This window comes from Nocardia inohanensis NBRC 100128 (genome assembly GCF_001612945.1).
Classification (GTDB): domain Bacteria; phylum Actinomycetota; class Actinomycetes; order Mycobacteriales; family Mycobacteriaceae; genus Nocardia; species Nocardia inohanensis.
Map to the genome: position 1 here is coordinate 170,009 of NZ_BDBK01000019.1, position 52,408 is coordinate 222,416.

Genomic DNA, 52,408 nt, shown 5'->3' on the forward strand with positions numbered 1-52,408 from the left:
CGTCCCGGTCTCGGCGGCGAACTTGCGCGCGAAGGTGCGCGTGGACATGGCGGTGCGCGCCGCCAATGAATCGATGGTGTGCGGCATTTCGAGATGCTCGCCCATCCAGTGCAGCGTCTCGCTGAGCGAATCGGAGCTGCAATCCACCACCGGCCGCTCGATGAACTGCCGCTGCCCGCCGTCCCGCTGCGGCGGCACCACCATGCGCCGCGCGACGGCATTGGCCACGCTGCTGCCCAATTCCCGCCGCACCAGATGCAGGCAGGCGTCGATCCCGGCCGCCGTCCCCGCGCTGGTGATCAGGTTCCCCTCGTCCACGAACAGCACATCCGGATCGACGGTGGCCTGCGGAAACCGTTGCGCCAGTTGCTCGACATACCGCCAATGCGTGGTGCATTTGCGCCCGTCCAGCAGTCCGGCCTCGCCCGCCAGGAACGCCCCGGAGCACACGGTCAGCACGGTCGCCCCATTGTCGGACGCCTGCCGCACGGCTTCGACCAGACGCGGATCCATGGGGATGCCCGCCGTAAACGGGAACGCCGGTATAGCCACCAGATCAGCGTCGTGCAATTCCGCGAGGCTGTATTGCGGTGTCACGGTTATGCCGGGTGAACTGGTGGTCAGCGGTTTGCCCGGTTCGGCCCCGCACACCCGGAAGTCGAAGGCGGGTAGTCCGTCGGCGGTGCGATCCAGTCCGAAAACCTCACAGACCACGCCGAATTCGAACATGGCGAGGCGGTCGTTGAGTACGACGGCGACCTTCGACAGCATGGCTCCACCCTACCTGGCTGGATTTTTGCGAACAATGTCAGAACAGCCACTGTTGGCAGAAAGTTCCTTGGAGAAAACTTACTGCCATGGACGCACTCACCGCAATCGTCACCGCCGGAACTGCCATGAGCGCCCTGGGTTTCCTGACCTGCGCCGCCATGGCCGGCGGCGAAACCGACCGTACCGACGAACTCGAGGTGTAGCCATGACCACCATCTCCCGCAATGCCGAATTCCGCATCGCCACTACCGAATCGCACGTAGCCGCCATGTTCTCCCGCATCTTCGCCCTGTTCGCCGCCGCCGGCCGCGCGGTCCCCTTCCACCGCGAAACCGATTGGGAACTCGCCGGTTCCACCAACTTCGCCGATCGCGACCGCGAACGCGCCGCACACGACCTGCGGGCGATCGCCGGGATGCGCGAACACGGCTGAGCCGGTGACCGGGTGCACAACGAAAGCCCTTGACCTCAACCAATGTTGAGTTCCGAGGATTGGTGCCATGGGTACAGCGAATATTCAGGCACCGATCGTCGAGGATCGGACCGTCGACCACGACGCGGACATCGCCGCCATCCGGCAGCTCATCGCGAATGTCGAAACCGGTTACAACACCAATGATCCCGAGCTGATGACCGCCGACTTCACCGCCAACGCGGCCGTGGTCAATGCCGTCGGCACGCTCATGACCGGCTACGACACACTGCTCGCGGCGAATACCGCCGGACTCGCCGGCTTCCTGAAGGACGAGTACGTCCGCTACGAGATCACCGACATCACCTTCCTGCGGCCGGATGTGGCGATCGCGCACAAGGTGGCGCGGGCGACCACGGCGGCGGGCGAGCTCATCGACCGGGATCCGGCGATGATCGCGCTCTATGTACTCGTCAAGCAGGACGGCCGCTGGTGGACGGCGGCGCGACAGAACACGTTGATCCCGCGCGCTGATCGATAGACAAAGAAGGCCGGGTGAGCGCCACTGCTCACCCGGCCTTCCGACGTTTTCAGGTCAGACGCTGTCGCCCGCGCTCACCCGCGGCTTCGGGGCGCGCATACGGCGCACCTGCGAGGCGCGCACGAAGGCGTACCAGCCGAGCGAGAAGCCGGAGTCGGTGGCCTCCGGGAAGCGTTCGCGCACCCGCTTGTTGACGATGCGGCCGAGCACGACGCCCTCGGCGGCCATGAACAGCATCATGATCAGCATGGCGAGCGTGACGATGGCCTGCATACCCTGCGAGGGGAGCACCATGCTCACGATCAGCACCAGCGCAAGGGGCATGAACAACCCGAGCAGGTTACGACGCGCGTCGACGATATCGCGCACATAAGCCTTGACCGGACCCTTGTCGCGCGGCAGCAGATACTGCTCCTCACCGGCGAGCATGCGGGCCCGGCGATCCTGCATCCCGGCCTTGCGCTCGGCCGAGGCCGCCTTGCGATCCTCCTTGGACCCGCGCAGCGATTTGCGCCGCTCACGCGCCTCCTTCGAGGTCTTCGGGGCGGGCGCGACCGGTCCGCGACGGCGGGCTTCGGCCTCGCGACGCTTCGGGGTCGGCCGGCCCTTACCGAGGGTGACCGGCTTGTCCGCGACCGTCGCGGCACCACCGGCGTCGGCACTGACGGACTCGGATGCGGGATTGGACTCGCCACGGCGCAGGAACTTCACGCCGAAAGGCTAACAATTCCGCCTCCCCGGAACTTCAGCGCCCAGCTGAGAGCCGTTTACCGGCCATCCATGTGGGCCGCCGGTTGCGAGCCGACCCGATGCGGGGTGCCGCCGGCGAGTTACCCCCGCCACTCGAGATCAGTTGTCGATTCGGGACCACCCCGGCTATTCGCCCGCGACCGAACAGCCTCGCCGCTGTGCGGTACAGCCGCCGCGTAGGATTGGGAATAGTCGCCCGCGAAGCGGCGTTGACAGCCACCGAGCCGTGCGCATTTCACGGGTTGAAAACAGGTCCTTTTAGGAGAGTCCATGACTGTGCAGAACGAGCCCACCACTCACGGTGCAACTCTGACCGATGCTGCCGCGGCCAAGGCTAAGGCGCTGCTCGACCAGGAGGGCCGCGACGATCTGGCGCTGCGCATCGCCGTCCAGCCCGGTGGCTGCGCGGGCCTGCGCTACCAGCTCTTCTTCGACGATCGCTCGCTCGACGGCGACCTGGTCGTCGAGTTCGGCGGCGTCAAGCTGGCCGTCGACCGCATGAGCGCCCCCTACATCCAGGGCGCCTCGATCGACTTCGTCGACACCATCGAGAAGCAGGGTTTCACCATCGACAACCCCAACGCCACCGGCTCCTGCGCCTGCGGCGACAGCTTCAACTGAGATAGCGCATCCAGCGCGGAACATCCCCTGCGGAGGTTCCGCGCTGTTGTGTGTCCAGCGCCCACTCGTGTTCGGGGCGAAGCCCCTGAGAGCTTCGGGAGTTGAACACGAACCGTCCCGGACAGTTCTTTTCCGGGAACGGGCGTTGTATTTTCTAAGTGCAGTCAGTTTCGGCTGCCTCCCCTACCCGGCCCACCGCGTCTGCACGTCTAATGGTGTGCGCGCATGTCACCGAAGGATCCACAGCCGTGACCATCGCCGTGTCCGCCTCCATCGCGACCGACCATCCGATGCGATTCCCCGGGAAATTCTCCGATGTGCTACTGGCAGACCAGCTTCAGCACGTCTCGCTGAGCTTCCTCGTCGACGACCTGGTCATCCGCCGCGGCGGCGTGGCGGGCAATATCGCCTACGCCATGGGCCTGCTCGGCCAGTCCCCGCTGCTGGTCGGCGCGGTCGGCCCCGACTTCTCCGACTACCGGAACTGGTTGCAGGACAACGGCGTCGACTGCTCGGCCGTCAAGGTCTCCACCGAAGCCCACACCGCGCGCTTCGTCTGCACCACCGACGAGTCCATGGCCCAGATCGCCTCCTTCTACCCGGGCGCGATGAGCGAGGCCCGCGACATCTCCATCGTCGATCTGGCTGCGGGCCGCGACCTTTCGCTGGTGCTGGTCGGCGCGAACGATCCGGACGCCATGGTCCTGCACACCCAGCAGGCCCGCACCGCCGGCATCCCCTTCGCCGCCGACCCGTCGCAGCAGCTGGCCCGCCTCGACGGCGAGCAGGCGCTCGAGCTCATCGACGGCGCCGCCTACCTGTTCACCAACGAATACGAGTGGGGTCTGCTGCTGTCCAAGACCGGCCTCACCGAAGCGGAAGTCGCTGAGCGCGTAGGCATCCGGGTCACCACGCTCGGCTCCAAGGGCGCGAAGATCGTCGACCGCGACGGCACCGAACTGCACGTGGACGTGGTCCCCGACACCGCCAAGGTCGATCCCACCGGCGTCGGCGACGGCTTCCGCGCCGGCTTCCTCACCGGCCACAGCGCGGGCCTGTCCCTGGAGCGTTCGGCCCAGCTCGGTTCGCTCATCGCCGTGCTCATCCTGGAGACCGTCGGCACCCAGGAATGGACCCTCGATCGCGATGTCGCGTTGAAGCGCCTGCGTGAGGCGTACGGCGCGGAGGCCGCGGCCGAGATCGAAAATATTCTCGCCTGAAACCTGCTCGACAAGTTCGTCCCGCACGCTGATCCTCGTTGATCGGCGTGCGGTTTTCTGTGCGCCCGAAGTCTTATTCGAAGGACCTGATGATGGTGGTGCGGGTCGGCATTGTCGACTTGATCTCGCTGCGACCCGAGAGCATGACTCGCCGGGTATTCCTGGAGGCGGTGACGGGGGCGAGCCAGGAGCTCGTTCCCGGGGGAATCCATTTGGAGACAACGGTTTTCGGGATCGATCCGCGCGGGCCGGTCGAGGACGTGGACTGGGCCGGGCTCGCGGTGATGGACGCACTCATAGTCAGCGGCAGCGAACCGACCACCGGGGATATCGCCGGCGAGCCGTGCCTGCGGATCATCGACGCCATGCTGCGCGAATGCGCGGGGTCTGCCCTGCTGTTCTCCTGCCAATCCGCCCACGCCGCGCTACACCTGCTGTACGGGCTGGGACGGCAGCGGCTGGCGCGCCGGCAGCACGGGTGCTTCGAGCATCACGTGGTGGCCGATGCGCTGACCACCGACCTGCCCGAGACCGTGCTGGTTCCCCATTCCCGCTGGAACGCGATGCTCTCCGCGGACTTGCGCGCAGCCGGGGTGCCCATCCTGCTGGATTCCGCCGACGCCGAATGGCAGCTCGCCGCCGACGGGCCGGACCGGGTGTTCATCCAGGGCCATCCGGAGTACCTGTGCGACACCATGGCCCGCGAATACCGGCGGGATCTGCGGCGCTGGCTGGCCGATCCGGCCCTCTCCTTCCCCCATATCCCGCGCGGCTACTTCCCCGCCGACGTGTACGCCCGGCTGATCGAACACGCCGAACTGGTTCGCACCCAACGCGACCCGCGCCTGCTCGACCACCTGCCGCTGCCCGCCGATTACCGCGAAGTGGCCGCCGACTGGTCCGCGCACTCCCGGCTGTTCTTCGCCAATTGGCTGCGCGTGGTCGCTGAGCGGTGCGCGGCCGAGACGCCGCTCGCGGCCTAGCTACTCTTACCGCATGGCTTCCGACCGTTTGTATTTTCGACAGCTGCTGTCCGGGCGTGACTGGGCGGTCGGCGATCCGATCGCCACGCAGATGCGCAATTTCGCGTACCTGATCGGCGATCGGGACACCGGCGAGGCCGTCGTGGTGGATCCGGCGTACGAGGCCGGGCAGCTGGTCGAGATCGCCGAGGAAGACGGGATGCGGCTGACCGGGGTGCTGGCCACGCATCACCACCCCGATCATGTCGGCGGCACCATGCTCGGATTCACGCTGCGCGGGGTGAAGGAACTCCTCGAGAAGACCGATGTGGCCGTGCACGTCAACGCGGAAGAGCTGCCGTGGGTCGCGAACGTCACCGGCATCGCGCCCTCCGAACTGACCGGGCACGCGCACGGCGACAAGGTCGCGGTCGGCGGCTTCGAGATCGAGCTGCTGCATACGCCCGGGCATACGCCGGGCAGCCAGTGCTTCCTGTTCGAGAACCGGCTCATCGCGGGCGACACCCTGTTCGTGGATGGCTGCGGCCGCACCGATTTCCCGGGCGGCAACTCCGACGACATGTTCCGCAGCCTGCGGTATCTGGCTGGGCTGCAAGGGGATCCGGTGGTATACCCGGGGCATTGGTACTCCGAGGAGCCGTCCGCGACGCTCTCGCACGTTCGCGATCACAACTACGTGATGCGGCCGCAGACCCTCGAACAGTGGCAGATGTTCATGCCGAGCTGATCACACCCTTCGACAGCAATCCGCCCGCCCCGAATACCTTCGGAGCGGGCGGATTTCGTTGTTCAGCTCAGGCGAGCGTACGCATCCAGCCGTGCTTGTCGGCGAAGGTGCCGCGCTGAATACCGGTGAGGGTGTCGCGCAACGCCATGGTCACCTCGCCCGGTTCCCCGCTGCCGATGGTGAATTCACCCTCCGCGGAGCGCACCGAGCCCACCGGAATGACGACCGCGGCGGTACCGCAGCCGAAAACCTCGGTGATTTCACCGGATTCGACGCCCTTGCGCCACTCCTCCACCGACACCTTGCGCTCCTGCACCGCATAACCCGCATCGGCGGCCAGGGTGATGAGCGAATCGCGAGTGATGCCGGGTAGCAGCGAGCCCGACAGCTCCGGGGTCACCAGGCGCGCGTCCGAGCCGCTGCCGAACACGAAGAACAGGTTGTTGGTGCCCATCTCCTCGACGTAGCGGTGCTCGCAGGCGTCCAGCCACACCACCTGGTCGCAGCCCTTCTCGGCGGCCTGCCGCTGGGCGAGCAGCGACGCGGCGTAGTTGCCCGCCACCTTCGCCTCACCGGTACCGCCCGGCGCGGCGCGCACGTATTCGGTCGACAGCCACACCTTGACCGGCTTCAACCCGCCGGCGAAGTACGCGCCGGCCGGGGAACCCATCAGCAGGTACTTGTAGCCGGACGCCGGCTTCACACCCAGGCCGACCTCGGTGGAGAACATGAACGGCCGCAGGTACAGCGCGTCCTCGCCGCCCGCCGCGGGCACCCAGTCGGCATCCACTTCGAGCAGCTGGCGCACGGATTCGATGAACAGCTCATCGGGCAGCTCGGCCATCGCCATGCGCGCCGCCGAGCGACGGAATCGCGCGGCATTGGCATCGACGCGGAAGGTGGCGATGCTCCCGTCCGCCTGCCGGTACGCCTTCAGCCCCTCGAAAATGGCCTGGCCGTAGTGGAAGACCATGGTCGCCGGATCCATCGCGATCGGCGCGTACGGCTCGACGGTCGGGTTCACCCACTGCCCGTCCACATAGTCGATGGAGACCATGTGGTCGGTGAAGAACCGCCCGAACCCCGGCGCCGCGAGTACTTCCTGCCGCCGCTCCGCAGAACTCGGTGCGGGATGCGAGACACGGCTGAACTTCGCGGCAACAGTCATGGCTTGGAGTGTAAATCGCCGGGCACGCGAGGTGGGAGCCGGTATGCCAGGCGTTGACACGGCCACGATTCGAGCCGGTCGGTCGGCACGCCGATAGGGTGAACGGGTGTACCAGCCGCCTACGGAATACACCGTCGACCCCGAACCGCCACACGCCACGCGCCCGTGGCTGCTCGCGCTGATTCTGGTATCGGTACTCGCGTTGATCGCGGTGGTCACCGTGGCGATCCGGCAACCCGGTCACCTGGTCAACGGAAACGCCCTGCCCGCAGACAATTACGGTCCGCAGGACACCGCGACCCACGCGCCGACCACCACCACGACGACCACGACCACCACGGCGCCCAAAGCCGTGATCCCCGCCGTGACGCCCGGCTGGCAGACCGCGTACTCGATCTCCCGCAACGCCGTCTACGACGTGCCCGCGGACTGGACGGTCCCGACGCCCACCACCATCGTCGGCTTCGAGGACGGCGCCGATCGAGTGGTCATGAGCGGCGCGTCGACCTACAAGGAGAAGGCGTGCGGTGACTACGGCCCGCGTGCCATCGCGGGCGTGACCGGGTCCCGGCTGGGCGTCCCCGCCGACGCCGCTCGTGCCATCGCCGACAGCTGGTCCAAGCTGGCCGCCTCCGACGAAGGCAAACCGGCCGGTCAGATCAGTTTGAGCGGGGCCGAGGAACTCACCATTCAAGGCCGCCCCGCCGCCCACGTCACCGCCACCATCGCCAACGCGGCGCCCTTCACCTGCAAGAACACCGCCACGGCCGTCGTGCACGCGGTAGCCATCGCGGCGAACAACGGCCAATCCGTGGTCATGGTCATCTACGCCGACCAGGACGTCTCCGACGCGGCCACCGCCGACACCATGCGCCAGATGTTCACGACCCTGCGCCCCGCGAACCTCACCCAGGCCCAGTGCAAGCAGGAGAACTCGGTCGTCGGCACCTGGTGCTGAAACGAGAAACGCCCGCTCGCCGGTCCGGAAACCATTGGCGAGCGGGCGTTTTCGCTGTTCTTACGCGGTGCGCACCTCGACGAACGGCGGCCGGATGACCTCACACCGCAAACGCCGGCCACGCACATCCACCTCGACCTCGTCACCGGGCTCGATACCCGCGGCGGTGTCGAGCAGCGCGAGCGCGATCCCGATCTTCAAACTCGGCGAGAAGGTGCCGGAAGTGGTTTCCCCGATCTGCTGATCCCCCCGCACCACGGTCTGCCCCTGCCGCAGCACACCCCGGTCGATGGCCTTGAGCCCCAGCAGAATCCGCTTGGGCCCCGCCGCCTTCTCCTGCTCCAGCGCGGCCTTGCCCCAGAACTCGGACTTCTTCCACCCCACCGCCCAGCCGGTGCGCGCCTGCAACGGCGAAATATCAACGGACAGTTCATGTCCGTGCAGCGGGTAACCCATCTCGGTGCGCAGGGTGTCGCGAGCCCCGAGCCCCGCAGCCTGTCCCCCAGCGGCCTCGACCTGCGCCAGAATCCCCCGGAACACCGCCTCCGCATCCGCCCAGCGCGGCAGCAGCTCGTACCCATGCTCCCCGGTGTAGCCCGTCCGGCAAACCCGGACCGGACGCCCTTCCCACTCGGCGTCCTCGTACGCCATGTACTCCATCTCGGTCGGCAGCCCCAGCTTCGCGAGCACCTCCGCCGACTTCGGCCCCTGCACCGCGAACACCGCGTACTCCCGATGCTCATCGGTCACGGTGACGCCCTCGGGCGCGGCCTTCTGAAGTTCGGCCACCACGGTCGCGGTATTGGCGGCGTTCGGCACCAGGAAGATCTCGTCATCGCTCACGTAGTAGGCGATCAAGTCATCGATAACCCCACCCTCGGACGTGCAGCACAACGTGTACTGCGCCTTCCCGGGCCGAATCCGATTCAAATCGTTGGTCAACGCCGAGTTCACGAATTCGGCAGCCCCCGCACCCTGCACGGTCGCCTTACCGAGATGGCTGACGTCGAACAGCCCGACGCTGCTGCGCACCGCGGTGTGCTCCCCCACGGTCCCCGCATAGGAAACCGGCATCTCCCACCCCCCGAACGGCGCGAAGGTGGCGCCCAGCTCAACGTGGACGTTATGGATGGGTCCCTGCAACAGCTTCTCGTCGGTCACCCGTGAGAGCTTATCGGTCACATCCGGGCCGCCCGCGATTCACCCGAAGTCAGCGCACCACAAGCGGCAGTGGCCGGACCGCTAGCCCGCCGTGCTCCGCCAGAAACGGGCGCGCCGTCCGCAAAGACTCGAACGCGGACCACGCATCGGCCAGATCCGCGATCCCCCGCGCCGCGACCAGCACCGGCCGGATCGCCTCGGTGATGCCCTGCAATGGCAACCGAGCCTCCAGCGGGTGTGCGATCACCGGCCATTGCGGCCGAATCAGCTTGCCGGCCACCGCGGCCTGATGGGCCGTGAACGCCTCGTCCACGGCGGTCACCTCGGCGCGCACCGCCGCGACCGTGGCGTCCAGATCGATCACGCCGCCGATGTCGAGCCCGCTCAGAGCTCCCTCCTCGCATTCGATCGCCCGGTACCCCGCCGTCAGCGTCGCCGACTCCTCCCCGTCCTCAGCTTCCAGCACCCACGCCCCGGACAATCGCGAAAGCCCGATCGCCCGTCCGACATTCACATGCCACACGACTAGGCGGCCCTGCGCCTTGTTCACCACCACCACGAGGGAAAGCACAGACTCGACCGCGCTGCTCATACCGCTCCAATGCCCCTGGACGTCTCGGTCAGGGCAAGCGTAGAGCACACCTACGACAACCAATTCGACTCCACCCCAACAAAATTCATTCAACCAGTCGGTTCGGTTCCATCGAAACGGGACCAGCCCGAAACCGGACACCGCCGCCGCCCAGATCGCCGCGAGCTTCACTGGACTGCCCAGCTGAAAAAATCTGTAGTGGTGGGTCTAGACATTCCGCGCGGGACTGTGTAATTTCACTGTCGTTCAGAGAAGAGATCGAGTAGCTGGGCAGGTGAACTGCCTGGCATGCGGTACGCCCGACCCCTCCGGCGCAGACGAAGCATCCGGCCCCACGGCCAGGACCGCCGCCGGAGGGGACAGGGCGCAGAAAGACGAAGACCTTGACAGCAAAATCCGACGCGCGGAGGTGGTGGCTACTGAGTAACCCCGAACCGATTTCACATCGCGAGGCATCTCCGATGCCATGTAAACCATCGACCCACAGGGGCCGGTGAAAAGTTTGTCCCTTTCGTATACGTAGATCTCAGGCCCCGGCGCACCCGCGCCGGGGCCTCCCGTCGTTCCCAAACCCCGAGAGGTGCTGTGCAGCAACAAGATACGACCCCCACCGGCACGACCGGCGGGACAGACAGACTCGACGACGAAGACTTCCCCGCCTACAGCATGGGCCGCGCCGCCGAAATCCTCGGCGTAACCCAAGCCTTCCTCCGCACCCTCGACGCCGCCCGCCTGCTCACCCCCCAACGCTCCCCCGGCGGCCACCGCCGTTACTCCCGCTACCAACTCCGCATAGCGGCCCGAGTACGCGAACTGATAGACGCCGGCAACTCCCTCGAGGGCGCCTGCCGCATCGTCATCCTCGAAGACCAACTCGCCGAAGCCCAGGCCCTCAACGCCACCCTGCAAAACGCCCTGGACGAGCATGAGTCACAGGACCACGGCCACTGACCGCTTCAGCCGTCACCGGCGGCGGGAAGATGAGCTCACCACCACGCGCCGAATCACGCGGACTCGGTTCACCGTCGACCGTGAAAGTATCAGCGCTACAGATGATCTCGTGGTGAGCTAGCTCACCGCCGCCATTTCACGACCGGATACCACAGCGTTACAGCCGGACATCGGATGGCCATCAGCACGTCACCCCTACGGCAAACATCCAGGCGCACACTATTTCTGCACCCGGCGCCGGGTGGACGGGCCCCAACCCTCCGCACTCGGGCCCCACGCCGCGGATCCGACGCGAAGTTCTCCAGCCTCGTCGCGTCCGGTCCATGCAATCCGCCGCGTCCCCGCCGCCGGGTGCACACCAGCTGCCGTCCGGAGGTTCCGATGTTCGAATCCTGCTGCTCCCCACACGAATCCGCGCACCTGCTGCGAGCCCGCTTCGGGCTACCGGTCGAAACATTCGCTGATCGGCCGTATCTCACCATGGGGTCGCCGATCGAGGCGATCGAGCTACCCGCCGAACTGGGCGAGCAAGTCCGCGGCCGGCTCACTGGCTTGCCCTCGACGCCGGTGATAGCCGATCCGCGGGACCGGCGCTGGACGTTCCTCGTCGCCGCACCGATTCCGTATCACGTTGTGCCGCTGCGCATGCGGAGACTTCTCACCGCGTACGGTGTCACCTTCTCGGTGCCTGGCGCACGCGTCAGACTGCCCAGCTCCGACCGGGCCGGCGACTGGCATTGGGCCAGCGAACCGACGCCCGGGCGTCTGGTAATCCCACAGCGCGCCGTCATCCTGCAAATGATCCGGCGATTGATTCTCGAGGGACCGGATTCAGTGTCGGCGTGAAGGCGGTTTACCCATCGGGCTGGCACGTACAGTCCTCCGGACAGGCATCAGTCGCCGCCGCATCGACAGCCGCTTGAAGCAGCGGCTGCGGCAATTTCCCGCACTCGCCCAGAAACACGATCCAGCGCGGCAGCAATTTCAGCGCTGCCGCGCGAACCATTTCGCTGTGATCCCATTCGTGGATGAGGTCTCGCAGATGAGCCGCACGATGCGGCGAGACCCGTCCCCAAGTGCCGCGAACCGTGACCGCATGCCAATGCCAGGCGAGAGCGAGAACCGCGGAGACGTCACCTGTGGTCCGGTAGCGGCCCCGATGCCACTTCATGAATACATCCACGATCCGGGATATGTCCGCCAACGACAACGGCTCATCTTGTTTCGGCTGCACACCGGCGGCCCGCCAGCTCTGTATCAGTGCTTCAACTCGATCCGAGATTTCGCGGTCCGCCACATCATCGAGATGCGATGCGGCGCAACCGAGTACACCGGAGAGCCATGCCAGATCGGTAACTTTGCCGGGAACGGAATCGGCCGCGGTATCGCCGACGACGGATCGCCACGAACTCGCGGCGTCTTCGAGCGTATCGAAGTCGCCGGCGGCCACTATCTCGGGATGAGCGCACACATCGACATCGATGCAGTACAAGGGTTGGTCCGTCTCCGATTCGAACGCGGCGATGATCGCGATCCGAGTGCCGAATCCGTCTGTCATACGCCAGATCTCAGTGGCCGGAGTTGAATGTGCGGTCACCTGCACCCACCGGTGGCTGCGCCGAATCGTTCATCATTCATGACCTGATATTCGGAGCAGATCCGGTGTCAGCTCGGATCCCATAACAGACCAACCACCCGGACCGTACAGCAACAACACTGGCACGATCCGTCAGATTATTTGCACGCCAGCATATTTCATCCGCCCTACCATAATTCCGGGGACACGAGACCCGCGGAGGCAGCGATGCGGAAACTGACGCTCGACCATCTCTTCAACGACCTCACCCAGTGGGCAGCCGCCGAAGCAGCCGCCCTCAACGAGGTCGTCACCATCTCCAAGAACGGCGGCTGGGAACAATGGTGCGTCGTCCAGTTCCTGCGCTGGCAACTCCACCAAGCCAACGCCGCCCAGGGCCTGAACTTCGAACGCGAATGGAACGCCCCCGGCCGCCGCTACGACATCGCTTACAACACCGCGACCGAAGTCGACGTGAACAACTACCCGATCATCCTCACCCAATGGAAAGCCATGAAAGACGGCGTCAGCTATGACGTCTTCGGCGACATCGGCACTCTCACCGAGGTCGAGAAGCACATGCGCTCCCTGAACCGCACCTGGCAGCCCGTCATAGTCGGCCTCACCCTGCGCCGCGCCGAGTTCCCCGGAGCCAAAGCCCTACCCAACATCCCAGACTCCAACGTCCAGCTGTTCGTGTCCTCCGAAGCCACCTGGCAGCCCTTCCGCAACGCCCTCTGACCACCACCGGCAGGTACTGACGAGATCTGCGCCGAGTCTGCCGCCGCGTGCCGATCTCCTTGAACCGACAGTCTTTCTGCGGACATCTCACTGATACTCGAATTGCGGCGCAGGGGGCCGCGACGGTACCGAGGGGGTTGGTCCGATGGTCGATATGCGGTTCGAGAAGCGGCGACAGTGGGTCGAAGAGCAGCTGAGCGGGTTTCGGGCGTTGTCCGCGACGCACGGGTTGTTCCTGTCCGTGCCGCTCATGCGCAGCGGATGGCATGTACTCGTCCACCGGGGCGAGACGTTCCCGCCCGCAGGCCGGCCCGGAGCGTACGCGATAGGCCCGACCGGCGTATTCGCCTTCGTCTTCACCGATGGCGCACCGGATCGCGACCACCTGACGCGGCTTCGGGTAAAGGCCGAAGAGCTGTTCGCGAATGTGACTGCGGGACAGCATCAGTACGTACCGCACATGATCGAGATGCTGGTGCTGTCCGAGCAGACCACAGCCGCAGCGGACTTCTACACCGCGCTCGATCCGATGAGCCTGCCGAAGTATCTGTTCGGCCAGGCCGCGCAACTGACGCGACAACGCGCCCGCGATATCGCCTTCGAGGTGGCCACCCGCTCCGAACGCTTCGAACTGCTCTCCGCGGACGACGCGCCGAGCACCGAAACGGCTGTCACCGAAGGACTTTTCGACTCCACCGACCTCCGCGATGACGAGCGCAACCGCATCTTGCAGCGCCCGTTCAAAGACTGGATGACCTTCCTGGACCCCCAGCAACTCGACCTGGTGTACCGAAAGTTCAACGGCCCGGCCGCATGCTGTTCACCAGCTTCGTGAAAACCCTGCCGGACTACCATCATGCGGGGTTCCTACAACTGGCGCCGCACGCTGCGGACCGCGCCCGGTTCCTCGGACTACACGCTTGGGCACGGGATTTCCTGCGAGAGCGCAGCCACGATATCGATCCGGACAAAGGCCGGATCGACAACGGTTTCGCCGCCGCATGGCGCCGCGAGGCTCGCACTCTGCTCACGCCGCTCCATCCCAGCCCCGCGTACTGGGAAGAGGAGATTCACCGCATCATCAAAGGCCTCGAACTGAGCAGTCTCGACGAATACAAGCGAGTCGACCGCAGGCGCGGCGTACATCTCAATGGGCGGCACAAAGAGATCGTCTGGCGAGAACTCTACGAGCCCTACCAAGCGCTCCTGACCGAACAAGGTGTCGCGGACTTCGACGACCTCATCACCATCGCCACGGAGGAATTGCGCGTCGCCCCACTTGAGGATCCCTACGGCCTGGTTGTGGTCGACGAGGTACAAGACTTCACATTCGCCCAGCTCCGCTTGGTCCACCAGATCGCGGGCGGCACCCCCGAGTCCCCCTTGCTCCTCGTCGGCGACGGCCAGCAGCAGGTCTATCCCGGCCGCTGGCGCATGCGCGACGCCGGCATCCCCATCGTCGGCCGCGGCGCCAAACTCCGCGTCAACTACCGCAACCGCGAAGCCATCCTCGCCTTCGCCTAACAGGTCAACGCCATCGACATCGTCGACGACCTAGACGGCTCCCCCGGCTTCACCCTCCGAGACAGCGAAGCCGTCCTCCCCGAAGGCTCAGCCATCCTCGAATCCCTCCCCGCCGTCGAAGTAGACGCCCATCTCCTAGACCGAATTCGAACCTGCGGCTTCGCCCCCGGCGACATCGCCATCATCACCAACCACGAGGACGCCAAACACTTCCGCGACCTCCTCAACCGCCAGGGCCTCCGCGCCCTCTCCATGGAGCACTACGACGGCACCGACGACACCGAATCAAAATCGGCACCGTCCACCGAGCCAAGGGCATGGACTTCGCCGCGGTCTTCCACATGGTCCGCGAATCCGCCCTCCCCGACGACCCGGAACTGGCGGCCCGGCAGATCATGGTGGCCCGCAGCCGGGCACGGGATTACGTGTGGGAGTGCCGGGTTCAGGGCTGAACGCACCGTGGACCGTTCGCCCCACCACGATGTGCGCTTCCTTCCGAACACCTATCGCCTATAACAGTGCGTTCGTGTATGAGCGAGCCTTCGCGCATTGCAGGAATTTAGTCATGCGACCCCGCTAACTCCTGGCATTCAGACCAGTCGGTAATATGCGACCGTCGAACTTCGTATTGCACGAACGGTGGGGTTATGGGCATGTTCAAGGCCGATATCGACCAACTGAATACTCTAGCGAAGACCTTGGACGACGCGGGCAACGCCATCGACGCCGTCGATATCCGGTCTGCCCTGTCAGCCGTCCGATCAGCGCTGGTCGCCTGCGACATCGTGCAGGTGTGCGACCAGACCGGCGAGTTCATCGAGGGCGCCTACCTGCGTGTTGCCGAGCGTGAGCGGGCCATAGCAACCAAGGTTCGCAGCTGCGCCACCGACTACGCGATGACAGACGACACCTTCAAGAAGGAACTCGACAAGTTCGATTTCCATTCCTCCGGAGCTCACTGATGCCGAACTCGCACGGCGTACCGACTCCACGTGAGGTCGACAAATGGAATTTCTTTGCCCTGAGTGATTGGGCATCGGTTGTCCGCGTTGGCAATACGACGTTCAAAGAGCAAATCGACAAGGCCCGCAACCACTTCGGCGAGGCCGGGCAAGGATGGTCGGGCGCGGCGCACGACGCCGCATACGAACGTGTCGACGAGGACTTCACCCAAGCCCGCAAGATCTATTACGAGATCGACGATGTCCCGACCCTGCTGGAGCAGGCCGGCAGCACCTTGTCTTCGTTCAAGCAGGTGGTCCTGGACCGGATCAGCGATGCGAAAGCCCTCGGATTGTGGGTCGACGACGCCTGGCAGATCCCCGACAAGGACGGCGTAGAGCGCAAGACGATCGACGAACACCAGACCGCCGTCCGCTCCGCGTTCGCCGACCTGATGAACGAAATCGCCAAGCACAAACAGAAACTCACGGACAACGCTGAGCTCGTCCGAGCCGCCGGCGATCTGTTCGGGTCCGGTATCGATGTCGGCGAAGCCACCACCCAGGGCGGACGGCTCGGTGGTCAGGACGGTCAGGTCATCGCCGCGGGCGCGCGGGATCACGACACCGGCTCATTCGACGCCGTTCTCGGCAAAATGCCCGCGTACATACTCACCGGCCAACAACGACAGGTCCTCGCCGAAGGCGGCGAACTCACCACCGTGCCGGCGTCGGTACAGGACTATTACCGGGAGTTCTACCGATCCGCCGGCAAGGACGGTGTCCTGGCCCTCGAGGATTACCTGTCGACACGCGAGCAGGGCGGCAGCACCGTCGCTGCCTCACAACGCGACAACCTCGCCAACGGCCTGATGCTGGTCAGCAACGACCAGATCGTCAGCCGCGGTCTCGATGGCAAGGCTCTCGCCCAGGGCGGATACCAGAACCTGCCCGCCGACATCCGCGAACTGATATCCGGCCGCGTCGAGGACCGGGTCGCCGCATATGGCACCCCCACCCAGGTTCGGGACCGATTCGCCGAGCAAGCTCGCTTCGCCGAGTTGCTCGGCCAGTCGAACCCGGGCTACACGCCGGGCAAGGAATTCGGCATCGAACTCGGCCGACAGGGCGCAAGCATCGCCAACTACCTCAACGAGGTCGACAAGAACATGGGAGGCAATCTCCCATCCACGTTCTATGACACCGACCGGGCGATGATGGACCGTGCGGCCGAACAGTTCCTGACCGGCGCCGCGCGCAACCATGAATCGTCCTACGCCCTCATGTCCGGCGACGGCGTCACCGCCGATCTGTCACATGGTGCGCTGGGCGATACGTTCAAGCCGGACAGCTACAAGCCGCAGGAATTCGCCAACGCCGTATTTCGGCACGAGTGGCCCGATGACGGCAAAGCTGCCGCCGGCCTGTTCGATTGGACCGGTGAGCACAGCCACGACCCCGGCGTCACCGGTGACCACGCGCGACGGGTACTCGCCGCGCTGCCGAATTACTTTGCCCCGCATGATCACAACGGCACACTGCTGGCCGACGACGGCAGGCTGATCACCCAGACGCAATACAAGGACGACGACGGAGACCAGGTCCTCGGCGACACCACATTCAAGGGGTTCGCAAGGTCCTTTGCCGACAACCCCGAGTTGGCTACCGGGTTGGCCAAGGCGCTCGCGCCCAACGCCGATCTCTTCAACCTCCCGCCGGTAATGCCGGACGGGCATGGCGGAACCATTCCCGTCACCACCGGGGTCGAGGGAGATCAACTCCGCTTCGCCCCCAATGACGGCCGACGAATGCTGTTCCTGGCCAACCTTTCCGACGAGGGTTCCTTGTATCTCGAAACCGCCCGGCAGGCCAACCAGGCCGAAGTGGTGGCCGGCATCGTCGCCGGGCAGGACCCCAACCCGCTCGAGACAGCCAAATACCTCGCCAATGTCGACGCGCATATGAACGTGTCATCGCAGAACGCGAAGATCTACCTGGACTCGATCAAGGCCGACGACCACAATCACCACGTCCAAGCTCAATACGAGGCTAGGCAACAGGCAGGCGAGTTCGTGAAGGACCTGATCGGCCAAGGCAGCGATGTCGCAATCAACCGCGTTCCCGGCGGCGCGATCGTGCACGGACTCATCGGCGATCTCAGAGACACCGGCCTGGACCAGGCTATCGAAGCGTGGAACCCGAAACCCGAACTGCACGGAATCCAATATCCGGACCAGTACGCGTCTCAGGCGACCGCGAATCAGAACTTCAAGGAATACCTGAGCCACGCCAACGTGCCCGACGCCAGAGTGAACGGATATGTCGGCGATTACGGCGGTGCCTACAACGACACGGTCGGCAGCAGCCTGGTGACAAACACGGACAAACTGAAGTCCTGGTTCACCGGCGGCGTCGAACCAACCAAATAGCTCGAAAGGCGAGGATGACAAACACGGTTCGCACTCTGCTGGTGACTGCCGTTGCGGTGAGCGCCGCGAGCGCCTGCAGCACCACATCGTCTCCAGAAAGCCCCACGGTTACCTCGACCAGCGCCTCTACGTATGTCCGTGCGGCATTGGCGAATCCGTGCGACTCCATTCCACCCGCGGTGCTGGCACAACAGCACATACAAACAGAACCGACCACGCTGTATCCGGATAAGGATTCCAGCTTGCCCAACTCGTCATCGAACGGCTGCTCGATGCAGCTCCTGACACCCGGCCAGCCACAACACTTCGATCTCGGAGTCACCAATCGAGACTTCGCCTGGGTTGAGCACGTCTACCAGCAGAACACGAAAACCGGCAGCCCGAACCCAGAGCTCGTACTCGATGGCAAGAAGGCGATCGTCAACGAACAGAGCCCAGATTGGTGCCTGATCGCGGTGGAAATCCCCAGCGGCACTCTCAAGATGGACGGTCGCTTCACCACCGACCCGTCCGTCAAGAATTGCGATCGCGCACTGGATTTGGCGAGGACATTCCTCCCTTACCTCGCTGTCACAACCCGGTGATGGCTCACACTCACCGGCATGGCGTGGCGCCTTCGGTACGTGCCATTCGCACAATGCTGACGAGCGCGGCGATAGCGGGTGCGCTGAGCGCTTGCAGCGCGACGGACGGCTCAGATGGCCCGAGCGCCACAACAACGGCGGCTGAGGCGTATTCGCGCGTGGCGTTGAGGAATCCCTGCGATGCGATCCCCGCCGATCTCTTCGCGCCGCAAGGACTGAAGCCACTATCTGTATCCCTCTATCCGGACAATGATCAGACACTGTCCAATTCGTCATCGAATGGGTGTTGGGTGGAACTCTCGGCACGAGGCAAGTCCTTCAGTATGGCCGTTACAAATCGGAACATCGAGTGGGTTCGGAACCAATACTCAGGCATCGCCAAGACGGACAGGACAGCACTCTCGAACTCCTTCGATGGAAGGCTCGCGGATGTAAGCGACCTAGAGGGACGCTCCTGCATGATTCTCATCGGCGTACCGGGAGGCACGCTGAAGATGGAAGGGCTCTTCGCCACCGATTCGTTAGCCGACAATTGCGCTCACGGTGTCGACCTGGCGGAGCTTTTCCTCCCCTACGTCAAGGCGACACCTTGAAGTTCGAACACAGGTACTTCTCCCGAGAGCTCCAGTTCTCCCTGAGCATCGAAAGAACCGCAGGAAAGTACTACCTGTAGATTCCCGTTAGTGCCAGCATCGTGGACTACGAAGAGTTATTCGAGATCGACCAGTCGACCTTCGAGCGGTTCATACACGAACCGAGCAGCGCGGCGGGGTTCGTCGAGAGGTGCCGACGCCATGAGATATCGAACCTCAGTGCCCAGGGCGCCGGGCCCGTTTCCGAAACCCACGCGGACAGAACCTTGTTGTCGTACAGCCGGATTCGGTAAGCGCCGTTAAGACCAGGTCAGCAAGACGAACCGGCCAGCAGAAACACAACCGATCGCCGCAAAACAAGGACTCGGCCGGAGCGATGGGTGTCATCTGGTCTTGGAACCGGATCAGGTAGTTGCCTAACGGGTAAGCCTGGACCTCGGCGAACTTGGATACTCCCCTCGCTCGGCGGGGTCAGACGCGCCGAGGGGATCGACCGCCTCGCCTCGCAACAAGACGACACCCCAAACAACGCCACCGACTCCGGTATTCGACCATTGTCCTGGCGGGCACATGCACGAAGCGCTGCCCGATACATCGGCTGGAATCGACGATAGTGACGCGGCTGCCGTCACCGCGCTTCATCGGGCCTGAGGCCACTTCAAGACTTTCACCACCGAGAGACCGCTGTGCGGCAAGTACACCGGAGGGCCTAATGGGACGGCATGTGCGGGGCACCCGGAGTCTGGCGCGGTGTTGTCCGATCATCCGTCCGCCCAAGAGGTTCGCGGCGGGGATGAGCCGTGCCGCCTTCCCCAACCGTTGCAGCCTGGTTGATCACCGGTTCGGGATGCCGACGGCCGACGAGTGTGTCACGATTCGCTTCCAAAACTAATTCTGTTGCACTACAGGGGAATCGGTGGGGATGCCAGCAAAACACAATGGCAGCAAGGGATATTCGAAGGCATTCGGATCCGCAGTGTCGAAGTTCGGTGCGGCAGTGGGGCCGCGGTTACGGGCGGGCGCCGGAGGCGCGGAACATCAACTGAGCGCTCCGTTTTGCGCCTTGATTGACGAGGTAGCTGGCGTCCTCGGCGTCGAAGTCATGACCGTCGCCGAAACGGCACTGCCTCCCCTCGGCGTTCGACCCGACTTCATGGTGAACGTCGCAGGCGCGCGGGTGGGCTACGCCGAGCTGAAGGCCCCCGGACGCAAGGTGCCCACCTTGTGGAAGCCGAACGCCCACGAACAGGCGCAGTGGGACAAGCTCTCCCTCCTACCCAACGTCCTCTATACCGATGGAACGCATTGGGCGGTTTACCGCTATGGAGCATTGAGCGGGCAGGTTGCGATGCTCGACGGCGACCTACGGAAAGCCGACGCCAAACTCCATCCAGCCGACAGCGAATTCGAGCGGGTGATGATCGACTTCCTAGGGTGGAAGCCGGATCCGCCACGCTCGATCACGCAACTCGTACGGGCGGTCGCCAACCTCTGTCGACTCCTCCGCGACGAGGTGCGAGAGACACTAGCCCGGGAACAGGCCGGCACCGAACCAGAGCCCCTATTCACCGGGCTAGCTGAGGACTGGCGACAGTACATGTTCCCGGGCCTCTCCGACGCCGAATTCGCCGATTCGTACGCGCAGACTGTGGTCTTCGCGCTGCTGCTGGCACGCGTGGACGGCATATCCTTCGACGGGCAAACCCTGGCTCAGGTGGCCGAGCTGCTTGGCAAGAAGCATTCCCTCATGGGCCGGTCGCTCGCGGTGTTGACCGCGCACGGCGTGGAGGAACGCAGTGTCGTGGTGACGACCCTGCAGCGGGTCATCGGCGCGGTGGACTGGGACACCTTAAGCCGGGGCAACACCGACACATATCTGCACTTCTACGAGCACTTCCTGGAGCAATACGACGCGTCGTTACGGCAACAGAGCGGTTCCTACTACACGCCCAACGAGGTTGTCTCGTTCATGGTCGGATTCGTCGACGAGCTCCTGCGCGAGCGCCTCGACAAACCATGGGGATTCGCCACCGACGACGTCCAGATCATCGACCCGGCCATGGGCACCGGAACCTACCTGCTGAACATCGTGGATCGCGTCGCGCGTACGGTGGCCGACGAGGAGGGGCCGGGCGCTGTGCCTCCGCAGCTGCGTGCCCTGTTTCGGCGATTGATCGGATTCGAGCTTCAGACCGGCCCGTTCGCGGTGGCGGAATTGCGGGTGCATCAAGCGCTGAAAGCCGATCACAAGACCGAGATCCCGGAGAAGGAAGTCCAGTTCTATATCGCCAACACCCTGGATGACCCCTACGCCGAGCAAACCTACATCCCCTCGATCCTGGAACAAATCGCCCGATCGAGATCTGAGGCGAACAAGGTCAAGCGCGAGGTGAAGGTCCAGGTGGTGATCGGTAATCCGCCGTACAGAGAGCGGGCCAAAGGACTGGGCGGCTGGGTAGAGTCCGGCAGCGGTCAACGCGGAGAAACCACTCCGCTCAGCGCCTTTCGCGCAAAGGGGCTCGGAAAATACGAAAACGTGCTGTCCAATCTTTACGTGTATTTCTGGCGGTGGGCCACCTGGAAGGTGTTCGACGCCCATCCTGACTCACCTGCGGGGATCGTCGCATTCATCACCCCGTCCTCCTTCACGACAGGCAAGGGACACAGCGGCATGCGAGAGTACTTGCGCCGCACCGCAGATGAGGGATGGATCATCGACGTATCCCCGGAAGAACACCAGCCACCGATCAATACCCGCGTATTCCCGGGTGTCCAACACCATTTGTGCATAGCGGTTTTCGTCCGCTACGGCCACGGCGACCGCGACCAACCGGCTCGGGTACACTATCGAGCCTTACACGGCACCCGCGCCGAGAAATTCGCCGAGCTCACACAGCTCACCCCCGGCTCCGTCGGATGGATGACGACCTCCGACGGATGGCATGAAGTCTTCAGCCCTCGCAGCGATAGCGAGTGGGAGAACTTTCCAGCGCTCGGAGAGCTTATGCCCTGGTCTCAGACAGGTGTCACGCCGAACCGAAATTGGGTTCACGCACCCAGCATCGATACACTGAATGATCGCTGGCGGCGGCTGATTCGCGCGCAACCCGAAAACAAAGCCGACCTGATGAAGGAGACAGGCGACCGGACCCTCACCAAGATTCCTCCGGCACTGCCAGGTCAGCTCCCTACTCCAGTCGCGCTCGGAGCGGAGACATCGGAAATCCCACCGATCGAACCCATGGCCCTGCGCAGCTTCGACCGTCAATACGTCGTATACGACGCGCGTGTCGTGGACCGTGCCCGACCCCCGCTGTGGGAGGTCCGGAACCTGAGACAGGTGTACGTCACCGAGCAGCATGCCCACCCGATCACCTCGGGACCAGGCTTGGTATTCACCGAGTTGGTTCCCAGCGTGCACCACTTCAACGGCCGCGGCGGTCGCGTATTGCCGCTGTACCGCGATAGCGGCGGCTTTGTCCCCAATATCGCGCCTGGACTGCTAACCGCGCTGACCGCGCGCCTCGGCGTTCCAGTGTCCGCCGAGGACTTCCTGGCATACATCGCGGCGGTGGTGGCACACCCCGCCTACACCTCTCGTTTCGTCGAGAATCTACGTACGCCAGGCATCCGTGTCCCGCTCACGACCGACCCGACAACGTGGACTGAAGCAGTCACCGTCGGCCGAGAAGTGCTGTGGCTGCATACGTCCGGAAACCGATACACCGACCCCGCACAGGGAAGACCGAGGCGTCCCAGGCTTGCGGCTGATCGAAAACCTCAGGTGGTCACGGGAATCCCCGATTCGACTGATGGAATGCCGGATGCCATCACCTACACCCCCGAGACTGAGACCCTGCACCTCGGCACTGGCACGATAAGCCCTGTCCCACAAGTGGTTTGGGAATACGAAGTGTCAGGACTGAGGGTGATCAAGCACTGGTTCGACTACCGCAAACGCTTACCACGCAGCAAACGCACCTCCCCGCTCGACGACGTGAACCCGGAGCACTGGCCCGCCAAGTTCACAACCGAGCTGCTCGACCTGCTCAATGTGCTCGGCCGCTGCGTAGAACTACACGAGAGGCAGTCGAATCTGCTAGATCAGGTCTGCTCCGGACCGCTATTCGGTACCGCAGACCTCACGCATGCTGGGGTGCTGCCCGTCCCCGATTCGGTCCGAACCCATGTCCCGTCTCCGGATCAACCGACCCTTCTGTAGGAGGGGATCGCAATCTTCGGCGCTTCGACGCCTGTCGAAATCGAGGTTTTCGTGCACAGTACAGAAGTAGAAGGTTTGCGCAGTTCACAGGCTTGACGCCACGCCAACGATGTCGGTAGTCAGGAGGAAACCCCAGGTCAGATGGTGGCGGTTCGAATCCCTCGGGGCAACGTGGTTCGAGCCAGCAACCTTCAGCCAAGCACGGGGATTGGTGCTGCGGTTCGACCGTCATTCGGCAGTGTGTGCGCTCAAGATCAGGACGGCGATTTGCTTGCAAGCTGACCCATTCCAGCAGGTCACCGATTACCGCAACGAGTTCTCGGCGCCAACGTTCGCCTTGTTCCCTCTCGGCATAGTTCACTTGGTAGGAAATTGCCCACTGCTGACTACGCCTATCGAACTGAGACTGCTCTTGGGTTCCATAACTCTCGATCGTCCAGCGATCTTGAGGTGGGTCGGAGCTCTTTCGCGCACTGCTCGACCCGTCAAACTAGGCAAGCAATGCGGCGATGGGCTCTGTGCTCCGGCCGTACGCCCGGCGGCCTGAACTACTAACGACTTTCAAATTCGTGAGGTCGTCATGGTGCGATCGGGTTGAGGCCGGTGCCGGTGAGGCAGCCGTCGATCAGGTTGGGGCGGTGTTGGATTCGGCGGAGTCGGGTGCGGACGGCGGCGGTGAGGTGGTCGGGGTCGGTGAAGATCGTGTTGGCCAGTGACCGGCGTAGCACTGACCAGATTCCCTCGACGGGGTTGAGATCGGGAGCGTAGGTCGGCAGTTGATAGACCGTCAGCCAGTCGGCGTCAGCGGCGAATGCTCGCATACCGAGGGCGGTGTGGGAAGTCGGGTTGTCACACACCACTACGAGGGGTCTTTTCAGTTGGTGGTGGGCGGCGAAGAGCAGGTCGCGGTAGTCGGTCCACCCGAAGCCCCAGCGCCCGACACGGTTCGGTCGAGCGCGGTGGGTCCGATAGATGAGCCGGGAGCGGTGTCTGGGTTTATAGCAGGCCAGGGCGGCGATCGAGACCCGGTGCCGGGCTCGTCAGTGGAGGCGGATGACCGGGGTGAGTCCGCGAGGGGACCGGGTTCGGGTGGTAGGCGGCGTCATCGAGAACCCGGACTCGTCTTCGAAAAAGAGCCAGGCACCGAGCGCCGCCGCGGTCGTTTTACCCGCGGCCAGGCCTCTTTCACCCAGGCCGCGACCGCGGCGTCGTCGCGCGACCGCACGTCGTGCCGGGACCTGTCAACTCCAGCCGTGCCGGTGCAACAGCAGCGACACACCCTGCACCGTCTAGGACAGGTGGAAGCGGCGCCCGATCACGGTCTTGATCCTCGCCAGGGTCCAGCGCTGATCATCGAAACCATGCGCGGCCGGCCCTTTCGCGAGTTCGTGTTCGAGCACCACGAACTGGGCATCGGTCAGGATCGGCAGCCACGCAGGGCCTTTCGAAGCCAGTCCCGCCTCACCCGCGGTCCGCCAGTCGTGCCGCCAGCGTTGCACCGACCGCAGGCTCACCCGCAGCCGCGCGGCGATCACCATGTTCTTCTCCCCTCGAGCGAAGTCCTGCGCTGCCGCCAGCCGCAGTAATTCTCGGAACTGTCGTCGCTCGGCGGTGAGCCCACTGCCCTGCAGATACCTCACTCCAAAGGTTTACCGCGACAACCCGTCCCTACGGTCATGCCCTGATGACAACATCACCCATTGAGGCTCGTTAGCCGAATTCGGCGCCGAGACGGCGCTGTGGAAGATCGCCTACGCTCCCATCCGTGCCCGTAACCGCACGCATGCCCGGGGTCGTCGGCAACTCAGCACTCGCCGGCCGTGCGGCTATCAAGGCTCGTCGAATCGCCGAAGTGATCAGCGGCCTGGCGACCGAGGCATCGAAGATCGTCGCTGAAACTGTGCGCCCCTTGATCGAGCGCATAAAACCAATCGACCGGCGTGAATCGACTTTGGCGCACTGGTCCGAGACGGTCGTGGTTAGCAACCGATTTCGAACATCCTTGCGATATAAGGTTTCCGCGAAATCTCGAGCTCAGGTGACTCAAGCGACCGAGACGAGGGTAACGTCTGCCATGGAATCGGCTGGAGGTCAACGTATCGATCCGCGAGGCTCATCGGTTCCGCGCGGAGCTGAGACTCATCGGTGCGTAAGATCCAGGAGCATGGCGCCAGCGGACCGGTTCGACCCACACGATGACTTCGCCGTCCCGGTCGAGGAGGTGTTTTACGGCGAGCCGACGGGCGTGGAGGTCGAGCGGGAGGTCACCGAAGCCGAACCGGACGAGGTCAAACCATGGGATCCGGAGCAGATCCGAATCTCGACTCGTAACTACGCGTTGCGGAATGTCCTCGACTGGATCAAGGATGGCGATATCGAGCTGGCGCCGGATTTCCAGCGCAACCGGGTCTGGAAAGCTCGGCAGAAATCGCGACTGATCGAGAGTCTGCTGCTGCAGATTCCGTTGCCCGCGTTCTATTTCGCGGAAGACAAGGACGGATTCTTCCGGGTCGTCGACGGATTGCAGCGGTTGTCCACCGTGCACGAATACGTCCAAGGCGAATTCGCATTGGATGATCTCGAGTATCTGGAATCGGTCAGCGGCAAGACCTTCGGCGAGTTGGCACAGCCGCTACGACGCCGGCTGCTGAACGCCCAGCTGGTCGTGCACGTGATCGAACCCTCCACGCCAACCCGGGTGAAGTACGACATCTTCAAACGTATCAACACCGGTGGCGAACCGTTGAACGCCATGGAGATCCGGCACTGCATGAGCCGCACCCGCAGCCGCGACCTGCTAAAGCGATGCGCGGCGAGTGAGGCGTTCTTCGCGGCGACCGGAGGAGTGCTCTACGAACACGTGCGCATGCACGATCGCGAGGCGGCGCTGCGCTTCCTGTCCTTCTACCGGCTCGACGACATCCAGGAATACGACCGGTATGGCACGCTCGAGAATCTGCTGGACGCCACCATCGAGGCCATCGACGCCCCGGCCGGCATACCCGATCCCGTCATCGACGAGTGGCTCACCGCCTTCGATCGAGGGATGGAAAACGCACGAATCGTGTTCGAGGACTACGCGTTCCGAAAATGGACGCTGGACTCGAACAGGCGCTCACCGATCAACCGCGCGCTGATCGAGAGCTGGGGCGTCGTGCTGGCCGAATACCCGTCGGAGATTTTGGCGAACGCCAAAGAAGAGATCGTCGCCGCGGCCCGGAAAGCGATGACCGACGACAGCGAGTACATCGCCGCCATCAGCGCCTCCACATCAGACCGTCGGCGAGTCCGGACCCGATTCGAAATCCCCCGCCGCATCCTCGAGGAAGTTCTCGGATGATCACCGGGATCTCGATCTCCAACTTCAAGCGCTTCCGGCACGCCCAACTGGATCTCGGCAGGCTGACGGTGCTGACCGGAGTGAACGGCGGCGGTAAGAGCACCGTCGTTCAGGCGCTGAATCTCGTGCACCAGTGTGAACTGGCCAAGCAGACGTTCGTCCCGCTCAGCGGTTGTCCAGGACTCGACCTCGGGCAAGCCTCCGACGTGCTGTCGGCCGACGCCGCCTCTGATGAGATCGAAGTGACCCTCTTCGATCCCGAACCTCGAATCTGGCGCTTCAGCGGCCACAATCCCGATGCGACCCGACTCGACGTCAGCGAACGGCCCGATGAGCTGGTAACCAACATCGGGGACCGCGGCACCGCCTTCACCTATCTGGCTGCCGAACGGATCGGGCCTCGCGCGGCGCATCCGATGTCGCCATGGGCCGAGGACGGCGTGCAGGTCGGCGAGGACGGGCGATTCGTCGCCCATGCGCTGGCATTGTTCGATCGCCCGGTCGAGGAGGATCGCCGGCACCCCGACGCGGCGTCGATCCTGCTCCGGCCTCAGGTCGAGGCGTGGATGAGCAGTCTGGTCGGCCCGCTGCAACTCGATGCCCGATTGGTTCCCCGCACCGGCCTGGCCACCGTGCACGTCCACGCGGGAGGGTTCGAGGCCGAATGGATGTTGTTGAGCAACACCGGTTTCGGCATCAGCTACAGTCTGCCGATCGTGGTCGCGGGGCTGTCGGTACCGGTCGGCGGCCTTTTGATCGTTGACAGTCCGGAAGCACACCTGCATCCCTCGGCGCAGTCGGCGCTCGGCTGGTTCCTCACCATGGTGGCGCACAGCGGTGTTCAGGTCATGATCGAAACCCACAGTGATCACGTGCTCAATGGCGTGCGCCGGGCGATCGCGAGCGGCGATTCACTGCCGCACGGCGATGCGGTCGTGCACTATTTCGGCCGGGGCAGCTCACCGGCCACGTTGACGATCAACGCCCGCGGCGCCATGAGCGACTGGCCCGCAGGCTTTTTCGACCAGATGGAAATCGATCTCGGATTCATCAACCGGCGCAAACGAGATTAGGAGCATTCTTGCGGGGGTGGAGGTTCATGGTCGACGAATCGGGGTTCGCGTTCGACACAGGCGACCCGAAGATCGTCGAATCCGCGTTCGTGCGGCTGCTCGACCTGCTCGCAGCGGTGCGCGATACGCCGGGGCAGGCCCGTCGCACGGATCTGCTGTTCGATATCGAGTCCGCCGACGGCACCACCCTGATCGGATGGCTGTCGAATCCTCGGATCGACCGAGACACGCGCAACGAATTGTGGCGCAGACTGGACAAGTTACCCGTGCACGATGTGGAACCGCAGTGCTTGGATGTCAACGTCAGCAGCCGCCCCGTCACCATGGCCGCCGGCATCTCGATCTCGCTTGCGGAATCCCGCGCGGGCAGACAGATCGCCTGCCTCACCACCGAGACGGCGCAACGCCGGGGTCCGTGCCACGTCGCCGCCGACGCGACCGTCGCGGCCTCGATTCACTTCCTGGTGGACGACAGCGACTGCCCGGCCTTTTGGCGCGACGTACTACTCCACGAACCGCACACCGCCGATCAACTTGAGCAGCACAGTGAGCAACCGTTTCCCAATTGTGTCTTCGCCGAAGGGGTTTGGGGCCAACTCAACCGCTTCGACGGCGGTCACACCGAGATCTGGCCGCGCCTGCTCGCGAACCTGACTGGGCTCGACGATCATGCTGTCCGGGTGTGGGCCGCACACGTGGAACCTCGGCAACGCATCGAACAGATGCGCATCACCGCGGGCGTCGACTGCTCTCCGGAAAGCCCACGCACCCATGCCAATCCCGCTGCCATGCGCCAACGCACCGTACTCTTCGACGGCGAGCCGATCGTCTGCGAATGGCATGCAAAGCTGGAACGTAACCGCAATAGAATTCATTTCGCGGTACGGGACGGTCGAGTCTATATCGGCCGGTTCGTCGACCATCTGACGACCTGACGGGCCCGCGCCCCGCCAGTCCCCATCGGCAAAGCAAGCTCGGTCGCCGTCGCCGGTTGTCGTGATGGTGGTCTATACAGTTCAGTTGGTTGTCGTCGAGCAGAAGAGGCAGGTATCGGTACCCGTGATCACCGGTGACATCAAGAACAAGGTCGACGCAGTCTGGGACGCGTTCTGGACGGGTGGCATCTCCAATCCCCTTGAGGTGATGGAGCAGATCACGTACCTGCTGTTCATCCGCCGGCTGGACGATGAGCAGACCCGCGCACTGGAGAAGAAGAACCTGCTGGGGGAGCCGATCGAGGGCAACCCGTTCCCGGAAGGGAACGACGAGAAAGGTCGGCCGTACGACGACTTGCGATGGTCGGTGTTCCGGCACCGGCAAGCCGACGACATGTTCGACATCGTCGCCAACCGGGTGTTCCCGTTCATCAAGGAGATGCGCGGCGAGGACTCCACATACGCGCACTTCATGAAGGACGCCCGGCTCACTATCCCGAACGCGGGCATGTTGCAGCGCGTGGTGGATCGCCTGAACAAGGTGCCGATGGAGAACCGCGACACCAAGGGCGACATCTACGAATACCTGCTCGCGAAGATCGCATCCGCCGGCCAGAACGGCCAGTTCCGCACCCCACGGCACATCATCGAGCTGATGGTGCACATGATGGCCCCGAAACCGGGCGACACCATCGTCGACCCGGCGTCCGGAACGTGTGGCTTCCTGGTGGGCGCGTCGGAATACGTGCGCACGCACCACGCGGACGCGATCAACTCGGGTATCGGCAAGCAGCAGTACCACCACGAGATGTTCCACGGCTTCGACTTCGACAACACGATGCTGCGAATCGGGTCGATGAACATGCTGCTGCACGGCATCGAGCAGCCCGACATCCGCTACCGCGATTCCCTCGCGGAGGCGAATACCGGTGACGCCGAAGCGTATTCGCTAGTCCTCGCGAACCCGCCGTTCGCCGGCTCGTTGGACTACGAGAACACCGCGAAAGATCTACAGCAGATCGCGAAGACGAAGAAGACCGAACTGCTGTTCCTGGCGCTGTTCCTGCGACTGCTCAAGCCCGGTGGGCGTGCCGCGGTGATCGTGCCGGACGGGGTGCTGTTCGGATCGTCCAAGGCGCACAAGGAACTTCGCCAGCTTCTGGTGGAGGAACAGAAGCTCGACGCGGTGGTGAAGCTGCCGTCGGGTGTGTTCAAGCCGTACGCCGGTGTGTCGACAGCGATCCTATTCTTCACCAAGACCAACTCGGGTGGCACCGACAACGTGTGGTTCTACGACGTGCAGTCCGACGGCTGGTCCTTGGACGACAAACGCAACCCGTTACTGGACGAGAACAAGCTCGGTGTCCTCGCGGAGCTGCTGGAGGGCGAGCACTCAAGGAACAACCTGCCGGATGTGTTGCGACGCTGGGCCGAGCGAGACGGGGCGGAGCTGGAGCGGGCACGCACCGAGCAAAGTTTCTGCGTGCCGAGCGAGGACATTGCCGCGCAGGGGTACGACCTGTCGCTGAACCGGTATAAGGAGATCGTGCACGAGACGGTCGAGCACCGATCACCGATTGAGATTCTCGACGAGCTCGATCAACTCGAGAAGGAAATTACTGACGGCATGACACAGCTGCGGGAGCTGCTTGTTGGGGGTGCGGAATCATGAGTTGGCCCCACGTGGCGCTCGGTGAGTTGGGTACCGTTACAACAGGATCGACACCGAAGTCATCGGATGCAAGCCTCTATGGCGGCTCATTGCCATTTGTCACACCTGCGGACCTTGGTGGAAGCGCGCCAATTGTCAGCGCCCCACGAACACTTAGCGCCGAGGGCGCGCTCTTGTCACGCATCCTGCCGCCAGGCACTGTCCTTGTGTGCTGTATCGGTGCGTCTTTGGGGAAAACTGGTATCACGTCGGTGCCAGTCGCAACGAATCAGCAGATCAATGCAATCTCGTTCAACCGAGAATTGATCGATCCTCGATACGGTTACTACGCCTGCCTAGCACGCGCGCCGGAAATGCGGGCCTCTTCGACGTCGACCACTTTGCCGATACTAAACAAGACACGATTTAGCGAGATTTCCATTCCCAGGCCGCCGTTACCGCAACAGCGGCGGATCGCGGCGATCCTCGACCAAGTCGACGCCCTCCGCGCCAAGCGTCGTGAAGCCTTGGCCTGCCTTAACGAACTGCCACAGTCGATATTCATCGACATGTTCGGTCGCGACGAGTTAGATGCTAGGGATGAGTGTTACCTGGGAGATAAACTTTCGTTCCTGACGAGCGGGTCCCGCGGGTGGGCGAAACACTATTCGGACACTGGTGACCTGTTTCTCCGCATTCAGAATGTCGGACATGACGAACTTCGACTCGGCGATGTTGCCTATGTGCAGCCTCCGGCAACCGCGGAGGCGCGCAGAACCAAGGTCCAGGTTGGCGATGTACTGCTGAGCATCACGGCTGATCTGGGACGGACTGCAGTCGTCGACCAGCGAGCCGCTGGCGGTTACATCAACCAGCACCTCGCCATCCTGCGCAGCAATTCGTATGAACCGGCTTATCTCTCGCGGTACCTCTCGAGCCCCGCCGGTCAGCACCAGATCTCGTCCAAGAGTCGAGGGGGGACGAAGGCAGGGTTGAATTTCGATGACGTTCGCAGCCTTCGGGTTCCGTGCCCGCCGCTTGAGGAGCAGCGCACCTATGCTCGACGCACTCACGTACTCGAGAGTCTAAGGGCGAAGCACCACACTGCCCTCGCCGAACTCGACGTGCTCTTCGCCTCACTCCAATCCCGCGCGTTCCGAGGCGAGCTGTGACCGCACCCGATTCTGCGTCTGTGATGCAGAATCGGTCAGGTTCCTGACTCTGGCGCTGGAGGCGTTGCCGATGGTCGCCCCTGGCGCAGGCGGCACCTCCACGGGCGGTCAAGAACGATGTCGGGTCGACGGTCATCCGTTCGATCTCAAGCGGATCTTCGTGCAGGCCAAGCGATACGCCGCGTGAAGATTCGGTCGGCGAGTACGGGATTACTGAACTTATCGTTGCGATGTCGCCCCGTCATCCCGGCACGCTTTCAGCCGGGATCCACGGTGACCCACTGCGAACCGGTGGATTCCAGCTAAAGCATGCTGGAATGACGGAGGGGGCTGGTGCGGTTTCGCGCGGTGAATATCAGCAATACCCCCATTATCCTCAACGACCGAAATCTCATCGCCGAGTTGATGATTCGCTACAGTATCGCTGCACAGACACAACGATCGATGACCGTCGGCGAGGTCGACGGGGAGTATTTCGAGTGACCCCAGGACTGCCATGAGCACACCATGCCCCGCCGCCAGCGACGAGAACTTCGCTGAGCTACAGCAGGACCCGTTCTTCGCTCCCGCCGCCGACCTCATCGCCGGCTACCTGGTCGACGCTTTCGACGATCCAGCCAGCGAAGAGCTCTACCGGTGGACGCTGAGTGCGTTACCCACCACGAACAAGACCGCCGAGCGTGAGCGGCTGTTCACGCTGAACCTCGGGCCGATGGAAGTGCTGTTCGTCGAGCGGTTCTTGGACGGCAAGGGCGTCGTGGACTATCGCATCGCGATCTACATGACCGAGTCCGCGCTCACCGAAGCGACCTCCCGCACCCTGGATCAGTTGGGAAACACGCTTCCGCTGCTGCGTTTCCATCGCACCGAAATGGCCGCGGCGGGCGGCGACGGGGTCATCGTCGACTGGTTCCTCTCTGACGAGGGCGCCGACAACAGTTCTTCGGTCTGCCCCTGGGCGCAGTGATTCGGGGCCTCGCCGACCTCCTCGTCCCCAAAGGCCGAGGACCGTACGCGCAGTATCACAACCGCGCCTTCGCAGCCGACGTGCTCGGCCGCACCAGCGAGTCTGACTGACGGCACCCCATCATGAAGCTCCTCGGTTGTCCCGACGGAGCGAACTTGTCGGATCTTGCCCGTAGTGTTCGAGAGCTCCGGGAAAGGTCGGATGCCTGTGACAAGATCGAGCACAGCACGGCACGTGATTGCGCACAGCGCACACGAGTTTTGAGAGGACGGGGTCATGGTGGGGAACTTCGACTTCCTACAGGCTGAATGGCCGCAACTGCACGCCGAGGCCAAGAAGGCCGAGCGTGACGCACTGTTCGACCCGCGCACCACGTGCTTCTACGCACGCCGCACCGTCGAACACACCGTCAAGTGGATCTACCGCACCCAGAATCTGCCCGAGCCATACAAGTCGGACCTCGCGGCCCGAATCCATGCGGGCGGGTTCGTCGCTGTCATCGGTCATGGTCTCGTCACGAAGATGGATCTGATCCGCCGGCTGGGCAATGCGGCCGTCCACGAGGAGACTCCGGTTTCCAAGGATTCGGGTACCAAGGCGCTGGCCGAGCTGTTCCACATTATGTCGTGGCTGGCCCGCACCTACGCGACGCAGCCATCGAGCAAACCGTCGCCGCAGCAGCAGTTCGACACCGGTCGACTACCAAAGCCCGGCGGCAGCGCCGTCGTCGCCAAGACCGTCGCGCAGCTCGGCAAGCTCGAAGCGGAGCTGGCTGCCAAGGACGCGCAACTCGAACAGTCCGAGACCGAGAAGCAGGACCTCATCGCGCAGCTCAAGGCTCGCGACGAGGCCGTCGAGACCGCGGAACTCGAGAAAGCCAGCTACCAGCAGCTGATCGCGGAATTGCGTGCCCAAATCCTCGCCGCACAACAAGCGAGCGCCGCAACGCCCGACACGCACGACTACGACGAGGCGCAGACTCGCCGCGACCTCGTCGACCTCATGCTCCACGAATCCGGTTGGGCACTCGACCAGAAGCGGGATCGCGAATACCTCGTCACCGGAATGCCCGACGGCAAGAACGGATTCGCCGACTACATGCTGTGGGGCGCGGACGGTCTGCCGCTGGCTGTCGTCGAGGCGAAGAAGACGTCCGTCGATCCGATCGCCGGTCAACAGCAGGCGAAGCTGTATGCCGACTGTCTCGAGCAGCAGTTCGGCCGGCGGCCGGTCATCTACTACAGCAACGGATTCGAACACCACTTCTGGGACGACTTGCGCTACCCGCCGCGGGAGGTCGCCGGTTTCCACACCCGTGACGAACTCGAACTCCTCGTTACCCGCCGGACGTCGATGAAGTCGCTGAGCGAAATCCCGGTCCCGCAGGAGATCGCCGGACGCCCGTATCAAGAGAGAGCGATTCGTGCCGTCACCGAGCGGTTCGAGATCGAGAACCAGCGCGCCGCGCTTCTGGTTATGGCCACCGGGGCCGGCAAGACCCGTACCGTCGTCGCGCTCGCCGATATGCTGATGCGCGCCAATTGGGTCAAGCGGGTGCTGTTCCTCGCCGACCGCAAGGCCCTCGTCAAGCAGGCCGTCGGCGCATTCAAGACGCATCTGCCCGACTCCTCGCCGGTGAACCTGTTGACCGACAAGGACACCGAGGGCCGGGTATACGTCTGCACGTATCCGACGATGATGGGCCTCATCGACGAAACCGACGGTGATACAAGGCAATTCGGCCCCGGATACTTCGACCTCATCGTGATCGACGAGGCGCACCGGTCGGTGTACCAGAAATACCGGCACCTCTTCAGATACTTCGACTCACTGCTCCTCGGGCTCACCGCGACCCCCAAGGACGAGGTGGACTACAACACCTACCAGCTGTTCCATCTCGAAACCGGTGTCCCGACCAATAACTATTCTCTCGATCAGGCCATCGCAGACGGATACCTCGTCCGGCCGCGCGCGGTGGATGTGCCGCTGACCTTTCCGCTGAAGGGCATCCGTTATTCCGACCTCGACGAAGAGGCGAAGAAGCGGTATGAGTCCATCGACTGGGGCGACGACGTCCCCGAGGACGAGATCCCCGATTCGGTCACGGCCGAGGCCGTCAACAAGTGGTTCTTCAACATCGACACCGTCGACAAGGTCCTCGAGACTTTGATGACCCACGGGCATCGAGTCGCCGGCGGCGACCGGCTCGGCAAGACCATCGTGTTCGCGAAGAACGAGCTGCACGCCCAGTTCATTGCCCAGCGGTTCGACGCGAACTACCCAGAGTTCAAGGGCTCGTTCGCCCGCGTCATCACCCACTCGATCAACCACAACCAAGACCTCATCGACAAGTTCTCCCAGGCCGACCAGGAACCGCACCTCGCAATCTCCGTCGATATGCTCGACACCGGGATCGACGTCCCCGAGGTCGTTAACCTCGTATTCTTCAAACCAGTGCGGTCGAAGTCGAAGTTCTGGCAGATGGTCGGTCGCGGCACCCGTCTGCGCCCCGATCTGTACGGCCCCGGACAGGACAAGACCGACTTCTTCGTCTTCGACGTGTGCGGCAACTTCGACTACTTCGAACAGCACCCCGACGCCCCCGAAGGCGCACTCGCACCGTCGCTTTCACAACGACTGTTCACCGCCCGAACGGAACTGCTCGCCGCTCTCGACCGGTCCGGGGCTTCACAGGCGTTGCGCCACGACACCGCAGATCTGCTGCACGCGCAGGTCGAGGGCATGCGACTGGAAAACTTCATTGTCCGCACGCGGCGCAGGGAGGTGGAAAAGTACCAAGACCGCGCCGCCTGGGAATCCGTCACCGTAGAGTCGGCTGCCGAGATCGCCGAGAACCTCGCGGACCTGCCCACCACCGTCCGCGACACCGACGAGATGGCGAAGCGATTCGACCTCGTCGCCCTGCGCGCACAGCTCGCCGTCCTCGTCGCCGATGGCACCATTTCCCGGCACGCCGACACGATCCGCGGCGTCGCGGACGGGCTCCTCGATGAGGGACTCGCGATCCCGGCCGTGAAGGCCAAAGAACAATTGCTGCGCGAGGTGGCGAGCGACGAGTGGTGGGAGGGCGTCAACGTCGAAATGCTCGAACACGCTCGGCGAGAGCTCCGTTCCATCGTCGGGCTGCTCGACAAGAAGAAGCGCGTCATCGTCTATTCCGATTTCACCGACACCCTCGGCGAAGTCGTCGAACGGGACATGCCGGAGATGCGGTCGGGTACCAACGTCGAGCGGTACACCGCGAAGGCACGTGACTATCTACGCCGTCAGCCCGACAACCTAGCCCTGCGGAAGGTACGTTCCGGTAAGTCGCTGACCCCGGCCGATCTGGAATCACTCGAGAAACTGCTGGCCCACAGTGGCGCCGGTGAACCCGAGGACATGGAGCGCGCCGTCGCGAATGCCCATGGACTCGGCCGTTTCATCCGATCTCTCGTCGGCCTCGATCAGCAGGCCGTGCAGGAAGCGTTCGCGGAGTTCCTCGGTGAACGCACCGCCACCGCCAGCCAGATCGACTTCGTCAACCTCGTCATCGGTCACCTCACCCGGAACGGCGAGATGGACCCGAAGCTACTGTTCGAACCACCTTTCACTGACACCGCACCGCAGGGTCCGACGCAACTGTTCGCACCTGAGCAGACGAAGCGGCTTGTCGGCGTCATCCGGTCGATCAACGATTCGGTGGTCGCGACCGCCTGACCGTGCGCCCATCGCCATTGATAAGGTGCCGAATCTGATCGGCCCGGACCGCCGGCACACCGACCCTGGTGGTGCAACAACGGCCGCGCCGATGGTCCAGGCCGACAGACTCCAATTGGGGCGATATAGGGAGTCGGCCTATTGTCGGACACCTCAACGGACTGTGACACCGGTCAGTCCGGGATATGAACGATACGATAGTCAGCCGAAGCGTCCGGGTCGGAAAGCGCTGTCTCCATGGCGATTCGGGTGGCTTTGATGCCGCTCTTGGCCATCAGCAGGTTGCCGCCAGCGCCGATCGCCGTAACCGATTCCGAAGGGGTGGCCTTCCCGATGACCAGAACGTCGATCTTGGTCCCCATCTTGGTGACGAAGTTCCTTCCTAGCACTCGGTTGATGGATTTAATGGTCTTGGCCGGGACCGAGTTGGTGAGCAACTTTCCCAGATGTGCACCCGTTCTTCCCACCGCTTTGCCACAAAGGTCGATCCCCCACCGCCGGCCATGACCGCCAGGACTACAGCTTTCTGATGTTCGAGATCGGTGAGGTGGATTCCGTACACGCGCAGCCGCGACAGCACATGCGCTATCGACGCTGTCAGAAACCAATGACGTGTCGACGCTGCGGTCGCGACCGCAGCAACGGTACCCGCGGCGGCGCCACCGGTCGCCGCACCCGAAGCGACCACCGCGGACGGGAAGGTCGTCTCCAGCTTCTTGACCAGCTGGGCGTTCGCGGCTTCGGGGTGGCGCTCCCGAATCCTTTCGATTCGGCTGCCGACCAACTTGTCCGCCAATATCAACGACTTGTCGAAGGCCTTCATCGTAAACGCGACGTGAGGCTGGCGATCGAACCAAAGAGATTTCCGACCTCAGCCGATTCGCCGGATGAAGCGGATCAGATCCATGGTCGTTTTCCCAAGCGGTGCGCGTTCAACCGCCATGAGCAGCAGTTGGGCAAGAATCGTTGCACCCCAGCCATCTTTGCCGTCGGAGGATCATTCACGCACCTTCTCCACGCCGGCGTCGGCCAGGAAGAGCCCATGGGTGGCGCGGATCTCGACGCAGGTTCCGGCGATGCATCGGGGAGATCTGTTCCAGGGCGCTCGCATTCGAGTCCGAAGGAGCAGACGAAGTCGCCTATAGAGCAGCCCGGTGGAAGATCGGATTTGATGGCATCGTCGCGGGATCGTCGGGGCGGCCATCGCCTGCACCGATCCAGGTATCCATAAGGGCGAATCGATGGTGATCTGGTGGCGGCGGGGGCGGGGGACGATACGCCTTGTACCCGAAGGCTTCCTGCACTTGAGCTGCCGCCTCGCGCGCTGATTCATGGAAAATGGTGATGGTCTTCTCGACATTGTCACCGGTGACATGCCGCAGATCGCCGTTAGGATCTGTGGCGTCGGACAGGTGTAGGGACACGCCAGGTATTCGAGGTCGTTCACCACCTGGCTGGTCGCGATCAGTCCAGGAGTTGTTCTTCGTCCCAGATGAAGCGCGCGGCCATCGCGGAAATCGACACAGAAAGCTGGCAAACACTGGAGGATACTGGAATCTCCGGATACTGTCGGCATCGTGAGCTATTCGCCGGAAACGTTGGAGGAGAGGATATCCGAGCTGCGGGCTGCTGTCCGACACGCGGTGTCGGGTGGGGACCGTACCTTGGCACGTCAGTTGCGGGTGCAACTCCGGCAGGCTGAAAGGGATTGGGAAGCGGCTGTTCTCGGGATGGTCCCGGAAGCCGCGGACGACGACGGCGTTCCCGCCGTTCCGATCCGAGAGCATGTACATCGAGCACTTGCGCTGTTGTCGGTACCCGCCGCACCGAGACTGATCATGAGGGTCCACGAGGGGTTCTTTCAGGCGAATTGCTGGCTGCGCGACTGACCAGCCTGCGGCGTGACGAGGAGCGCTCGTTTCGGGCCGCGCCATTCGCCCGGCCGTATTACGTCTGTTCGGCATTGACCGTCGACCTCCTCGCCCCCGTACGCGGGTTACTGGCTTTGAATACCTGGCCGCTGGAGCGGCGCGTCGTCGGTCCATTGAGTGCGCGCCGATCTGTTAACCGGGGTTATCCGTCTCGCGGAACACGTTTCAACCGTCGGGAAGACCAGCCCATCAGGGCATCGGGTGCTTCGCCAGTTGGCGTCTACCATTCCGGGCGTCCGGAACACGGCGCTCGAAGTGGATACCGATGCGGTGATCGAGGCCGCCGGCAACGAGTTGGCGGTGCATCGGGACGCGGATGTCGTACAGCGGTGGGATGCTGCACAGCGGGGCGGCGGCGCAGTTGGCGGATCCGGCGGCGCAATTGTTCGGCACACGGTTCGGGATGACGGCTGAAAAGCGGGCAGGAGGCTCGGCGGGATGAAGGATCTGCTGGCTCGGCTGGATGAATTGCGTGGTGGCGCCTCGGCTTGTCGGCACAACGCGCGGACTATCGCGGCGTTGACCAGTAATCCGGGGTGTGCTCGGCGGGCCGTGATGGATGCGGCGGGGGTGGACAAGGCTGCTATGGCGCAGGAGTTGGGGTTTCCGGCGCAATTTGGGCAGTCGCAGTTCGCGATCACTCGTGGCAATGCTTTCGAGGCGATGGTGAAGGCTAACGGGTGTGCTGAGCTTGTTGCCTTGCTGCGGGATCGACTAGGGCTGACGATTCCTGAAGTTGCTTATGACGACTTGAATTCGGTGGGTGAGAACACCGGTAACAGTGTGCGGTTTCAGCGGACTCGGCAGCTGGTGGGGCGGGCGTTGCGGACTAATGAGGGGACCATGTTCGATCATCCGATGCTGCGGTTGGAGATTGCGGGGGCGCCGGCGTTTTTGGAGCCGGATCTGGTGGCGGTGCAGATCGAGGGGCAGTTTCATACTGTCGAGATCAAAGCGTTCGCGGTGATCGATGGGCAGGCGGATCCGGCGCAGGTTGCTGCTGCCGCGCGGCAGTCGGCCGCGTATGTGCTGGCGTTGCGGCAGCTTGTTGAGGAGTTAGGGGAATCACCGGAACGGGTGTCGCACAATGTGATTCTGGTTTGCACCAAGGACTTCACCAACCGGCCTACGGTGGAGTTGGTGGACGTACGGAAGCAGCTGGCGGTGATTTCCCGGCAGTTGTCGCGGTTGACTTCGATCAAGGATCTTGTCGGGGTGCTGCTGGAGGGGATGACGTTCACCGTGGGGGCGGGGCTGGGTGAGGCCATGCGGGCGGTGCAGGGGCGGTATGCGCCGGAATGCATGCAGAGTTGCGAGTTGGCGTTCTTCTGCCGGGATGAGGCTCGGGCGTGCGGGTCCGTGGACATGCTCGGGCGGAGTGTGTGCGATCAGCTTGGTGGGATCGACAGTATTGCAACGGTTCTCGGGCTTGCCGATTGCTCTCTGACGGCGGGAGACGAGCATGCGGATATCGCGCGGGTGCTGCGGAACGCGCATCGGCTGCGGCAGGAAGTTGCCGGGTGAGTGTGCTGACTGCGCTGGCGCGGTTGGAGGCCACACGGGCGGGCAGGGCGCAGCGGATTGCTGATGTGCGGCACTGCCATTCGGCGTTGCAGCCTTTGGTGATGGTGCCTTTGCGGATGGCTGGGGAGACGGCGGCGCCGTTGGCGGTGATGCTGGGGTTCGATGTGGCGGAGCCGAAGCTGTTGTTCGTGCCGCAGCCGCGGGACCGGGTGTTGCAGTTGAAGTTCGCGGCTGAGCTGAGTGATGTTCTGCTGCCTTATCTTTCGTCGTTCCTGGCCGATACCGAAGAGATCGTGGGCAAGGACGGGGAGACGTATCGGCGGTGTTTGGATGCGCCGCAGGTGTGGGTGCCCAATGCGGGTGGGGTTGCGTTGTTGCAGAAGTTGGGGCGCAGGCTGCGGTTCTTGAAGGCGGATGGGCCGAATCCGTTGCTGGGGCGGTGGCTGACCTGGTTCGGGGATCGGGCCGAACATCCCGGGTCCTCGGTGCTTTTGGCGATGACGACCGTGCTGGCGGGGCATTGGGCCTCGGGGCAGTCGTCGCTGGAGGATGGGAATCTGGCGGCCCTGCTCGGGTGGATCGATCCGCCCGAAGGGCTCACGGGGCAGCAAGCGGCGGCAATCGCGGAGGATCCGTTGCGGTCACCGCCGGCGGGGCCCGCCACCGATCCCGGATATGACAATGAGGAACTAGCACCGCTGATCTCGGCTTTCAACGAGGCCGCCGACGAAGCTTCATTCAACGTGGCGGTCGAGCGGCTGGAGTATTCGGTGCAGCAGCAGATCGAGCCGACCTGGCAGCTCATGTGGCGGGGGCTGGAATTGCTGCGCGCGCTGCCCGAGGGGGCGAGCGTGGGCAAGCGGTGGGACCGGGACCGCGGCAGTTTCTCGCGGTTCATGGACAGCATCGAAGAAGGGGTGCCGCAGGCTCGGCGGGATCACGCGGTGAGTGCGGTGCGGCGGCTGCTCGATCGGGAGCAGGCCCTGACTGCGTTGGAAGCCCAACGGGCGTATGACGATCCACGGGTGATGGCGGAACGGCGGCTGAACGGCGAAGCTTTCCGCGGGGTTGTGGTGATGAGCGATCCGAACCGGGTCGACACCAGCGGGAAGCGGCCTGCGCTGCGGCCGCGCATCGCGATCCAGTCCGAGGATCCGTTCATAGCGGAGGCCGGGGTCAAGCTGTGCAGCGTGGAGCGGCGCAATCAGAAAGGCACCGTGGTGTCGGTGGAGGATGGCACCATCACGCTCGAATTGTCCGGTGGGATGGGGCGCAAGCTGACTCCTGAAGCGGGGTCGGTGCCCGAAGCCGGCGATCGGGTCTGCTTCGCCGCGTTCGGTGACGACTATCAAGCGTCGCCCAAACTGCCGGCGCGCGAGGAGACTCCGTGGACGCACGGTGGGCCGCCGCCCGAGTGGACGCCGGAAAACGCTGAGCCGCAGGAGGAATGGGCGTGAAGACCGCCGACCAGGTCGTCAACGAGGTGCTGGCCGATCTCGACCGGAACGCCGACCGGGCCGTCGTGGTCGATTCACCGCCCGGCGCGGGCAAGTCGACGCTCGTGGTGCGGGCCGCGCGGCATCTGACCAAGGACGGCGATCAGCGGATCATCGTGGCGCAGACCAACGAACAGGTCGACGACCTCATCGACCGGCTCGCGAGCGAAGACCCCGAACTGCTGATCGGGCGGGTGTCCGCGGGGACGTACGAGCCTGCCGAACGTATTCTCGCCCACGCCAACCTGAAGATCGCCAAAAGCCCGGCCGATCTCACCGACCGCACCATTCTGATCGGCACCGCCGCCAAATGGGCTACCGTGCAGGAAGGCAACTGGGCGTGGGCCATCGTCGATGAGGCGTATCAGATGCGGTCGGACATGTTGCTGCGCATCTCCAGCCGATTCGATCGCGCCCTGTTCGTGGGCGACCCCGGACAGCTGGATCCATTCGCGACGGTCGACACCGCCCGCTGGGCCGGGCTCTCCTGGGAACCCACCATGAGCGCCGTCAGCGTCCTGCTCGCCCACAACCCGGACATCCCGGTCCATCGACTACCTGTCTCCTGGCGACTGCCCGCCTCCGCGGCCGCCGTCGTGTCGAAAGCCTTCTACCCCTTCACCGAATTCCGCTCCGGCACCGAACCCGGCCAGCGCCGAATGGAATTCACGACCGCGGGTGGATGGGGCGGACCGTTGGACAGCGCCCTCGACGAAGCCGCGCTCAGCGGCTGGGCCTGGTATGAACTGCCTGCGCGCCACACCATCCGTACCGACAGCGAAGCGGTCGCGGCCATCGCGGCCCTCACCGTCCGATTGCTGGAACGCGGCGCGGTCGTCCACTCCGAGCGCGGCTCGAATCCGGTGACCGCAGACCGAGTCGCTGTCGGTACCGCACATCGCGACCAAGCCGCCGCCATCCGCGCTGCTCTACAGGGCACGGCAGCCGAGTCTGTCACCGTCGATACCGCCAACCGGCTCCAAGGCCGCGAATACGATGTAACCGTCGTCCTGCATCCGCTTTCGGGTCGCCGGGACGCCACCGCCTTCCATCTGGAGACCGGGCGCCTTTGCGTTCTCACTTCCCGGCACCGCCACGCCTGCATCGTCGTCGGTCGCGTCGGCATCCCCGAGCTCCTCGACGCTCACCCCTCCACCGAGCCCGTGCACCTCGGAGTGGCGGTCAAGTTCCCGGATGGCTGGGAGGCCAATCAATCGGTATTGGCCCATCTTGCAGAGCATCGAATACCGGCTGCCGCGCACCGAGGTTGAGCCTCGAACGCGAAAACTTCACCCTGAAAAGCCTTCTCGCCGAGGCGGAGCTGGAGAAGGCAGCGTTGAAGGAGACCGCCAAGGGAACTTCTAGCCCCGGAACGTCGGCGGGCTGCCGTGGCGCATCTAATGCGCGTGCTCAAGGTGAGCGAGCGGTTCGCCTGCCGGGTCACCGGGCAGCACCGAAGCACCCAACGCCACCGTCCCATCTCGCAGACGACCGCCGATCCCGATTCAGCGTTGCGTGATTTGCCGCGAAGCTGGGCGCGCAATCATCCCTGGCAGGGGTTCCGCCTCGTATACCACGAGGCCGCGCGAGGGCTGGACGGTCAACCACAAGAAGATCCAACGGCTCTGGCTCGACGAAGGATTATGGGTGTCGACACGGCGACGCTGCAAACGCCTCGGCACCTCCACGGCCAGCAAGACGACGGCGAACGCGCTGAATCGGGTGTGGGCGGCGGATTTCCAGTTCGACGCCATCGAGGACGGCCGCCCGGTCAAGATCGCGTCGATCGTCGACGCGCACACCCGCGAATGCCTTGGCGGGGCTGGTCGAGCGGTCGATCACCGCCGGCCGGCTCATCGACGAACTCGACCGCCTCGCCTTCGACCGAGGTTATCCGGCGGTTCTGCGCTGCGACAACGGCCCCGAGCTGGCGGACGCGGTGGTGGCCGAATACAACCACCCCCGAAGACATTCCGGCCTGAGGTACAAGACACCAGCCGGATACGCTGCAACCTGCATCCACCGATAACCGGCTCACACACCCGGCGGGCCGAATCACGGGGTCCCGTCAGAAAAATTCCGAGCGGTGTTACGGACTTGTCAATGTGAGCGACATTTGACGATCCATTTGTCGTTCTCTCTGCCGAGTTCGCCGTTGCCGGCAAGGACCGATTTTCCGCAAACCACGCAAGTGGAGTCGTACTTGTTGGGGCGCGATCCTAAGGTCGGAGCCGCTGACTTAGCGACAGCTTGGCTCGTGGAGTCCACAGCGACCGGGGCCTGCTGACTCGATCGCTCAGATCTGGCTCGTGCCATGATCTTTCGCACTCGGTCGCAGGACGCGCGGCTGGTGATGCGCATCATCAGGTCTGTCGGTCCGCTGCCGGCCAATAGGTTCAGTGATCCGTGCCAGAGCACTTCGTTGTCGACGATCAGGACCTTCTCGTGCATGTGCGGGCGGGTATCGACGTCGCAGCCCGCACGCCGCAAGCGACCCAGCGCCGACTCGCCTTTCGAGCCGCTCTTCTGATCGCGCGTGTGGATGACGACCTTGACGCCTGATACGAGCTTCTTGCGGAATCGCTCCAGCCAGAAGTCGACGGGAGCGGGATCCAGGAAAGCGCAATAGATTTCGATGCTGTGGGCGGCGCGCTCGATATCCCATTCGACTGCGCGGCGTACTTCGTCCTTCGGGAAGAATGCGGGCCTGACCAGTTCGCGATCGGGTAGTCCGGCCAGCTCGGACGCCATCCGAACGGGTACTAGATCACCGACCGGCAGCACTTGTGCGTGTGCTCGAAGGTGGTGGAGCATGCGAACCGTTTCACTGCCCGCGGGTAGCGTGCGCTCGAGAAATTCCACGTCGGCGACGACCATCAGGTGGTCTTGCGCCCGGCTCAGTGCCACGTTCAACAACCGGCAGGTGGTCGAGGACGGACCAATGCCCGCGTAGAAGTAGCCTGCGATATCCGATGCGCCGGCCACTGTGTCGATGATGACGACCGGGCGTTGGCTGCCTTGGAAGCGGTGGACGGTGTCGACGAGCCCATCGAAGTGGACACCGAATCTGTGCGAGATGCTGTCCTGTAGGACCTTGACCTGATCGCGATAAGGTGCAATGACCGCGAGCCGTTCGGTCGGGGATCCCTCGCTTCGTCCTTGATAGGCGGGCAGCACGCCATCCGCTTGCAGCCCACGCACCAATTCATGGATGACCGCCTCGTGCACGGCGTTGGTCCGATGGCCGCCGCGAACGAATCTGTCCCCCAGGGCTTTACGTTTCTCGCTGGTGTCGACCAAGATCAGCGGGCTCTCCAATAGCAGGGAACCCGACAGCGCGCTGGTGTCGCCACGACCGGTGGTCAGCGGCGCGTCGCGGTAGGCGACTTCATTGACGACCGCGCAGATGGCCGGGCGCATGCGGTACTGCTCGACGAGACGCACCAGCCTTCGGTCGCGCAGAACCGACCCGCCCGCGTCGACCAAACCCGCGGCGTGAAAGACATCGCGGTCCATCCATTGCGCGGAGTGGGCTCGGTCATCCGGTGAAGCGCTCTGATTGCCAGATCCTTGTGTCACAGCGGGCAATTGCCGGAAATCGCCCGCGACCACCACCCGTTTCCGAGCGAGACCGGCGAGATACCAAGCCGACGGCAGATCGACCATCCCGGCTTCGTCGATCACGACCACATCGATCTCATCAAGCAGTCGACGCGATTGCACGGCTTTCGCGACGGTTGTGCCCAATACCCGGCATCCGGCCCGCACCAGGTCCTCGATTTTCGACAACTGTTCGCCGAGCTGCCGATGCTCATTCCCGAGACCTTCCACCGCTGCACGAACTTCGTCGTGCGACGGCAGTCCCTGCCGAAGACGTTGGCATCGCTGAAGTCGTGGACCGACCTCCTCGAATTGGGCGCACGCGGTGCGGAACTCGCGGCTGAGAGCGGTGACGCGAGTGGACCATTCCGCTGCGGCCGCTTCCTGCCGTGCGATCTTGCGGTTCAGCTCGTCGAGCTTGTGCTGGGTCCACTGTGCGCGCATTCCGCTGGGAATGCCGAGCTTGTCTCGACTACCTCTCAGTTTCCCGATGTCCTCAACACATTCGGCGTGCTTCGCCGCCACTTCTCGTTTGGCCGCGGGCGTTGTTTCGATAACCTTCCGGAGGCTTTCGAACTGCTCGGTGAGCGCCAGCGTTCGTTCGTGAATCTCGAGGTCCTGGCGTGCGCGCTCGAGTTGGGTCGCGACCTCCGACTGACGTGCGCTCAGCTCTCCCGATAGTCGGCCGACGATCCGATCGGAAACGATGAACTCACCGAATTTCGCGTTCAGTGACGGCACGGTCACTCGTCCCGCACGTTGCAGCAGGCCGGTTTCGAACCCGGACTCGCGGGAAAGCAACTCGCACAGCCGCTCTACGGCCTGATCCACCGCGATATTGGTGGGTGCGAGGAAGAGCACGGTGTGCCCCTGCCGGTAGCAGCCTTCGACGATCCGGCTGACCACCTCGGTCTTTCCGGTACCCGGCGGTCCCCATACGAAGGTCACCTCACTTCCCAGTGCCTGCTCGACAGCCTGCCGCTGAAAACTGTTCAACGGCAACGCCCGATAGCCGGCCACCAGCATGTCCGGTCGGCCCTCACGACCGATAGCCGGATTGCCGCCACCGACCATCCAACCGGCTTTGTCGAGATCGACCCGGCCGCGGCCGTCCTTACCGGCGAGCTGAAGCCTCTCGATCAATTGCTCGAGCCTGAGCGTTTCATCATCCCGGATCGTCACCGTGGACGCCCCCGAACCCAGCTCGGCTTCGGTCGTCAGCCGAACCCTGCCGACCGCTTCCCAAACCGCCTCTCCTCGAACCCATTGCTTCTTCGTCTCGGTTCGCACCAGGACTTGGGTCCCATTGAGCGGATTCTGTTCGGTCTTCGTCTCGAACACGTACTCGGGCCGCTCGTCGCTGCCACCGCTACGCTTGCCCCGGCGCAGCGTCACCATGACGGCTCGCCCGCCGTCGCCCTGCAATTCGGCGGCGACCTCTGCCCGCAGCGCGCGAATGAGTTCAGGTATCGGATAAGGGATTTCGTCTGACATCGGGCTATTCCTCCACAATTCCCAGCCAAACGTATTCCCGCCCACGGGTGATCGCGACAAAACGCTGGTTGATCGCCAGATCCGCCCGATCACGCGCCGCGTCGGTGAGTTCCGCGTCGGGCACGAGCTTCGAGAAGTACGGGTGCAGCACCGCCCGAAAGTCCAGTCCCTTGGCCCGATGGACCGTTCCCACCTTGATCATCTCTTCGTCGCCGCCGGTGTAATCCTCGAGATGCTGGAACTCGACATTCAATCGGCGCAGCACCGCACAGAATCGGTCGGCTTCGGAGTTCGTGCGGGTGATGAGCGCGGTCTCGGACAGCGCGATACCCAGCTGTGCAGTCTTTTCGAGCTGAAGGCGAATCTGCTCCTCGACATCTTCGTCACTGCCGCTCCATGTTTCGGCGGTCCCGCCGGGCAGCACGACTTCGGATCCGCTCAGCGCGATACCGGTGTCGCCATCGAGGTCCTCGATCGCCGTCTTACCCTCCAAGGAAGCGGCTAGGGAGAGAATCGCTTCGCAGTTGCGGTAGTTGGCTTTGAGCACTTCGCCACGACCGACGATCGGAATGCCCGCGTCTGACAACGTCCAGCCCCCGGCGTAAACCCGTTGTTGACCATCGCCGACCATGAGCAACGCATTCGGCGAGTTACCGACGATGGCGTGTGCGAGGCGGAGACCGACCACCGACATGTCCTGCACCTCGTCGACGACAACCATGTCGTAGTGCTCGTCGAGCGCCTCCGACTCGATCTCGGCGAGTGCGGCATTGATGAGGTCGTTGGAGTCCAAAAATCGGGCCTTCCTACGGAGGTCCTCGTACTGAGAGTAGAGCTCCCACACCGCTTCTCGCGCCGGCCGACGCAAAGTGCCGTTGCGACCCCGGCGCCGGAGTTCCGCGTACTCCTCGAATCGGGTGATACCGCGGCCCTTGATCAATCGGTCGATCTCCTCGCGCCAGTAGCGATTATCGGATTCGATCTCCGCCAGCGGACCGCGACAGCCCACCCGCGACCACGCGAGATTGAAGGCATTATCGGCGCGTTTGAGTTCCATTCTCGCGGGACGGTCCCGGCGGGCCAGCAACTCCCCCGCCCAGGCATGCAAGTTCTTGAACTCCGCGCGATGCTCCATCCCCGGCGCCAGCTGCGCGAAGGCGCGCTCCTGACACGGGGGCAAATTCCGGACGAAGGTGGTGAAAAGCAGCTTGCCGGTGGTGCGGCGGGCGCGATAAGCCATGCGATGCAAGGCGACAACCGTCTTCCCGGTACCCGCCGGTCCCGCGATTCGAGCTGGACCGTTGTAGTTCTTCGCCACGAGCGCCTGCTGATCAGGATCCAGGAATGTCATCCACGTGGGGAACGGTTTGCTCAGCGCTCGTTCACGCTCACTCGCGATCAGATCCGTCGTCTCGAGCAGCCCGGCGTCCGGAGTGGGCGCCTGACCGGAGCCGGTGCCCAAGGTCAGCAAAGTGAAATCCCGGGCTCGCCGCGATACCGCATCCGCGATCCGAGTCGCGACCCCACGGTCCAATCGAGTCCCGCCCTCGAACAACGAACGAAAGTCGAGTTCGGTCACCACCTGAAAGCGGCCGTCACCGGATACTCCGCTGTGCGGCGCGACGACCAGGACGATCTCGACCGTTTCGGGCACGAACACATTGCGATTGTTTCCGAGCGGCAGATCGGCGAACAGACGCCCGACGTGCTCCCGAAGCCGCTGCAGTACAACTCCGTTCGCGGACTCGTCGGTGAATACGAGACCGAACACCCCACCCGGACCGATCAGAAACGCATCCGCGAACGCCTTTCCCTGCGCGGGCTCATTCCGAACGAGCAGATGCCACCCCCGCCTGCCTTCCGCGAGAAGCCCCGACAGCACGTTCCGCTGCCGACCCGGCATCGGACCCACCGCGTCGAGCGTTTCCACCGCACGAACCCGGCGAATCTCCCGGTCATGACTTGTTGTGCGTGCCACCGCGCGACCCCCATCCCTTGCGACGACGGCCGCCCGATCGAGCGGCGCTTCCACAGCGTGACGCAATTCCCTTGCTAGTCACAAGTTCCGTTCGGTCGGTTTGTTACCTGCAAATTTCCAGTTCCCGTCGAAGGCTGAAACCAGTCCCGATTGCGAATTCACTGTTCCATCGTCGAGCAACTCAATCCGTCGATCTTGTTGCCAACCTTGACGCCTCGCCGATCAGCCGCACTTAAACTCATCGCGTATGAGCACTGGGAAGACCGTTCGCATGTTCCTGACCGAAGGCACTCCGGGCAGTTTGTTGACGGCCGAGATCGGCAACTGGACCGGACACGTGGTCGCGGCTCCCCGCTCGGAACTGGCTGCGTTACTGGCGCGCGAGGAAGCCGGCCGGACCGGGATCTATGTCTTGCTCGGGGACGATCCCGACGGCGACGGAGCGCTCGCGTACATCGGTGAGGGCGATGAAGTCGGCACCCGGCTGCGCCGCCACGCAGCCCCGGAATCGAAGAACGGCAAAGACTTCTGGGATCGCGTCGTCATAGTCACCAGCAAGGACACCAACCTCACCAAGGCGCACGCGCGATATCTGGAATCGCGGCTCATAGCTCTCGCCCTGCGGGCTGGACGCGCCAGGTTGACCAACAACACGGCACCGCCGACACCGCAATTGCCCGAGGCGGACGTCTCGGACATGGAGAACTTCATCGCCGAAGTGCGGATCGTGCTGCCCGTCCTCGGCGTGAATCTCCTCCGATCCGTCTCCGCGACAACGGTTTCCGCAATTCCTGGAGTCGCCGAGACGGAAAACGCGGCGGTCTCGCCCGTCTTCGAGATGACTGTCAAGAAGCATGGCATCTCAGCGACCGCGCAGGAGATCGACGGCGAGTTCGTCGTCCGCGCGGGTTCGCAGGTGCGCAGCGCATGGATCGGCGCCGGTGATTCCTACCGCCGGTTGCGGGAGGAACTGGAGCGGGAGGGCGTACTCGCGTCGGCGGACGGCCGGCAAACGGTCGTGTTCACCCGGGACTACCCGTTCGCATCGCCATCCGCCGCGGCGGCGATCGTCGCCGGTCGTCCGGCGAACGGACGCATCGAATGGCGAACGCAGGACGGACGAACCTTCGGCGGCTGGCAGAGTCGTGGGGTCGCCACGCCCGAGGATGACGAACAACTGGTCTGAGGTGACGAATGCTCGGCACCCGACACCCGGCCCGGTTTCACTCGCATAGCGTCAGTTTCATGCGGCTCCTGTGCGTCGCTCTTCCGCGAATTTCGGCGCCAACTCCTCCATCTGGCCGAGAACCTGACGGATCGCACCGGGCTGTCTGTCCGGCGGGTACCTGTATTTGATGAGCAGGTGTTTGATGGTGGAGCGGAGTTTGGCTCGCACATCATCACGGACTGCCCAGTCGATCCTCGTGTCGTTGCGCATCACGCGGACCAGATCGCGGGCAATTTGCCCGAGGATGTCGTCACCCATTTCCAATACCGCCGAATCGTTCTCGTGCACGGCGTCATAGAAAGCGAGTTCGTCTGCGTCTAGCGCCGGGGTGAAGTTCTTGCCGCGCTCACGTTCTGCAACGGCTCCCCTCGCCATCGCGATCATTGCGGAGATCACTTGCGCGGATGTGAGGTGCTGGTTGTTGTATCGGTTCATCAGCTCGCGGATGCGCACGGAGAAATCCGTGCTGCGCACCAAGGTTGCCACGAGTGCAATAGGCGATCTCCTGGGTCAGCAAAGCCCGCAACGCCTCGATCGCCAAGTGTGGGTTCTCGGCGTGCTGGGCCTTGGCTTCGAACTCGGGGGTCAAGTCGGTCAACGAGGGCTTCGCGCGCCGGATCGCGACCGCCGAGGACAAGATCAACGAAGCACTCGCTCAGCTCGCCAAGATCGGCGAGGCGAAGAAGACAGCGGGTCACATCCGCAATAACGCCGCGGGCGCCTTCGAACCTCGACCCGGCCGCCACGGGGTAGGCCCGATCGACATCGGCAGGCGACCGCCGTCAACTACCGGATCACCGCCGAAATCCCGGCTGGAGCCTGCAACTGCCACACAGGTAAGCCATCGACGATACGGACAGTGGATTCGATACGATCGCCGGGTGTCGCTCCGAAATATCCAGCACGCCACCAGAACTCGACGAGTTCGCGAACCGGGCAGCCGAACCGCCCACACGGCGCGGTCTCGGCCGAGCAATAGAGCCCCAGCCGAGGAGATCGGGATCGCCCCCGCGCCAACTGGCTAGCGGACGACATCGCGGCGTACCTGACGGCGACAGGGCGACCCGTGCCAGCGCTTGCCCGGTGTGGGGCAAACCAAGCCGCGCCGCCGACCCGATGAGCTGCAAATGATCGACTATCGAGATGGGAAAACCGTTGAACACCACGTCACACCCCGATGATGCCGCGCACGAAGAGTTGTGGGCACGAGCCGAGGACATCGACACGATGTTGCTCGGGTCGCTCCGGAGAGAAATCAGCGAACGCGCGTTCGAGATCGATGACGCCATCTGCGATCGCAATGACATAGAGATCAGCCGTCTGGTCACCGAATTGGCCTGTCTGATCGACGGAATCGAGACGCACCAACTCATTGAACGAGCGCAACTCGCTTCGGTGCTCGGCTCCACCAGAATCCCCGACCCTGAACGGCGACCCAGCCGCGTCCCGAACGCGCCCGCGGCCCCTGTCGCATCGACGCCCGTCACGCAAGATGCCTACGTCGACTACCGCGAGCAGTTGCGAGAACATCTGACGGACTGCGGTAACCACATACGCGAACTCTTCGACTACGCGGCCGAAGCCTGGGAGACCATTTGCAAAGCGGCCGAATGGGGCGACGTACTCACGATCGTCACCGAATTGGACGAACTCCGGACGGTGGGCGAGAAGGCTGAAATGGCGCACTCGACTTGGCAAGCCACCGTCTGTGAGGTCTATGACGGGGACGGCGGAGGCGGTCTCGGGATCGCGGGAGAAGCGCTCGACATGATGTCCGAGTGGCACGGCAAGTTCACCGGTTAAGGTCAGCACCCGCGCCTGGGGACGAGTTGGCCGTCCAGAGGATCCTGCGCAACAAGCAGATCACCACCGCGGACCTCGATCAGCCGCAGAAGATCTTCTTGGCACGCTGAAGCAGTTGCACACCAACGCGATTCCCTTAGACGCCCCTAAAACAGAGATCGACCAGATAACGACGAGCGTCCAACCGCCGCCGTGACGATGATTTCGCATCCCCTAGAACGAGGCAATCACGGAGTGCGGGCGACCATCGTCGATTCGCGGAGGTGATTCGCCGGGGGAATCGAAGGCAGCGATGATTGCGATGTGTTCGTGCCGAAGGCCTCGGTCATGCGCCGTGCGTCGCCGGTTGGGGTGGGGTCAACACTCATGCCCAGGTATACGCAGCTGGGATGGGTGCGGGTGTCAGGATTTGCCCTTCAGGGAGTCGATATCGACGAGCACATCGGTGCCGCTGCCGGTTACCACCACCGTCGTGCCCTCCATGTGGATTCCCGTGGGTACCACGCCGAATGGGAGCAAGCCCGCTACGTCGAGCAGGACCATGGGGCGGAGGGCGTTGAAGCGGGCGGTTGCTTCGAGGCGGTCCACTTTACCTCGGGCTGCCTAGAGGAGGACGGGGAAGCCCTTGATGTCTACCGAGGGGTCAGAGCCGAGATTGGCGGTGTTGCGCATGGACTCGGCTGCGGCCCGCTCGGCATTGGCCGCGGCGCCGAAATCGGCGGCAACAGCGAGGCCGGTGAAGACAAGCAGGATCACTAGGAGCGTTCGCACCTCAATATGATGGCAGGGCGAATCGAATTTGCCTGAGAAACGCAGAAACCCCCTGACCGAGGTCAGGGGGTTTCGCGAATGATGTTCCGGCGGTGTCCTACTCTCCCACACCCTGTCGAGTGCAGTACCATCGGCGCAGGTGGCCTTAGCTTCCGGGTTCGGAATGGGACCGGGCGTTTCCCCACCGCTATAGCCGCCGTAACTCTATGAAACTAGACACAGAGAGCCAAATCTGTTGGAGGTAAACCTCTTCCAGCTTT

Annotated in this window: 48 protein-coding genes, 1 rRNA gene and 2 pseudogenes (1 of these 51 only partly in view); 33 read left to right on the top strand and 18 right to left on the bottom strand. The window is 63.8% G+C overall.

Going from position 1 to position 52,408, the window contains the following annotated elements:
- Positions 1–771, bottom strand: partial view of a helix-turn-helix domain-containing protein gene (locus NI1_RS35295; protein WP_067830275.1) — the 5' portion only. 195 nt of this gene lie to the left of the window's left edge; only the first 771 of its 966 coding nucleotides appear in the window; the start codon lies at positions 769–771; its stop codon lies off the left edge, out of view.
- 205 nt (positions 772–976) lie between these two features.
- On the opposite strand from NI1_RS35295, the gene NI1_RS35300 reads away from it, so the two are divergent.
- Together NI1_RS35300 and NI1_RS35305 are read left to right on the top strand one after the other, a co-directional pair.
- Positions 977–1,204 (top strand): hypothetical protein, encoded by a 228-nt coding sequence (locus NI1_RS35300; protein ID WP_067830278.1) that lies wholly within the window; start codon positions 977–979, stop codon positions 1,202–1,204.
- A gap of 67 nt (positions 1,205–1,271) precedes the next feature.
- The gene (locus tag NI1_RS35305) at positions 1,272–1,724 is read left to right on the top strand and encodes an SgcJ/EcaC family oxidoreductase (protein WP_067830281.1); all 453 of its coding nucleotides are present in this window, start codon (positions 1,272–1,274) and stop codon (positions 1,722–1,724) included.
- A gap of 54 nt (positions 1,725–1,778) precedes the next feature.
- On the opposite strand, the gene NI1_RS35310 is transcribed toward NI1_RS35305, so the two are convergent.
- The gene (locus tag NI1_RS35310; protein ID WP_067830284.1) at positions 1,779–2,435 is read right to left on the bottom strand and encodes a DUF3043 domain-containing protein; all 657 of its coding nucleotides are present in this window, start codon (positions 2,433–2,435) and stop codon (positions 1,779–1,781) included.
- A gap of 309 nt (positions 2,436–2,744) precedes the next feature.
- On the opposite strand from NI1_RS35310, the gene NI1_RS35315 reads away from it, so the two are divergent.
- The 4 genes from NI1_RS35315 (at position 2,745) to NI1_RS35330 (ending at position 6,025) form a co-directional block, all read left to right on the top strand.
- Positions 2,745–3,095: a HesB/IscA family protein gene (locus NI1_RS35315; RefSeq protein WP_067717607.1), complete on the top strand. Its 351-nt coding sequence runs from the start codon at positions 2,745–2,747 to the stop codon at positions 3,093–3,095.
- A 248-nt stretch (positions 3,096–3,343) separates the two neighbouring features.
- Positions 3,344–4,315: a carbohydrate kinase family protein gene (locus NI1_RS35320; protein WP_067830456.1), complete on the top strand. Its 972-nt coding sequence runs from the start codon at positions 3,344–3,346 to the stop codon at positions 4,313–4,315.
- A gap of 92 nt (positions 4,316–4,407) precedes the next feature.
- On the top strand, positions 4,408–5,298 hold the full coding sequence (locus tag NI1_RS35325; RefSeq protein WP_169815684.1) for a homoserine O-acetyltransferase/O-succinyltransferase family protein: 891 nt from the start codon (positions 4,408–4,410) through the stop codon (positions 5,296–5,298).
- 13 nt (positions 5,299–5,311) lie between these two features.
- Entirely contained in the window at positions 5,312–6,025 is a 714-nt protein-coding gene (locus NI1_RS35330) for an MBL fold metallo-hydrolase (protein ID WP_067830290.1), read from the top strand.
- Positions 6,026–6,092: 67 nt separating this feature from the next.
- On the opposite strand, the gene NI1_RS35335 is transcribed toward NI1_RS35330, so the two are convergent.
- A complete protein-coding gene (locus NI1_RS35335) occupies positions 6,093–7,193 on the bottom strand; it encodes a branched-chain amino acid aminotransferase (protein WP_067830293.1) in 1,101 nt (366 codons plus the stop codon).
- 106 nt (positions 7,194–7,299) lie between these two features.
- Between NI1_RS35335 and NI1_RS35340 the strand changes: the two genes are divergently transcribed.
- Positions 7,300–8,151 (top strand): DUF8017 domain-containing protein, encoded by an 852-nt coding sequence (locus tag NI1_RS35340; protein WP_067830296.1) that lies wholly within the window; start codon positions 7,300–7,302, stop codon positions 8,149–8,151.
- Positions 8,152–8,211: 60 nt separating this feature from the next.
- Here NI1_RS35340 and gcvT read toward each other — a convergent pair whose 3' ends face one another.
- The gene (gcvT, locus tag NI1_RS35345) at positions 8,212–9,312 is read right to left on the bottom strand and encodes a glycine cleavage system aminomethyltransferase GcvT (RefSeq protein WP_067830459.1); all 1,101 of its coding nucleotides are present in this window, start codon (positions 9,310–9,312) and stop codon (positions 8,212–8,214) included.
- 49 nt (positions 9,313–9,361) lie between these two features.
- The gene (locus tag NI1_RS35350) at positions 9,362–9,904 is read right to left on the bottom strand and encodes a hypothetical protein (RefSeq protein WP_067830299.1); all 543 of its coding nucleotides are present in this window, start codon (positions 9,902–9,904) and stop codon (positions 9,362–9,364) included.
- Positions 9,905–10,489: 585 nt separating this feature from the next.
- Between NI1_RS35350 and NI1_RS35355 the strand changes: the two genes are divergently transcribed.
- The gene (locus NI1_RS35355; protein WP_067830302.1) at positions 10,490–10,855 is read left to right on the top strand and encodes a MerR family transcriptional regulator; all 366 of its coding nucleotides are present in this window, start codon (positions 10,490–10,492) and stop codon (positions 10,853–10,855) included.
- A 381-nt stretch (positions 10,856–11,236) separates the two neighbouring features.
- Positions 11,237–11,701, top strand: a complete 465-nt coding sequence (locus NI1_RS35360; protein WP_067830305.1) for a hypothetical protein — start codon at positions 11,237–11,239, stop codon at positions 11,699–11,701.
- 7 nt (positions 11,702–11,708) lie between these two features.
- On the opposite strand, the gene NI1_RS35365 is transcribed toward NI1_RS35360, so the two are convergent.
- Positions 11,709–12,452, bottom strand: a complete 744-nt coding sequence (locus NI1_RS35365; RefSeq protein ID WP_157535512.1) for a hypothetical protein — start codon at positions 12,450–12,452, stop codon at positions 11,709–11,711.
- A gap of 207 nt (positions 12,453–12,659) precedes the next feature.
- On the opposite strand from NI1_RS35365, the gene NI1_RS35370 reads away from it, so the two are divergent.
- From NI1_RS35370 to NI1_RS35410, 9 genes are all read left to right on the top strand, one after another.
- Positions 12,660–13,172, top strand: a complete 513-nt coding sequence (locus NI1_RS35370; protein ID WP_067830309.1) for a hypothetical protein — start codon at positions 12,660–12,662, stop codon at positions 13,170–13,172.
- Positions 13,173–13,317: 145 nt separating this feature from the next.
- A complete protein-coding gene (locus tag NI1_RS35375) occupies positions 13,318–14,007 on the top strand; it encodes a hypothetical protein (RefSeq protein ID WP_067830312.1) in 690 nt (229 codons plus the stop codon).
- A complete protein-coding gene (locus tag NI1_RS35380) occupies positions 13,986–14,696 on the top strand; it encodes a UvrD-helicase domain-containing protein (RefSeq protein WP_067830314.1) in 711 nt (236 codons plus the stop codon). Before NI1_RS35375 ends, NI1_RS35380 begins: the two co-directional genes overlap by 22 nt.
- A gap of 317 nt (positions 14,697–15,013) precedes the next feature.
- On the top strand, positions 15,014–15,148 hold the full coding sequence (locus NI1_RS40025) for a hypothetical protein (RefSeq protein WP_281179528.1): 135 nt from the start codon (positions 15,014–15,016) through the stop codon (positions 15,146–15,148).
- A gap of 195 nt (positions 15,149–15,343) precedes the next feature.
- Positions 15,344–15,658, top strand: coding sequence for a hypothetical protein (locus NI1_RS35385; protein WP_084524210.1), 315 nt, complete (start codon positions 15,344–15,346; stop codon positions 15,656–15,658).
- A complete protein-coding gene (locus tag NI1_RS35390; RefSeq protein WP_067830316.1) occupies positions 15,658–18,066 on the top strand; it encodes a TPR repeat domain-containing protein in 2,409 nt (802 codons plus the stop codon). The genes NI1_RS35385 and NI1_RS35390 overlap by 1 nt, the downstream gene beginning before the upstream one ends.
- Positions 18,067–18,080: 14 nt before the next feature.
- Positions 18,081–18,650 (top strand): DUF3558 family protein, encoded by a 570-nt coding sequence (locus tag NI1_RS37615; RefSeq protein WP_084524211.1) that lies wholly within the window; start codon positions 18,081–18,083, stop codon positions 18,648–18,650.
- Between the two features lie 53 nt (positions 18,651–18,703).
- Positions 18,704–19,243, top strand: coding sequence for a DUF3558 domain-containing protein (locus tag NI1_RS38330; protein ID WP_169815685.1), 540 nt, complete (start codon positions 18,704–18,706; stop codon positions 19,241–19,243).
- 976 nt (positions 19,244–20,219) lie between these two features.
- Complete coding sequence (locus NI1_RS35410; protein ID WP_218026866.1) at positions 20,220–23,465, top strand: type ISP restriction/modification enzyme; 3,246 nt, start codon at positions 20,220–20,222, stop codon at positions 23,463–23,465.
- A 578-nt stretch (positions 23,466–24,043) separates the two neighbouring features.
- Here NI1_RS35410 and NI1_RS38985 read toward each other — a convergent pair.
- On the bottom strand, positions 24,044–24,484 hold the full coding sequence (locus NI1_RS38985; RefSeq protein ID WP_067830328.1) for a transposase: 441 nt from the start codon (positions 24,482–24,484) through the stop codon (positions 24,044–24,046).
- A gap of 270 nt (positions 24,485–24,754) precedes the next feature.
- On the bottom strand, positions 24,755–25,105 hold the full coding sequence (locus tag NI1_RS35420) for a helix-turn-helix domain-containing protein (RefSeq protein WP_218026868.1): 351 nt from the start codon (positions 25,103–25,105) through the stop codon (positions 24,755–24,757).
- A 125-nt stretch (positions 25,106–25,230) separates the two neighbouring features.
- Here NI1_RS35420 and NI1_RS35425 point away from each other — a divergent pair, with 125 nt between their 5' ends.
- From NI1_RS35425 to NI1_RS35455, 8 genes are all read left to right on the top strand, one after another.
- Positions 25,231–26,805 (top strand): DUF262 domain-containing protein, encoded by a 1,575-nt coding sequence (locus NI1_RS35425; protein WP_218026869.1) that lies wholly within the window; start codon positions 25,231–25,233, stop codon positions 26,803–26,805.
- Entirely contained in the window at positions 26,802–27,878 is a 1,077-nt protein-coding gene (locus NI1_RS35430) for a DUF3696 domain-containing protein (protein ID WP_067830331.1), read from the top strand. The genes NI1_RS35425 and NI1_RS35430 overlap by 4 nt, the downstream gene beginning before the upstream one ends.
- Positions 27,879–27,904: 26 nt before the next feature.
- Positions 27,905–28,813: a hypothetical protein gene (locus tag NI1_RS35435; RefSeq protein WP_067830334.1), complete on the top strand. Its 909-nt coding sequence runs from the start codon at positions 27,905–27,907 to the stop codon at positions 28,811–28,813.
- A gap of 124 nt (positions 28,814–28,937) precedes the next feature.
- On the top strand, positions 28,938–30,485 hold the full coding sequence (locus tag NI1_RS35440; protein ID WP_067830335.1) for a type I restriction-modification system subunit M: 1,548 nt from the start codon (positions 28,938–28,940) through the stop codon (positions 30,483–30,485).
- The gene (locus NI1_RS37620) at positions 30,482–31,636 is read left to right on the top strand and encodes a restriction endonuclease subunit S (protein ID WP_084524212.1); all 1,155 of its coding nucleotides are present in this window, start codon (positions 30,482–30,484) and stop codon (positions 31,634–31,636) included. Before NI1_RS35440 ends, NI1_RS37620 begins: the two co-directional genes overlap by 4 nt.
- A 333-nt stretch (positions 31,637–31,969) precedes the next feature.
- Complete coding sequence (locus NI1_RS38335) at positions 31,970–32,119, top strand: hypothetical protein (RefSeq protein ID WP_157535515.1); 150 nt, start codon at positions 31,970–31,972, stop codon at positions 32,117–32,119.
- Between the two features lie 13 nt (positions 32,120–32,132).
- Positions 32,133–32,603: a hypothetical protein gene (locus NI1_RS35450; RefSeq protein ID WP_245663567.1), complete on the top strand. Its 471-nt coding sequence runs from the start codon at positions 32,133–32,135 to the stop codon at positions 32,601–32,603.
- 276 nt (positions 32,604–32,879) lie between these two features.
- Entirely contained in the window at positions 32,880–36,323 is a 3,444-nt protein-coding gene (locus tag NI1_RS35455; RefSeq protein ID WP_067830340.1) for a DEAD/DEAH box helicase family protein, read from the top strand.
- Positions 36,324–36,496: 173 nt separating this feature from the next.
- Here NI1_RS35455 and NI1_RS35460 read toward each other — a convergent pair whose 3' ends face one another.
- The 3 genes from NI1_RS35460 to NI1_RS38345 all read right to left on the bottom strand — a co-directional run bounded on the left by NI1_RS35460 (position 36,497) and on the right by NI1_RS38345 (position 37,747).
- Complete coding sequence (locus NI1_RS35460) at positions 36,497–36,685, bottom strand: hypothetical protein (RefSeq protein WP_067830342.1); 189 nt, start codon at positions 36,683–36,685, stop codon at positions 36,497–36,499.
- 20 nt (positions 36,686–36,705) lie between these two features.
- A complete protein-coding gene (locus tag NI1_RS38340) occupies positions 36,706–37,146 on the bottom strand; it encodes a hypothetical protein (RefSeq protein WP_157535516.1) in 441 nt (146 codons plus the stop codon).
- A gap of 316 nt (positions 37,147–37,462) precedes the next feature.
- Entirely contained in the window at positions 37,463–37,747 is a 285-nt protein-coding gene (locus tag NI1_RS38345; RefSeq protein WP_157535517.1) for a hypothetical protein, read from the bottom strand.
- 945 nt (positions 37,748–38,692) lie between these two features.
- Here NI1_RS38345 and NI1_RS35470 point away from each other — a divergent pair.
- From NI1_RS35470 to NI1_RS39710, 4 genes and pseudogenes are all read left to right on the top strand, one after another.
- Entirely contained in the window at positions 38,693–39,778 is a 1,086-nt protein-coding gene (locus NI1_RS35470) for a hypothetical protein (RefSeq protein ID WP_067830345.1), read from the top strand.
- Positions 39,775–41,235, top strand: coding sequence for a hypothetical protein (locus tag NI1_RS35475; RefSeq protein ID WP_067830347.1), 1,461 nt, complete (start codon positions 39,775–39,777; stop codon positions 41,233–41,235). Before NI1_RS35470 ends, NI1_RS35475 begins: the two co-directional genes overlap by 4 nt.
- Positions 41,232–42,545 carry an AAA domain-containing protein gene (locus NI1_RS35480; protein ID WP_157535518.1) on the top strand — a complete coding sequence of 438 codons (1,314 nt, stop codon included), beginning with the start codon at positions 41,232–41,234 and terminating at the stop codon, positions 42,543–42,545. Before NI1_RS35475 ends, NI1_RS35480 begins: the two co-directional genes overlap by 4 nt.
- Before the next feature lie 2 nt (positions 42,546–42,547).
- A pseudogene (locus NI1_RS39710) lies at positions 42,548–43,303 on the top strand (DDE-type integrase/transposase/recombinase); the annotation flags it as partial.
- A 71-nt stretch (positions 43,304–43,374) separates the two neighbouring features.
- On the opposite strand, the gene NI1_RS35490 reads toward NI1_RS39710, so the two are convergent.
- Both NI1_RS35490 and NI1_RS35495 read right to left on the bottom strand, forming a co-directional pair.
- Positions 43,375–46,368 (bottom strand): AAA domain-containing protein, encoded by a 2,994-nt coding sequence (locus NI1_RS35490; protein WP_084524213.1) that lies wholly within the window; start codon positions 46,366–46,368, stop codon positions 43,375–43,377.
- A 4-nt stretch (positions 46,369–46,372) separates the two neighbouring features.
- The gene (locus NI1_RS35495; protein WP_245663573.1) at positions 46,373–47,719 is read right to left on the bottom strand and encodes a UvrD-helicase domain-containing protein; all 1,347 of its coding nucleotides are present in this window, start codon (positions 47,717–47,719) and stop codon (positions 46,373–46,375) included.
- Between NI1_RS35495 and NI1_RS39715 the strand changes: the two genes are divergently transcribed.
- Together NI1_RS39715 and NI1_RS35500 are read left to right on the top strand one after the other, a co-directional pair.
- Positions 47,612–48,424, top strand: coding sequence for a hypothetical protein (locus tag NI1_RS39715; RefSeq protein ID WP_245663574.1), 813 nt, complete (start codon positions 47,612–47,614; stop codon positions 48,422–48,424). The two genes, NI1_RS35495 and NI1_RS39715, sit on opposite strands and share 108 nt — an antisense overlap.
- A 193-nt stretch (positions 48,425–48,617) precedes the next feature.
- Positions 48,618–49,532, top strand: coding sequence for a GIY-YIG nuclease family protein (locus NI1_RS35500; protein ID WP_245663568.1), 915 nt, complete (start codon positions 48,618–48,620; stop codon positions 49,530–49,532).
- Positions 49,533–49,589: 57 nt separating this feature from the next.
- Here the strand turns inward: NI1_RS35500 and NI1_RS35505 are convergent, their stop codons facing one another.
- Positions 49,590–50,060 (bottom strand): type I restriction enzyme endonuclease domain-containing protein, encoded by a 471-nt coding sequence (locus NI1_RS35505; RefSeq protein ID WP_067830361.1) that lies wholly within the window; start codon positions 50,058–50,060, stop codon positions 49,590–49,592.
- 31 nt (positions 50,061–50,091) lie between these two features.
- Positions 50,092–50,217, bottom strand: a pseudogene (locus tag NI1_RS40210) (hypothetical protein); the annotation flags it as partial.
- A 500-nt stretch (positions 50,218–50,717) separates the two neighbouring features.
- On the opposite strand from NI1_RS40210, the gene NI1_RS35510 reads away from it, so the two are divergent.
- Positions 50,718–51,377 carry a hypothetical protein gene (locus NI1_RS35510; RefSeq protein ID WP_067830363.1) on the top strand — a complete coding sequence of 220 codons (660 nt, stop codon included), beginning with the start codon at positions 50,718–50,720 and terminating at the stop codon, positions 51,375–51,377.
- A gap of 402 nt (positions 51,378–51,779) precedes the next feature.
- Here NI1_RS35510 and NI1_RS35515 read toward each other — a convergent pair whose 3' ends face one another.
- The 3 genes from NI1_RS35515 to rrf form a co-directional block, all read right to left on the bottom strand.
- Positions 51,780–51,965 carry a hypothetical protein gene (locus NI1_RS35515; protein WP_067830365.1) on the bottom strand — a complete coding sequence of 62 codons (186 nt, stop codon included), beginning with the start codon at positions 51,963–51,965 and terminating at the stop codon, positions 51,780–51,782.
- A gap of 15 nt (positions 51,966–51,980) precedes the next feature.
- Positions 51,981–52,148, bottom strand: coding sequence for an LmeA family phospholipid-binding protein (locus NI1_RS38355; protein ID WP_169815688.1), 168 nt, complete (start codon positions 52,146–52,148; stop codon positions 51,981–51,983).
- Positions 52,149–52,232: 84 nt separating this feature from the next.
- Positions 52,233–52,349 (bottom strand): 5S ribosomal RNA (rrf, locus tag NI1_RS35520).
- Positions 52,350–52,408: the final 59 nt, after the last annotated feature.

Coding starts and splice junctions, on each gene's coding strand:
- NI1_RS35455 (WP_067830340.1), top strand. CDS start 32,880: ATGGTGGGGAACTTCGACTTCCTACAGGCTGAATGGCCGCAACTGCAC.
- NI1_RS37620 (WP_084524212.1), top strand. CDS start 30,482: ATGAGTTGGCCCCACGTGGCGCTCGGTGAGTTGGGTACCGTTACAACA.
- NI1_RS38340 (WP_157535516.1), bottom strand. CDS start 37,146: ATGAAGGCCTTCGACAAGTCGTTGATATTGGCGGACAAGTTGGTCGGC.
- NI1_RS35390 (WP_067830316.1), top strand. CDS start 15,658: ATGCCGAACTCGCACGGCGTACCGACTCCACGTGAGGTCGACAAATGG.
- NI1_RS35385 (WP_084524210.1), top strand. CDS start 15,344: ATGGGCATGTTCAAGGCCGATATCGACCAACTGAATACTCTAGCGAAG.
- NI1_RS35330 (WP_067830290.1), top strand. CDS start 5,312: ATGGCTTCCGACCGTTTGTATTTTCGACAGCTGCTGTCCGGGCGTGAC.
- NI1_RS35380 (WP_067830314.1), top strand. CDS start 13,986: ATGCTGTTCACCAGCTTCGTGAAAACCCTGCCGGACTACCATCATGCG.
- NI1_RS35350 (WP_067830299.1), bottom strand. CDS start 9,904: ATGAGCAGCGCGGTCGAGTCTGTGCTTTCCCTCGTGGTGGTGGTGAAC.
- NI1_RS35300 (WP_067830278.1), top strand. CDS start 977: ATGACCACCATCTCCCGCAATGCCGAATTCCGCATCGCCACTACCGAA.
- NI1_RS35305 (WP_067830281.1), top strand. CDS start 1,272: ATGGGTACAGCGAATATTCAGGCACCGATCGTCGAGGATCGGACCGTC.
- NI1_RS35435 (WP_067830334.1), top strand. CDS start 27,905: ATGGTCGACGAATCGGGGTTCGCGTTCGACACAGGCGACCCGAAGATC.
- NI1_RS35500 (WP_245663568.1), top strand. CDS start 48,618: ATGTTCCTGACCGAAGGCACTCCGGGCAGTTTGTTGACGGCCGAGATC.
- NI1_RS35450 (WP_245663567.1), top strand. CDS start 32,133: ATGAGCACACCATGCCCCGCCGCCAGCGACGAGAACTTCGCTGAGCTA.
- NI1_RS35360 (WP_067830305.1), top strand. CDS start 11,237: ATGTTCGAATCCTGCTGCTCCCCACACGAATCCGCGCACCTGCTGCGA.
- NI1_RS35470 (WP_067830345.1), top strand. CDS start 38,693: ATGAAGGATCTGCTGGCTCGGCTGGATGAATTGCGTGGTGGCGCCTCG.
- NI1_RS35495 (WP_245663573.1), bottom strand. CDS start 47,719: ATGACATTCCTGGATCCTGATCAGCAGGCGCTCGTGGCGAAGAACTAC.
- NI1_RS35370 (WP_067830309.1), top strand. CDS start 12,660: ATGCGGAAACTGACGCTCGACCATCTCTTCAACGACCTCACCCAGTGG.
- NI1_RS35315 (WP_067717607.1), top strand. CDS start 2,745: ATGACTGTGCAGAACGAGCCCACCACTCACGGTGCAACTCTGACCGAT.
- NI1_RS35460 (WP_067830342.1), bottom strand. CDS start 36,685: ATGGGGACCAAGATCGACGTTCTGGTCATCGGGAAGGCCACCCCTTCG.
- NI1_RS35430 (WP_067830331.1), top strand. CDS start 26,802: ATGATCACCGGGATCTCGATCTCCAACTTCAAGCGCTTCCGGCACGCC.
- NI1_RS35490 (WP_084524213.1), bottom strand. CDS start 46,368: ATGTCAGACGAAATCCCTTATCCGATACCTGAACTCATTCGCGCGCTG.
- NI1_RS35335 (WP_067830293.1), bottom strand. CDS start 7,193: ATGACTGTTGCCGCGAAGTTCAGCCGTGTCTCGCATCCCGCACCGAGT.
- NI1_RS37615 (WP_084524211.1), top strand. CDS start 18,081: ATGACAAACACGGTTCGCACTCTGCTGGTGACTGCCGTTGCGGTGAGC.
- NI1_RS38330 (WP_169815685.1), top strand. CDS start 18,704: ATGCTGACGAGCGCGGCGATAGCGGGTGCGCTGAGCGCTTGCAGCGCG.
- NI1_RS40025 (WP_281179528.1), top strand. CDS start 15,014: ATGGACTTCGCCGCGGTCTTCCACATGGTCCGCGAATCCGCCCTCCCC.
- NI1_RS35325 (WP_169815684.1), top strand. CDS start 4,408: ATGGTGGTGCGGGTCGGCATTGTCGACTTGATCTCGCTGCGACCCGAG.
- NI1_RS35510 (WP_067830363.1), top strand. CDS start 50,718: ATGGGAAAACCGTTGAACACCACGTCACACCCCGATGATGCCGCGCAC.
- NI1_RS35375 (WP_067830312.1), top strand. CDS start 13,318: ATGGTCGATATGCGGTTCGAGAAGCGGCGACAGTGGGTCGAAGAGCAG.
- NI1_RS39715 (WP_245663574.1), top strand. CDS start 47,612: ATGCAAGGCGACAACCGTCTTCCCGGTACCCGCCGGTCCCGCGATTCG.